This is a genomic window from Microbacterium sp. LMI13-1-1.1, assembly GCF_040815625.1.
Lineage (GTDB): Bacteria > Actinomycetota > Actinomycetes > Actinomycetales > Microbacteriaceae > Microbacterium > Microbacterium forte.
Map to the genome: position 1 here is coordinate 1 of NZ_JBFPNL010000008.1, position 57,671 is coordinate 57,671.

At 69.2% G+C, this 57,671-nt stretch carries 47 protein-coding genes (1 of these 47 running past the window's edge); 13 read left to right on the forward strand and 34 right to left on the reverse strand.

Annotated features, from left to right (window positions below):
• Positions 1–467: 467 nt before the first annotated feature.
• From rocD to MRBLMI13_RS17435, 8 genes are all read right to left on the reverse strand, one after another.
• Positions 468–1,667, reverse strand: a complete 1,200-nt coding sequence (rocD, locus tag MRBLMI13_RS17400; RefSeq protein ID WP_309691489.1) for an ornithine--oxo-acid transaminase — start codon at positions 1,665–1,667, stop codon at positions 468–470.
• Positions 1,664–2,551 carry a dimethylargininase gene (ddaH, locus tag MRBLMI13_RS17405; RefSeq protein WP_367824221.1) on the reverse strand — a complete coding sequence of 296 codons (888 nt, stop codon included), beginning with the start codon at positions 2,549–2,551 and terminating at the stop codon, positions 1,664–1,666. The genes rocD and ddaH overlap by 4 nt, the downstream gene beginning before the upstream one ends.
• Positions 2,552–2,715: 164 nt before the next feature.
• On the reverse strand, positions 2,716–3,762 hold the full coding sequence (locus tag MRBLMI13_RS17410) for an NAD(P)-dependent alcohol dehydrogenase (RefSeq protein WP_367824223.1): 1,047 nt from the start codon (positions 3,760–3,762) through the stop codon (positions 2,716–2,718).
• Position 3,763: 1 nt separating this feature from the next.
• Entirely contained in the window at positions 3,764–3,994 is a 231-nt protein-coding gene (locus tag MRBLMI13_RS17415) for a helix-turn-helix transcriptional regulator (protein ID WP_042541438.1), read from the reverse strand.
• The gene (locus tag MRBLMI13_RS17420; RefSeq protein WP_367824225.1) at positions 3,994–4,440 is read right to left on the reverse strand and encodes a hypothetical protein; all 447 of its coding nucleotides are present in this window, start codon (positions 4,438–4,440) and stop codon (positions 3,994–3,996) included. The genes MRBLMI13_RS17415 and MRBLMI13_RS17420 overlap by 1 nt, the downstream gene beginning before the upstream one ends.
• Before the next feature lie 232 nt (positions 4,441–4,672).
• Entirely contained in the window at positions 4,673–8,377 is a 3,705-nt protein-coding gene (locus MRBLMI13_RS17425; RefSeq protein WP_367824227.1) for a proline dehydrogenase family protein, read from the reverse strand.
• A gap of 131 nt (positions 8,378–8,508) precedes the next feature.
• The gene (locus MRBLMI13_RS17430) at positions 8,509–9,333 is read right to left on the reverse strand and encodes a hypothetical protein (RefSeq protein WP_367824229.1); all 825 of its coding nucleotides are present in this window, start codon (positions 9,331–9,333) and stop codon (positions 8,509–8,511) included.
• A gap of 4 nt (positions 9,334–9,337) precedes the next feature.
• Positions 9,338–9,898, reverse strand: a complete 561-nt coding sequence (locus MRBLMI13_RS17435) for an acyl-CoA thioesterase (protein ID WP_042541436.1) — start codon at positions 9,896–9,898, stop codon at positions 9,338–9,340.
• Positions 9,899–10,028: 130 nt separating this feature from the next.
• On the opposite strand from MRBLMI13_RS17435, the gene MRBLMI13_RS17440 reads away from it, so the two are divergent.
• Complete coding sequence (locus tag MRBLMI13_RS17440; RefSeq protein WP_042541435.1) at positions 10,029–10,535, forward strand: GNAT family N-acetyltransferase; 507 nt, start codon at positions 10,029–10,031, stop codon at positions 10,533–10,535.
• A 113-nt stretch (positions 10,536–10,648) separates the two neighbouring features.
• Here the strand turns inward: MRBLMI13_RS17440 and MRBLMI13_RS17445 are convergent, their stop codons facing one another.
• The 3 genes from MRBLMI13_RS17445 to MRBLMI13_RS17455 are packed head-to-tail and all read right to left on the reverse strand — an operon-like array spanning position 10,649 to position 14,152.
• The gene (locus tag MRBLMI13_RS17445) at positions 10,649–12,400 is read right to left on the reverse strand and encodes a cytochrome b/b6 domain-containing protein (protein ID WP_367824231.1); all 1,752 of its coding nucleotides are present in this window, start codon (positions 12,398–12,400) and stop codon (positions 10,649–10,651) included.
• Positions 12,401–12,402: 2 nt separating this feature from the next.
• Positions 12,403–13,374, reverse strand: coding sequence for an electron transfer flavoprotein subunit alpha/FixB family protein (locus MRBLMI13_RS17450; RefSeq protein ID WP_367824232.1), 972 nt, complete (start codon positions 13,372–13,374; stop codon positions 12,403–12,405).
• Position 13,375: 1 nt separating this feature from the next.
• On the reverse strand, positions 13,376–14,152 hold the full coding sequence (locus MRBLMI13_RS17455) for an electron transfer flavoprotein subunit beta/FixA family protein (protein ID WP_367824234.1): 777 nt from the start codon (positions 14,150–14,152) through the stop codon (positions 13,376–13,378).
• Positions 14,153–14,283: 131 nt separating this feature from the next.
• Here MRBLMI13_RS17455 and MRBLMI13_RS17460 point away from each other — a divergent pair, with 131 nt between their 5' ends.
• Genes MRBLMI13_RS17460 through MRBLMI13_RS17470 form a run of 3 tightly spaced genes read left to right on the forward strand, consistent with a single transcriptional unit; the run spans position 14,284 to position 15,744 of the window.
• Positions 14,284–14,820, forward strand: coding sequence for a MarR family winged helix-turn-helix transcriptional regulator (locus MRBLMI13_RS17460; RefSeq protein ID WP_309691505.1), 537 nt, complete (start codon positions 14,284–14,286; stop codon positions 14,818–14,820).
• Position 14,821: 1 nt separating this feature from the next.
• A complete protein-coding gene (locus MRBLMI13_RS17465) occupies positions 14,822–15,304 on the forward strand; it encodes an SRPBCC family protein (protein WP_367824236.1) in 483 nt (160 codons plus the stop codon).
• Positions 15,301–15,744: a YdeI/OmpD-associated family protein gene (locus MRBLMI13_RS17470; protein ID WP_367824238.1), complete on the forward strand. Its 444-nt coding sequence runs from the start codon at positions 15,301–15,303 to the stop codon at positions 15,742–15,744. The genes MRBLMI13_RS17465 and MRBLMI13_RS17470 overlap by 4 nt, the downstream gene beginning before the upstream one ends.
• Positions 15,745–15,769: 25 nt before the next feature.
• Here MRBLMI13_RS17470 and MRBLMI13_RS17475 read toward each other — a convergent pair whose 3' ends face one another.
• The 4 genes from MRBLMI13_RS17475 to MRBLMI13_RS17490 form a co-directional block, all read right to left on the reverse strand.
• On the reverse strand, positions 15,770–16,546 hold the full coding sequence (locus MRBLMI13_RS17475; RefSeq protein WP_042541428.1) for an enoyl-CoA hydratase: 777 nt from the start codon (positions 16,544–16,546) through the stop codon (positions 15,770–15,772).
• 46 nt (positions 16,547–16,592) lie between these two features.
• Positions 16,593–17,480, reverse strand: coding sequence for a 3-hydroxyisobutyrate dehydrogenase (gene mmsB, locus MRBLMI13_RS17480; RefSeq protein WP_367824241.1), 888 nt, complete (start codon positions 17,478–17,480; stop codon positions 16,593–16,595).
• The gene (locus tag MRBLMI13_RS17485; protein WP_367824243.1) at positions 17,477–18,682 is read right to left on the reverse strand and encodes an acyl-CoA dehydrogenase family protein; all 1,206 of its coding nucleotides are present in this window, start codon (positions 18,680–18,682) and stop codon (positions 17,477–17,479) included. The genes mmsB and MRBLMI13_RS17485 overlap by 4 nt, the downstream gene beginning before the upstream one ends.
• Positions 18,683–18,750: 68 nt before the next feature.
• Positions 18,751–20,253: a CoA-acylating methylmalonate-semialdehyde dehydrogenase gene (locus MRBLMI13_RS17490; protein ID WP_367824245.1), complete on the reverse strand. Its 1,503-nt coding sequence runs from the start codon at positions 20,251–20,253 to the stop codon at positions 18,751–18,753.
• A gap of 170 nt (positions 20,254–20,423) precedes the next feature.
• On the opposite strand from MRBLMI13_RS17490, the gene MRBLMI13_RS17495 reads away from it, so the two are divergent.
• Entirely contained in the window at positions 20,424–22,484 is a 2,061-nt protein-coding gene (locus tag MRBLMI13_RS17495) for a beta-galactosidase (protein WP_367824246.1), read from the forward strand.
• Complete coding sequence (locus MRBLMI13_RS17500) at positions 22,484–23,449, forward strand: aldo/keto reductase (protein ID WP_367824247.1); 966 nt, start codon at positions 22,484–22,486, stop codon at positions 23,447–23,449. Before MRBLMI13_RS17495 ends, MRBLMI13_RS17500 begins: the two co-directional genes overlap by 1 nt.
• Positions 23,450–23,507: 58 nt before the next feature.
• Here MRBLMI13_RS17500 and pulA read toward each other — a convergent pair whose 3' ends face one another.
• Positions 23,508–29,540 carry a pullulanase-type alpha-1,6-glucosidase gene (gene pulA, locus MRBLMI13_RS17505; protein WP_367824248.1) on the reverse strand — a complete coding sequence of 2,011 codons (6,033 nt, stop codon included), beginning with the start codon at positions 29,538–29,540 and terminating at the stop codon, positions 23,508–23,510.
• Positions 29,541–30,008: 468 nt separating this feature from the next.
• Complete coding sequence (locus MRBLMI13_RS17510; RefSeq protein ID WP_367824250.1) at positions 30,009–31,193, reverse strand: thiolase family protein; 1,185 nt, start codon at positions 31,191–31,193, stop codon at positions 30,009–30,011.
• A 200-nt stretch (positions 31,194–31,393) separates the two neighbouring features.
• On the opposite strand from MRBLMI13_RS17510, the gene MRBLMI13_RS17515 reads away from it, so the two are divergent.
• Entirely contained in the window at positions 31,394–31,981 is a 588-nt protein-coding gene (locus tag MRBLMI13_RS17515) for an antibiotic biosynthesis monooxygenase (protein ID WP_042541421.1), read from the forward strand.
• 143 nt (positions 31,982–32,124) lie between these two features.
• On the opposite strand, the gene MRBLMI13_RS17520 is transcribed toward MRBLMI13_RS17515, so the two are convergent.
• Entirely contained in the window at positions 32,125–33,024 is a 900-nt protein-coding gene (locus MRBLMI13_RS17520; protein ID WP_367824252.1) for a LysR family transcriptional regulator, read from the reverse strand.
• Positions 33,025–33,118: 94 nt separating this feature from the next.
• On the opposite strand from MRBLMI13_RS17520, the gene MRBLMI13_RS17525 reads away from it, so the two are divergent.
• The gene (locus tag MRBLMI13_RS17525; protein WP_367824254.1) at positions 33,119–33,784 is read left to right on the forward strand and encodes a type 1 glutamine amidotransferase domain-containing protein; all 666 of its coding nucleotides are present in this window, start codon (positions 33,119–33,121) and stop codon (positions 33,782–33,784) included.
• A gap of 113 nt (positions 33,785–33,897) precedes the next feature.
• Here the strand turns inward: MRBLMI13_RS17525 and MRBLMI13_RS17530 are convergent, their stop codons facing one another.
• The 5 genes from MRBLMI13_RS17530 to MRBLMI13_RS17550 all read right to left on the reverse strand — a co-directional run bounded on the left by MRBLMI13_RS17530 (position 33,898) and on the right by MRBLMI13_RS17550 (position 39,936).
• On the reverse strand, positions 33,898–34,857 hold the full coding sequence (locus MRBLMI13_RS17530; protein ID WP_367824256.1) for an aldose 1-epimerase family protein: 960 nt from the start codon (positions 34,855–34,857) through the stop codon (positions 33,898–33,900).
• The gene (gene araA / locus MRBLMI13_RS17535; protein ID WP_367824258.1) at positions 34,857–36,380 is read right to left on the reverse strand and encodes an L-arabinose isomerase; all 1,524 of its coding nucleotides are present in this window, start codon (positions 36,378–36,380) and stop codon (positions 34,857–34,859) included. Before araA ends, MRBLMI13_RS17530 begins: the two co-directional genes overlap by 1 nt.
• Positions 36,381–36,469: 89 nt before the next feature.
• A complete protein-coding gene (locus tag MRBLMI13_RS17540; RefSeq protein WP_367824260.1) occupies positions 36,470–38,101 on the reverse strand; it encodes a xylulokinase in 1,632 nt (543 codons plus the stop codon).
• Complete coding sequence (locus MRBLMI13_RS17545; protein ID WP_367824262.1) at positions 38,098–38,817, reverse strand: L-ribulose-5-phosphate 4-epimerase; 720 nt, start codon at positions 38,815–38,817, stop codon at positions 38,098–38,100. Before MRBLMI13_RS17545 ends, MRBLMI13_RS17540 begins: the two co-directional genes overlap by 4 nt.
• Positions 38,818–38,922: 105 nt before the next feature.
• The gene (locus MRBLMI13_RS17550; RefSeq protein ID WP_367824264.1) at positions 38,923–39,936 is read right to left on the reverse strand and encodes a LacI family DNA-binding transcriptional regulator; all 1,014 of its coding nucleotides are present in this window, start codon (positions 39,934–39,936) and stop codon (positions 38,923–38,925) included.
• A 57-nt stretch (positions 39,937–39,993) separates the two neighbouring features.
• Here MRBLMI13_RS17550 and MRBLMI13_RS17555 point away from each other — a divergent pair, with 57 nt between their 5' ends.
• Complete coding sequence (locus MRBLMI13_RS17555; RefSeq protein WP_042541414.1) at positions 39,994–40,839, forward strand: NAD-dependent epimerase/dehydratase family protein; 846 nt, start codon at positions 39,994–39,996, stop codon at positions 40,837–40,839.
• 37 nt (positions 40,840–40,876) lie between these two features.
• Here the strand turns inward: MRBLMI13_RS17555 and MRBLMI13_RS17560 are convergent, their stop codons facing one another.
• Complete coding sequence (locus tag MRBLMI13_RS17560) at positions 40,877–41,899, reverse strand: LacI family DNA-binding transcriptional regulator (protein ID WP_367824267.1); 1,023 nt, start codon at positions 41,897–41,899, stop codon at positions 40,877–40,879.
• A gap of 190 nt (positions 41,900–42,089) precedes the next feature.
• On the opposite strand from MRBLMI13_RS17560, the gene MRBLMI13_RS17565 reads away from it, so the two are divergent.
• The 4 genes from MRBLMI13_RS17565 (at position 42,090) to MRBLMI13_RS17580 (ending at position 47,127) form a co-directional block, all read left to right on the forward strand.
• Complete coding sequence (locus tag MRBLMI13_RS17565; protein WP_367824268.1) at positions 42,090–43,385, forward strand: ABC transporter substrate-binding protein; 1,296 nt, start codon at positions 42,090–42,092, stop codon at positions 43,383–43,385.
• A 70-nt stretch (positions 43,386–43,455) separates the two neighbouring features.
• Positions 43,456–44,361: a carbohydrate ABC transporter permease gene (locus tag MRBLMI13_RS17570; RefSeq protein WP_042541411.1), complete on the forward strand. Its 906-nt coding sequence runs from the start codon at positions 43,456–43,458 to the stop codon at positions 44,359–44,361.
• A 10-nt stretch (positions 44,362–44,371) separates the two neighbouring features.
• Positions 44,372–45,262 (forward strand): carbohydrate ABC transporter permease, encoded by an 891-nt coding sequence (locus MRBLMI13_RS17575; RefSeq protein ID WP_079113626.1) that lies wholly within the window; start codon positions 44,372–44,374, stop codon positions 45,260–45,262.
• A complete protein-coding gene (locus tag MRBLMI13_RS17580; protein WP_414686002.1) occupies positions 45,259–47,127 on the forward strand; it encodes a glycoside hydrolase family 127 protein in 1,869 nt (622 codons plus the stop codon). The genes MRBLMI13_RS17575 and MRBLMI13_RS17580 overlap by 4 nt, the downstream gene beginning before the upstream one ends.
• Positions 47,128–47,150: 23 nt before the next feature.
• On the opposite strand, the gene MRBLMI13_RS17585 is transcribed toward MRBLMI13_RS17580, so the two are convergent.
• From MRBLMI13_RS17585 to MRBLMI13_RS17630, 10 genes are all read right to left on the reverse strand, one after another.
• Positions 47,151–47,564 (reverse strand): hypothetical protein, encoded by a 414-nt coding sequence (locus MRBLMI13_RS17585; protein WP_367824273.1) that lies wholly within the window; start codon positions 47,562–47,564, stop codon positions 47,151–47,153.
• Positions 47,561–48,571 carry a hypothetical protein gene (locus MRBLMI13_RS17590; RefSeq protein WP_367824275.1) on the reverse strand — a complete coding sequence of 337 codons (1,011 nt, stop codon included), beginning with the start codon at positions 48,569–48,571 and terminating at the stop codon, positions 47,561–47,563. Before MRBLMI13_RS17590 ends, MRBLMI13_RS17585 begins: the two co-directional genes overlap by 4 nt.
• 113 nt (positions 48,572–48,684) lie before the next feature.
• The gene (locus tag MRBLMI13_RS17595) at positions 48,685–48,936 is read right to left on the reverse strand and encodes a hypothetical protein (RefSeq protein ID WP_157534287.1); all 252 of its coding nucleotides are present in this window, start codon (positions 48,934–48,936) and stop codon (positions 48,685–48,687) included.
• A 209-nt stretch (positions 48,937–49,145) separates the two neighbouring features.
• A complete protein-coding gene (locus tag MRBLMI13_RS17600; RefSeq protein ID WP_052492985.1) occupies positions 49,146–50,183 on the reverse strand; it encodes an ABC transporter permease in 1,038 nt (345 codons plus the stop codon).
• A complete protein-coding gene (locus tag MRBLMI13_RS17605; RefSeq protein WP_079113629.1) occupies positions 50,180–51,247 on the reverse strand; it encodes an ABC transporter permease in 1,068 nt (355 codons plus the stop codon). Before MRBLMI13_RS17605 ends, MRBLMI13_RS17600 begins: the two co-directional genes overlap by 4 nt.
• Positions 51,244–52,851, reverse strand: a complete 1,608-nt coding sequence (locus tag MRBLMI13_RS17610) for a sugar ABC transporter ATP-binding protein (protein WP_042541405.1) — start codon at positions 52,849–52,851, stop codon at positions 51,244–51,246. The genes MRBLMI13_RS17605 and MRBLMI13_RS17610 overlap by 4 nt, the downstream gene beginning before the upstream one ends.
• 95 nt (positions 52,852–52,946) lie before the next feature.
• A complete protein-coding gene (locus MRBLMI13_RS17615) occupies positions 52,947–53,945 on the reverse strand; it encodes a substrate-binding domain-containing protein (protein ID WP_042541404.1) in 999 nt (332 codons plus the stop codon).
• A gap of 180 nt (positions 53,946–54,125) precedes the next feature.
• Positions 54,126–55,673, reverse strand: coding sequence for a sugar ABC transporter ATP-binding protein (locus MRBLMI13_RS17620; protein WP_367824279.1), 1,548 nt, complete (start codon positions 55,671–55,673; stop codon positions 54,126–54,128).
• On the reverse strand, positions 55,670–56,689 hold the full coding sequence (locus MRBLMI13_RS17625) for a LacI family DNA-binding transcriptional regulator (RefSeq protein WP_042541402.1): 1,020 nt from the start codon (positions 56,687–56,689) through the stop codon (positions 55,670–55,672). Before MRBLMI13_RS17625 ends, MRBLMI13_RS17620 begins: the two co-directional genes overlap by 4 nt.
• Positions 56,690–56,757: 68 nt before the next feature.
• Positions 56,758–57,671: the 3' portion of a D-arabinono-1,4-lactone oxidase gene (locus tag MRBLMI13_RS17630; protein WP_367824281.1), read on the reverse strand. Its footprint extends 346 nt past the window's final position; the window shows 914 of its 1,260 coding nt (coding positions 347–1,260); the start codon falls outside the window, past its right edge; it ends in the stop codon at positions 56,758–56,760.

The window sequence follows — 57,671 nt, forward strand, 5'->3', positions numbered from 1 at the left end:
CACCCAGCCGAAGCTAGACGAGGATAATTTGGCATTTGACAAGTGCACGCTGTTGAGTTCTCAAGGATCGGATGCTCCCACGACCCAGTCATCACAACCAGGCCCGAAGGGCAACTTCTCTATCTTATCTTCGCATTTCAGGCTGTCAAATCGACACGCCGTGATGTTCAGAACCAGATCTGCAGCTCGGGGCTCAAGGCCGCCGAGGCAACTTCACTAGCTTATCCGTTCCGGACTCGCTGTCAAATCGACCGCTTGTCCGTAGTGGAAGCTCCAGGTCAGACAGAAGTGTGTCTGCGATCTGCTCCGAGGAGCTGATCGAGTGGAGGTGGTTCTCCGCTTGAGGGGGGTGAAGCTCTCGGCCTCTCCGCTTCCCTGTGGGGCGAACAAGTAATAAGTTACGTGGGTTCCGGGGTTCCGGCAAATCCGGGTTGTCCGCCGGGCGTGTCGCCCGGCGGACCGGGGATTCAGGCTCCGAGGACCAGCTTCAGCTGCTCGACCGCCCAGTCGAGCTCGGTCGCCCGGATGACGAGCGGCGGCGCGATGCGGATGGTTTGCCCATGCGTGTCTTTCACCAGCACCCCACGGTCGAGCAGCTTCTCGGCGATCTCACGCCCGGTGCCCTTGGCGGGGTCGATGTCGACGCCTGCCCACAGGCCGGCGATGCGCACCTCGGTGACGCCATGACCCTTCAGCGGTTCGAGAGCGGCTCCGAGGTGAGCGCCGAGTGCGCGAGCGCGCTCCTGGAACTCCCCCGATTCGAGCATCTCGACGACCCGCAGCCCGACGGCCGCGGCGAGCGGGTTTCCTCCGAAGGTCGAGCCGTGCTCGCCCGGACGGATGACTCCGAGCACGTCGGCATTGCCCACCACAGCGGACACCGGCAGGATGCCGCCGCCCAGCGCCTTGCCCAGCAGGTACAGGTCGGGCACGACACCCTCGCGGTCGCACGCGAAGGTCTCGCCGACGCGTCCGAGTCCGGACTGGATCTCATCTGCGATGAACAGCACGTTCTTCTCGTCGCAGATCTCGCGGATGCGGCGCAGGTATCCCTCCGGCGGGATCACCACCCCGCCCTCACCCTGGATCGGCTCGATCAGCACGGCGGCGGTGTCGTCGGTGATCGCGGCGGCGACGGCATCCGCATCCCCGTAGGGGACCACGTCGAAGCCCGGCGTGTAGGGACCGAAGTCCGCCCGCGCCTGCTCGTCGTCGCTGAAGCTGACGATCGTGGTGGTGCGGCCGTGGAAGTTCCCGGCGGCGACGATGATCCGCGCCCGGCCGTCCGCGATGCCCTTGACGCGGTACCCCCAGGCTCGGGCGACCTTGATGCCCGTCTCGACCGCTTCGGCGCCCGTGTTCATCGGCAGCACCATGTCTTTGCCCGCCAGCTTCGCGAGCGCCGCCGCGAACGGCTCGAGCCGATCGCTCTGGAATGCCCGGCTGACGAGCGTGACCCGACCGAGCTGCTCGGTGAGAGCAGCGACGAGCGCGGGATGCCGGTGGCCGAAGTTCACGGCCGAATAGGCGGCGAGCAGGTCGAGGTAGCGCTTGCCCTCGACATCCGTCACCCAGGCTCCGTCACCTCGGGCGATGTTGACCGGCAGGGGGTGATAGTTGTGGGCGACGTGCGGCTCAGCCGACACCTCGGCGTCGACCGCGGTCACGCCTCACCGCGCAGTTCGAGGGTGCAGCACTTGATGCCGCCGCCGCCGAGCAGCAGCTCGGAGAGGTCGATCATGATCGGGTTGTAGCCGCGCTCGCGCAGCTGCTTCTCGAAACCGAGGGCGCGCGGCGAGATGACCACGTTGTAGCCGTCGCTCGCCGAGTTGAGGCCGAACACCGATCCGTCTTCGTCGGACACGAGGATGGCATCGGGGAAGCGCTCCTGGAGGACGGCGCGGCTCTCGTCGTCGAAGGCGCCGGGCAGATACGCGATGTTCGCGCGCTCGGGGCCGCCGTTCTCGACACCCTGCACGGGGTCGAGCACCGCGATCGCGGTGTCGAGGTGATAGAAGCGCGGGTCGACGAGGTTGAGAGACACGACCTCGCGGCCGAACACCTCCCCGACCTCGCGGTGGCTGTCGCCGGTCGAGCGGAACCCGGTGCCCGCGAGGATCACATCGCCGACGAGCAGGAAGTCACCCTCGCCCTCGTTGACCTCTTCGGGGAGGACGGTGTCGTAGCCGGCACCGCGGAACCAGTCCGCGAACGCGGGGGCCTCTCCCTGACGCTCGACGAAGCGGAACTTCGGCACATAGGCGCGGCCGTCGATCAGGAACCCGCCGTTCGCGGTGTAGACCATGTCGGGATACCCGGCGAGGGGCTCGATCAGCTCGACCTCGTGGCCGAGCTCGAGGTAGAGGTCGTGCAGCTTCTGCCACTGCTCGACGGCCCGTGCGGTGTCGGTCGGCTTCGCCGGCTCCATCCACGGGTTGATCGAGTAGTTCACCGTGAAGTGCGACGGCTTGCACATCAGATAGTGACGGTGGTGTGCGGTGCGGACCGGGGTTGCGGTCTCGGATGCCGGCGCGGTGGTTTCGACAGACATGGGGCTCCTCGAACGGATGCGGCGGACGCTGTCCAGGGGCCCGGCGGTCCTTCGACCCGCGTCGCTCGGTGAGAGCCGACGCCAGGGGGAAGATGCGACTCGGGCACGCCAGCATCCATTCTGTCATCCGCCCCTGAACGCCGCCAGAGCGCGGCCCGTCGCGGTCAGGGTCCGTGCACGACCACCTTGCCCACCGTGTGGCCCGCTTCGAGGTGGGCCAGGGCGGCGGATGCCTCGTCGAAGGGGTACTCCCTCTCGACGACCGGCGTGATGCGCCCCTCAGCGGTGAGCTCGAGCAGCTTGGCGAGGATCTCGGGGCGCGGCGTCGCCGCCAGCGGGCGGATGCGGCGGCGCGACCCGATCGACAGGAACACCGCCTTGAGGATGCGAGGTATCGGCCCGAGGACGTGCCCCCCGTCGCCTGCCACGAGCACCACCGAGCCGCCGGGCACGACGAGGCGCTGCAGTTCGCGAAGGCCCAAGCCGCCGGCGATGTCGATCACCGCGTCGAAATGCCCGGCCGGCAGGTCGGCCAGCGGTGAGGTGCGGTGGTCGAGGGTGCGCACGGCGCCGAGGTGCTCGACGAGCCGGAAGTTGCGTTCTCCGCACGTGGCCCAGACCTCGGCCCCGCGCAGCGCTGCGAGCTGCACGGCGAATGTGCCGACTCCCCCGGACGCACCGATCACGAGAACGCGCGGGATGTGTCCGGCCGCAGTGCCTCTGGCGGCACGGAAGCCGATCCCCGCGCGGTCGAGTGCCTGCCAGGCCGTGCCCGCCGAGATCGTCAGGCACGCGGCGGTCTCGGAGGTGACGTCGGGCGGGATCGGCACGAGACGCGCAGCGGGCGCAGCGACATGCGACGCGAGTCCCCCGCCCCCGGTGAGCTCGCCGACGACACGCTCTCCGAGCTCGGCGCCGATCGCGTTCGGGCCCACTGCCACGACGGTTCCGGCGACCTCCATCCCGCGCACCGGGTACTTGGGGCGCGTCAGCCCGAAGATGGGGCGCACGAGCAGCGGATCGCCGAGCATGAGACGCACGTCGCCGGCGTGGAGCGCGGTCGCCTCGACTCGCAGCACCACCTCGCCCGACCGCGGAGTGGGAACGGGGATCTGCTCGAGGCGGAAGCCGTCGGCCGAGCCGTAGGTCTCGCGACGCCACGCCGGCATCATCTCGGTCCTGTTCGTCGGGGTCTTGTCGGTCTCGGTCACGTCACACCTCCGTGCTCGTGGGTTGCGGGTACTGGAACAGGTCGTCGAGCCCTACGCCGAAAGCGCGGGCGATCTGGAACGCGAGCTCGAGCGACGGGGAGTACTTCTCCTGCTCGATCGCGATGAGCGTCTGCCTGGTCACGCCGATGCTGCGGGCGAGTTCGGCCTGGGTGAGTCCGGCCGCTTCGCGGTGAGCGCGGATGCGGTTGGAGACGAGCGTGGGCTTGACCATCAGACGAGTCCCCGACGGTAGGCGACGACTCGCGCGACGCTGCCGACCATGGCCGAGACGGCGAACCCCGCGAACATGGTGTTGGCGATCCAGAAGAGGTCGGCGCCCACCGCGCAGAGGGTGATCACGCCGAGGCCGGCGATCACGACGAAGGACTGTTCGACCCGGCTGCCCATGCGGCTGATGTCGCGGTCGCGGACATCGGACTTGCCGACCCCGTCGGGATCCTTCGCACCGGCGATCATCCCCCAGACGATGCTGAGCACGATCGTGGCCACGATGCCGAGACCGATCGTCCACATCATGAGCGGGAACCAGTCGACATCGGTCACCGGTCCGCCGGCGGCCTGCTGCAGCACGACGACGACATACGCCCCGATCACCACCACGCCGACGATGAGACCGGCCCAGGCGTTGCGCTCTTCGTAGACCATGATGCCTCCCATGTAAAAGATTCTTGACACGACAGTACGCCTGCGGCATCCGCTGTGTCAAGAATTCTTTACATGCGATGTCTGTCGGCCGGGTCGCATCGACAGGGGTGGTCGAAAGAGCACCCGAATCGCCCGTTTCGGATGCTCTTTCGACCACGCACCGCGGAGGTAGGTGCGTGGTCGACCGCGGGAGAGGGGATGCCGGAGATGGCGAGGGCCGAACGGATGCCGAAGCGCGACCGCCTCAGATGACCGCGGCGCTCCAGTCGTCGGGGTTGCCGTAACGGTGCGCGGTGATCGCGATCGCCTGCTCGTGCACGAAGGGCAGCAGCTCGATGCGCCCGGCAGAGGTGACCTCGCCGTCGTACACCGCGAGGTCGGGGTCGCCGCCCACAGCCGCGGCGAGCGCACGGTGCAGCGCGGACACGGATTCGCGCGGGCCGACCAGTCGTGCCCTGCTCGGGCGCAGCTCATCGTCGCCGAGAGACTCGCGCACCTCGCTCGAGTCGCCGCGACGCCGCATCCGCTCGATCCATTCGTCGTCGGTCTCCATGTAGACGACCGCGCCGAGTTCGGCGAGCGCGTGGCGCACTGCCGGGGGCAGCCCGACGGGGGTCGACAGCACGAATCCGGCCCCGGCGCGCACCGCGGCGATGACGACGCGCAGCAGCTCCTGCCAGCCGGCGTCCGCAGTGGCCCTGATCGCGACCGGCACCGGGCGATAGCGGAACAGGTTGCGCTCGACACCCAGGTGAGACACATCGCGCACCTGGCCGAACTCGCGATCCCACGCGAGGGCGTCCGACAGCGCCGAACGACGCAGCCACTCGAACGCCTCGAAGCCGAGCGAGGGCTGCGCCGCCTCGATCAGGTCGGTGATTCGCGAGTCGAGCCCACGCAGATGCAGCGTGCTCGACACCGTGCCGGATCCGCTCGAGCGCCAGGACCCGAGCCCGATCAGGTAGTTCGGTCCGCCCGCCTTGGCCCCGGGGCCGACCGATGAGCGCTTCCACCCGCCGAACGGCTGACGCTGCACGATCGCGCCGGTGATACCGCGGTTCACATAGAGGTTTCCGGCCTGCACCCGGTCGAGCCACAGGGCGAGCTCGGCCGGGTCCTGCGTGTGCAGTCCCGCCGTCAGGCCGTACTCGACCGCGTTCTGCAGCTCGATCGCCCGCTCGAGCGTCGGGGCGTGCATGATGCCCAGCACCGGCCCGAAGAACTCCTCGGTGTGGAAGCGCGACCCCGGCTGCACCCCGACGCGGATGCCCGGCCGCCAGAGCCGACCGGCGGGGTCATCGTCCGAGAGGGCGGGCTCGATGAGCCACTTCTCGTCGCCGTCGAGTTCGGTGAGCGCCCAGGCGAGCTTGCCCTCGGGACGCTCGATCACGGGCCCGACCTCGGCCAGCGGATCGGTCGGCCAGCCGACGTGCAGCGACCGAGTCGCATCGGCCAGCTGACGGGCGAATCTCTTCGACCGCCCGACCGGTCCGACGAGGATCGCGAGCGACGCCGCCGAGCACTTCTGCCCTGCATGCCCGAAGGCGCTGCGCACCAGATCGGCGACCGCGAGATCGAGATCGGCCGACGGGGTGATGATCATCGCGTTCTTGCCGCTCGTCTCGGCGAGCAGCGGCAGGTCGGGCCGCCACGAGCGGAACAGGGCAGCGGTCTCCCATGACCCGGTGAGGATGACGCGGTCCACCGACTCGTGCGAGATCAGCTCACGACCGAGGTCGCCCTCCTCGATGTCGACGAGCGCGAGCATATCGCGCGGAACACCGACCTCCCACAGGGTCTCGGCGATGACGGCGGCGCAGCGGCGCGATTGCGGGGCGGGCTTGAAGACGACTCCCGAGCCTGCGGCGAGCGCGGCGAGCACTCCCCCGGCCGGGATGGCGAGCGGGAAGTTCCACGGCGGGGTGACGACGGTGACGCGCGCGGGTTCGAATGCGGCGCCGGCGACGGCATCCAGCTCTCTGGCCTTGGCTGCGTAGTAGCGGGCGAAGTCGACGGCCTCGCTGACTTCGACGTCGGCCTCGGCGAAGACCTTGCCGGTCTCGGAGGCGGCGACCTCGATGAGGTCTCCGCGGCGCCCCTCGAGTGCGGCCGCCGCGCGCAGCAGCACCTCGGCGCGTTCGGTGGCCGGCCGCGCGCCCCACAGGGCTGCGGCCTCCCGCACCCCGGCGATCGTGCTCTCGAGCGTGTCGGCGTCGTCGACGCGGGCCGCGTCGATCGTCGAGACACCGAGCGTCGAGTCGGCGATGCGCTCATGGATCTCGCGCGCCCAGTCACGGTTGGCCGGAAGCGACGGATCGCTGTCAGGAGTGTTCGCGAAGCCGGGAGCACCGCCGGTCGCCTCGTCGAGCTCGCGCGGGGCATAGACCGCCGTCTCGAGGAACGGCCCGCCCGTGTCATCCGCACCGCGGGAGATGCCGAGCACCGCCTGGGTCAGACCCTCTTCGGGCGCGGGCGCCACGGGCACCGGGCGCATCGACTCGTGCACCGGCGCCAGTCGGTCCTGGCCGCGCAGCGCGCCCACCCGCAGCGTCGACGACGTCGAACGATCGAGGGCGTCGAGGAACCGGTCCCGCTCGCGCATGAAGAGCGACTCGTCGTCGCCCAGCCGGAACGCGGCGGAGAGGAAGTTGTCACTCGACGCGTTCTCTTCGAGCCGGCGGACGAGATAGCTGATGGCGACATCGAACTCGCCCGGGTTCACGACCGGCACGTAGAGCAGCACCTCGCCGACCTCGCGCGACACGGCCTGCACCTGCCCCTGCGCCATGCCGAGCAGCATCTCGAACTCGACCGGCGGCTGGGAGGCCGTGGTCGCGGCAGCGGCGTCGACGCCGCCCGCTCGAACCCCGCGCTCCCCCGCGAGCAACCAGGCATAGGCGATGCCGAACAGGTTGTGGCCCGCGATGCCCAGGCGCACCGCGTCGACGTTCTCAGGCCGCAGCGCCCAGTCGAGGCAGCGCAGATAGTTCGCGTCGGTGTCGAGCTTGGTGTCGTAGGTGGCCTGAGCCCATCCGTGCATGCGCGCCTCGACCCGCTCCATCGCGAGGTTGGCTCCCTTGACGAGCCGCACCTTGATGGGGGCTCCGCCATGGTCGACCCGCTCGCGCGCCCAGGCGGTGAGCTGCTGCAGTGCCGGCAGGGCGTCCGGCAGATACGCCTGCAGCACGATGCCCGCCTCGAGACCGTCGAGGCGGGGATCCTCGAGGATGCGGGTGAACACCGCGATCGTCAGGTCGAGGTCGCGGTACTCCTCCATGTCGAGGTTGATGAAGGTGCGATCCGAGGCGGCCGTCAGATACAGCGGAAGCAGTCGCTCGACGACCGACTCGACGACCTCGTCGAACGCCCACATCGAGATGTGGCTGACGATCGCCGACACCTTGACCGACACGTAGTCGACATCGGGGCGACGGATCAGCTCGTGGATGCCGTCGAGCCGCCGCCGCGCCTCGTCCTCACCCAGCACCGCCTCACCGAGCAGATTGAGGTTGAGCCGAGCACCCGATTCACGGATCTTCGCGATCGCCGGTCCGAGCTTCGCGGGGCGGGCGTCGACCACCAGGTGGCCGACCATGTCACGCAGCACCCGACGCGCGATGGGCACCACGGGGGTCGGCAGCATCTGGGCGACGCCGCCGCCGAGCCGCACGGCAGACCGCAGGTACCAGGGCAGGAAGTCGGGGACGATCGGAGCGATGCGGTGCAGCTGGGATGCCGCGGCACTCAGGCTCTCGGGGCGCATGACACCGTCGACGAATCCGAGCGTGAACGGCAGCCCGTTGGCATCCTGCAGCACACCGGCGAGCCGTTCTGCCGCCGGATCGACGTCGGCGGCCGCTGCCTCGATCACCCAACGGCGGGCGAGCTCGACGGCACGGTCCGCGAGCGAGACGGATTCGGGATCCGCGGTGGGCATCGGGTCGGCCATGAGCTCAGCCTAGGACTGCAGTGCCCGCCTGCCGTTGAGCGACGGTCGCGTCGGGTGGTTCCGGTCGCAGTTCATGCCGTCGCTCGTGCGAAGGCACGCCACGGAGTGCGACCGGAACCGGGCGGAAGCGCTCAGAGCGCGGCGATCATCTCGTCGTAGCCCGCGCGGAAGGTCGGATACTCGAGATCGCCGAGGAACTCCTGCAGCAGGCGCCCCTCCAGCACCGTCCCGCCGCCGACCTCCGGATCGAGGTGCGGGGGCGGCTCGACTCCGAGGCGAGAGGCGATGTGCGCGACGACGTCTCCGAGCAGCACGGGCTCGCGGTCGACGGCATGGATCAGCGGGGGCGCGGAGTCGGCCCGCAGCATCGCCTCGAGCAGCCGCACGAGATCGGTCTCGTGGATGCGGTTGGTGCGGCGGGTGTGGTCGACCGCTGCGCCCTCGCGCACCCGCCGGATGAGGAAGTCGCGACCGGGTCCGTAGATGCCGGCCGGGCGCACGATGCGCGCACCGAACAGCTCCATCGCCAGGTGCTCGCCCTCGACCAGATCGCCGCCCCGCTCGCTCGACACCTTCGGCGCATCGCGCTCGGTCAGCGGTGTCTCGCCGGGGCGTCCCTCGAACACGCGCGTCGACGAGACGAACACGACCCTCTCGGGCATCGTCGGCAGGGCCTTCGCGAGCCCCCGCAACGCCGGTGGATAGATCGAGTCGCCCTCGGTGCTCGGCGGCAGAGTGATCACGACCGAGTCGAACTCCGGCAGCTCACGGTCGAGCGGATGCCGCAGATCCGCCTCGATGGCCGGGAACGGCATGTCGCCCGCACTGCGCCGCATGGCCGTGACCTCTGAGCCCTGTGCGACGAGCCGTTCGCCGAGGCGGATGCCGAGCTTGCCGCATCCGACCAGCAGCACCGAGCCCGGCGTGCGCGTCTCGAGACCCCACGGATCGGTCACGGCGTCAGCTCCACACGCTCGGCGCCGGGGTGCGCACGGGAGGCAGAGCGGATGCTGCGGCCCAGTCGTGCACCCAGGAGTCGATCTCGGGCACACCCTCGGGCTTGCCGACGGCGGCGAAGAGCTCTTCGTTGCTGACCGTGCCGCCGGTGCGACGCAGCATCCTCGATCGCACGATGACGCGGGCGTAGATCTCGCCGCCGACGACCGCCCTGTGCTCGAGGAACACCGCCTTGTCGTCATGACCGATGAAGCGCGACTGCACCTCGAACCGCTGCCACAGCTGCAGCGACTTGCGGAACGTCACGGTCTCGCTCGAGACGACGGCATACCAGCCGCGTTCGTTCATGGCGTCGAACAGCCCTGTGCGGATCAGCAGATCCCACCGACCGAGGTCGAAGAGCGACAGGTATCGGCCGTTGTTCATGTGACGGAGGATGTCGATGTCGGTCGGCAGCGTCGTCAGCCGGATGCTGCTGACCGATGCTGCGTCGAGGGTCTTGCCTCGCCGCACGCGGCGACGGGCGGAGAGGATCACGAGGAGAGTGCGCCAGATCACGTTCACGAGGACTGATCGTAGCCATCGGCGAACGAATCACGAACATCGTTGTGCGATCCCTCCAGCCGCTCATCCGCGGTCTGGGAACGCTCCCGCTCGATTTCCGGTTCGCGGAGGCCGCGCGTAGAGTCGCGCTATGAGCGCCGAAGCCCAGCCTGAAGTCATCGTCCGTCCGGTCCGTGATGTGGATGCGGAAGCCCTTGGTCGCGTGCACGCGCAGTGCTGGCACGAGACCTACGACCACCTGATCAGCAAGGCAGCCCTCGAGAAGGTCTCGCCCCGTCGCATGGCCGAGCTGTGGACGCACTGGGCCGCTCAGGGCCCCGAGTTCACGATGCGCGCCGCCCTCGTCGACGGCGAGATCGTCGGCTTCGTCGGCTCCGGCCCTGCCCGCGACAAGGACGCGCCCGCGTTCCGCGAGCTGTACTTCATCTACCTGCTCGACGCGTACCACTCGACCGGCATCGGCCAGAAGCTCTTCGATGCGGCCGTCGAGAAGGACGAGCCCCTCTACCTGTGGGTCGCGGAGGACAACCCCCGCGCACATCGCTTCTACACGCGCAACGGCTTCGCGCTCGACGGCGCCAGCCACACCGAGCCGTTCCTCGGCGAGACGCTCACCGAGGTGCGCTTCGTGCGCTGATCTCTGCGTCTCGTGACCACCGCGTTCACGATGCAGCACGACACGGCCCCCGCCCATCGGCGGGGGCCGTCTCTGTGTGCCCGGTTGCAGTCTGTGCGGAAGACAGGACCGTGTCAGCGGCCAGACACGGTGCCGAAGAGCTTCGCGATCGGGGCGATGACCAGCGGGCGGGCGGCGACCCAGCCGAGGGCGATCACCACCAGGGAGGCCACGAAGACCCAGAAGCCCGTCCAGCCGACGGCATCCGACGACGCGTACATGTGGTTGAGGTTGCGCAGGAAACCGGTGAGGAACACCAGCGCGACGTGTCCGATGATGAACACCACGAAGTAGATCATGACCGGGAAGTGCAGCGCACGGGCCCACTCGATCGGATACGCCCTCGACAGCCGCTCGGCCTTCTTGGGCCACATGCCCGACATGCGGAATCCGGTGGCCGCAGCAAGCGGCGCCGCGATGAACACGGTCACGAAATAGGCCAGCTGCTGCAGGCTGTTGTAGTTCACCCAGCCGTGCTCGGTCGGCCAGTCGAACGACACGTACTGCAGCGCCGCCGACAGCGCGTTGGGGATGACCTCCCAGCTGGTCGGCACGATGCGCGCCCAGTGTCCGGTGACGAACAGCAGCACGACGAAGATCACACCGTTGACGAGCCACAGGATGTCGAGCGCCTGGTGGAACCAGATCGTCAGACTGACCTTGCCCTTGGGGTCGCCTCGCGGGGTCCAGAAGGCGGTCGGCCGCTTCTCGTTGCGGATCCGCAGACCCGACCGGATGATCAGCACCATCAGGAACACGTTGAAGAAGTGCGCCCAGTTGGTCCACGGCGCGAACCCGGGCTCGACGGCGACGGCCGGCTCGTATTCGCCGGGGAAGGCCGCGAGGAAGTCCTGCATGAAGGGGAAGCTCAGCAGCGCCCGCACGAGGGCCACGGCTGCCGCGGCCACGATGCCGAGGGCCGCGGCCCCGAGCAGACCGGCGATCGCCTGGGTCCAGGAGGGTCGAGGACGAGCGGATGTCGGAGCGGTCGCCGTGATGTGACGCGGCGCGCTGCCGTTCCAGACCGTCTGCGGGGTGGGCAGCGGCATCGAGGGATCGCCGAGGGCGAAGGATGCGGCTGCCGGGGCCACGGCCGTGGACGGAGCGGCGACCGAAGCGTCCTCCCGCTCGTTGGGCGAGGACGGCGAAGCAGACGGAGACGAAACGCGCTCGATGACCACGGCTTCGGTGCCGGCGGGCGGCCAGGGCTCGCCTCCCGGTGTGCGCGGAAGACCGCGACGCACGGATGACGCGGTGGCGGCCGCGCTCGCAGCGTGGCGCGTCTCGTCTCGTCGCTGCGCTCCTCGCTCGACGACCGGGGAGGAAGCGGCGCTCTCGACGACCGGGGAGGGAGCGGCGCTCTCGACGACCGGAGAGGCGACAGCCGCCGCGACGGCCGGGGACGCACTCTCCTGCTCGTCGAGCGATGACGGCGACGCCGACCGAGACGAAACGCCCTCCGCACCGACAGGCACCACACCCGCGGGCGGCCAGGGCTCTCCGCCCGGCGTGCGCGGAAGACCGCGACGCACGGATGCGGTGGGAGCGCTCGCAGCGTGGCGCGTTTCGTCTCGTCGCTCCGCTCCTCGCTCGACGACCGGGGAGGCGGCCTCCACCGGGTCGACGACCGGCGAGGCGACCGCCGACTCGACGACCGGCGAAGCGCCCTCCCGCTCCGCGACGACCGGGGACGCGCTCTCCTGCTCGTCGAGCGAAGACGGCGACGCCGACACATCGTCTTCGCCGACGTCGACCGCGAGCCCGGGAGGCCACGGCTCGCCGCCGGGCACGCGCGGGAGTCCGCGCCTGAGCGTTCGCGTCGCCATGGCTACTTCTTCCGCTCCTCGAGGCCCGCGATCACCTGCGGGACGATCGTGAACAGGTCGCCGACGATGCCGAAGTCGGCGACGTCGAAGATCGGCGCCTCGCCGTCTTTGTTGATCGCGACGATGTTCTTGGCCGTCTGCATGCCCGCACGGTGCTGGATCGCACCGGAGATGCCGAGAGCGACGTACAGCTGTGGCGACACCGAGACACCGGTCTGACCGACCTGATGAGACTGCGGGATGTATCCGGCATCCACGGCGGCCCGCGATGCGCCGACGGCCGCACCGAGCGCATCGGCGAGCTCTTCGACGAGCACGAACTTCTCTTTCGACGCGAGTCCGCGGCCGCCCGAGACGACCCGGGTCGCCCCGCGCAGCTCGGGCCGGGACGACGTGGCCTCGACCGCTTCGACAGCGCCGACGGTGGCGGCAGGGGAGCCGGATGCCGCGACGGTCAGGGCTTCGACGGTCGGCGACGCGACCGCCTCTGCCCGAGCGTCGACAGCGCCCTGGCGCACGGTGATCACCGGTGCCCCGAACGTGGGGGCCGAGTCGGTGAGGTAGGCGCCGCCATACACGGAGTGGTTCGCGACGATGCCCTCGTCATCTCGTGAGACGCCCACGGCATCGACCGACAGAGCCAGCTTCGCGCGCACCGCGAAGCGGCCCGCGACGTCGCGCCCCGCGATCGAGTTCGAGATGAGCACGGCATCCGGTCGCACCTGCTCGAAGGCGGCATGCAGCGCATCGACGATCGGCACGGTGAGGATCGTCTCGTCGGCGTCGGCCGTCAGCACCACGGATGCTCCCGCCTCGGCGACCTTCGATGCGGCATCCGCGGATCCGCCGACGACGAGCGCGACCGGTGCGCCGACGGTCGAGGCGGCGCCGATCAGGGCCGCCGTGCTGCTGGCGGGGTTGCCTGCCGGGTCGAGGTCGACGACGACGAGGATCGGGTTCTCGGGGTAGGTCATGTCACACCAGCCTGTTCTGCACGAGGTAGTCGACGAGCTTCTCGGCGGCATCGCCCTCATCGACGATCTTCACGCCGGCCGCACGAGGCGGCTTCTCGGCGACCGAGGTCATGATCGTGCGGGGAGCCGCGCCCGGGTCGGCCGAGACGCTGAGGTCGTCGAGGGTCAGGACCTCGAGCGGCTTCTTCTTCGCCGCCATGATGCCCTTGAAATTCGGGAAGCGCGCGTCGGGCAGCGCTTCGGTGATCGAGATGACGGCGGGAAGGGATGCCGAGATCGGCTGCGCTCCGGCATCCGCCCCTCGCGTGCCCGTGATGCCCTCAGCCGTGATCTCGACGCTCGTGAGCGCGGTCGCGTGCGCCCAGCCGAGGTGCTCGGCGAGCATCGCGGCCATCACTCCGCCCGAACCGTCGGTCGACAGGTTGCCGGTGATCACCAGGTCGGGTGCGCCGCGGCGGATCGCCGCCGCCAGGGTCTCCGCCGTGAGCCCGAGGTCGGCTCCGGCGAGCTGCTCGTCGGCGATGTGCACGGCCGAGCCTGCGCCGATCGCGAGCGCCCGCCGCACCGACGCCGTCGAGCCGCCGGGAGCCATCGCCACGGCGACGACCTCGGTGCCCTCGTTCTTGTCGGCATGGCTCAGCGCGACCTCGAGCGCGCGCTCGGTGATCTCATCGAGAACGACGTCGCCGGCACCTCGCTCGGCGAGTCCTGTCTCGAGATTCAGCTTGCGGTCGCCGTAGGTGTCCGGCACCTCTTTGACCAGGACGAAGATCTTCATCGATTGCTCCTCACGACTGCGTCGATTCTAGTCCCCTGATACTGAGTTCCACCCGACGAGCGACTGAGGACCACTCGCCGTTCCGGCGGGCGCATCCCCGGAGTCCCGGCGCGATGCCCTACCGTAGAACCGTGGTCCGACCCCGTCCTCTGCCTGTCGATCCGCTCGCTGAGGCGAAGCGGCAATGGCTCGCGCACGGTTGGTCGGATGCCGCCGACGGCATGACCGTGGTCACCTCGGTGATGCGGGCCCAGCAGCTGCTGCTCGCCAGGGTGGATGCCGCTCTCAAGCCGTTCGCCCTGAGCTTCGCCCGCTACGAGATGCTGCGTCTGCTGGCGTTCAGCCGGTCGGGCCGCCTGCCGCTGTCGAGCGTGGTCGCCCGACTCCAGGTGCATGCGACGACCGTCACGAGCACGGCCGAGCGTCTGGTGCGTGATGGGCTGATCGTCCGCGAGCCCCACCCGCACGACGGCCGCGCTGCACTGCTCGCCCTGACCGACTCCGGCCGCGAACTCGTCGAACGCGCCACCTCCGCCCTCAACGCCGATGTCTTCGCCGACCCCGGGGTCAGCAAGGCGGACGCGACCGAGCTCGTCGCGATCGTGGCCCGCATGCGCAAGGCCGCCGGCGACTTCAGCGACCCGAAGCCGCAGCCGGACGCCCTCTGACATGGCCGAGTTCGTGCTCGAGCGCGTGATCTCGGCTGCTCCCGCCCACGTCTTCGCGATCGCCCTCGACCCCGGGCTGCATCTGCGGTCGATGGCACGGTACGGCGAGACGATGGTCGGGGCCCCGGCGGGCGGCGTGTTCAGCGAAGGGTCGACCGTCACCTGGCGGGCACGGCACTTCGGCATCCCGTTCCGTCTGCGGTCGATCGTGTACGACGTCGATCCGCCGCGCGGGTTCCGCGACCGGCAGATCTCGGGACCCTTCGGCGCGTTCTGGCACGAGCACGTGTTCCAGGAGCACCCGCGGGGCACGCTGATGCGCGACACGATCAGGTTCCATTCGCCGTTCGGCCCGATCGGACGACTGGTCGACCGGCTCGTGCTCCGCGAGTACATGCGTCGCCTGATCGAAGCGCGCAACGACCAGCTGGCCGCAGAGGCGGAGGCCGAGGCAGACGGGCACGGGCGTACACTGCCCGCATGAGCGAGCTGCGCGTGCACACGACTCTCGAAGGCCGCGGCCCGGCCGCCGCGATCATCCTCTCCGACGAGCAGGTCGCGTCGTTCGGGGCGGGCAAGACGTTTCCGGTCGCCGTCACGATCGGAGGACGCACCGCACGTCTGCGCCTGGCCCGCATGGGCGGGCAGAACATGATCGGCTTCAGCAAAGCCGTGCGGGCCGACCTCGGTGTGGAGATCGACCAGGAGGTCGAGGCCGTCATCCGTCTGGATGCCGCCGAGCGCGAGGTCGACATCCCGCCCGCCCTGGCCGCAGCCCTCGATGCCGACCCTGCGTTGCGCGCCGCCTTCGACGCCCTCTCGTACTCGGTGCGCAAGGAGCATGCCCGCACCGTGGCTGACGCGAAGCAGGACGCGACCCGCGACCGCCGCGTCGAGAAGATCGTCGCCGCACTGCGCGGCTGACCGCAGCGGCGCCCCTCCGCGGAGGTCAGCGGTTGCGGAAGTCGGGCGCACGCTTCTCCCGGAAGGCCGACATGCCTTCCTTCTGGTCCTCGGTGTCGAAGAGCGCGGCGAACGCCTTCTTCTCATGGGCCAGACCGTCGGCGAGCGTCGTCTCCATCGCGGCGTCGAGCGCGGCCTTGGCGGCGAACACCGACGGCAGCGACTTCGACGCGATCGTCTCGGCCAGCGTCGTCGCCTCCGCGAGCAGCTCGGATGCGGGAACCACACGCGAGACGAGCCCGGAGCGCTCCGCCTCTTCGGCGCCCATGAACCGGCCGGACAGCACCAGTTCGGCCGCCTTGTAATAGCCGACGGCGCGGATCAGGCGCTGCGTGCCGCCCATGCCGGGGATGACGCCGAGATTGATCTCGGGCTGGCCGAACTTGGCGGTATCGGCGGCGAGGATGATGTCGCACATCATCGCGAGCTCGCATCCTCCCCCGAGCGCGAAACCCGAGACGGCGGCGATCACCGGGGTGCGCACCGCGGCGAACTCGTGCCAGACGCCGAAGTGGTCGGTCTCGAGCATCTCGGCGGCCGACATCGACTCCATCTCCTTGATGTCAGCACCCGCGGCGAACGCCTTCTCCGACCCCGTGACGACGATCGCGCCCACGCCGTCGTCGCCGTCGAACGCCACAGCCGCAGCCGTGACCTCCTCGGCGAGGCGGCTGTTCAGCGCATTGAGGGCCTCGGGACGGTTGAGGGTGATCCACCCGACTCGTCCGCGCTGCTCGACCAGGATCGTCTCGTACTCGGTCATCGTGAAACCCTCTCCGTCGTGGTCATCTCAGTATGTCGCGAGTGCGTCACACAGAGCCGTCGCGGATGTCGGTGATGATGCCCGAGAAGTCGCGGGTCGCGCCGTCTCCTGAGGCGAATGCCGCGTAGAGCTGCTGTGCGAGACGTCCCATCTGCGCATCGGTCGACGTCTGCTCGATCGCCTGCAGCGCGAGCCCGAGGTCCTTCGCCATGAGGGCACCGGCGAATCCGGGCTGGTAGTCGCGGTTCGCCGGGCTCGTCGGCACCGGCCCGGGCACGGGGCAGTTGGTCGTGATCGACCAGCACTGACCGGATGCCTGCGAGACCACGTCGAACAGCGCCTGATGCTCGAGCCCCAGCCGCTCGCCGAGCACGAACGCCTCGGCGACCGCGATCTGCGACACCGCGAGGATCATGTTGTTGCAGACCTTCGCCGCCTGCCCGAGTCCGGGGCCACCGCAGTGCACGATGCGCTTTCCCATGGCCTCGAGCAGCGGCAGCGCGGCCGAGAAGTCGTCGTCGGAACCGCCGACCATGAAGGCGAGTGTGCCGTTCTCGGCGCCCACGACACCGCCCGACACGGGGGCGTCGACGTTGCGATGCCCCGCGGCGAGCGCCAGCGCATGCGCCGCACGGGCCTCATCGACCGCGATCGTCGACGACTCGATGAAGAGGGTGTTCGGGCGGGCGGCGGCCAGCAGCTCGGTGCGGTAGGCGTCGATCACATGCCTTCCGGCGGGGAACATCGTGATCACCACGTCGGCGTCGCGCACGGCATCCGCTCCGCTCGCTGCGACCGGGATGCCGACGGCCTGCGCCGCCTCGACCGCAGCCGGCACCAGGTCGAACCCGTGCACCTCGTGCCCCGCCGCGACCAGGTTCTTCGCCATCGGCAGGCCCATGTGGCCGAGCCCGAGGAAGGCGATGCGAGTCATGATGCGCCCCGCATCCGGTCTTCGCCGCTCCGCTGGAGCGACGCCGACCCCGCGGGTCGGAGCATCTCGCGGCCGACGATCAGACGCATGATCTCGTTGGTGCCCTCGAGGATCTGATGCACCCGCAGGTCGCGCACGACCCTCTCGATGCCGTAGTCCTGCAGATAGCCGTAGCCGCCGTGCAGCTGCAGCGCGCGGTTGGCGACGTCGAATCCGGCATCCGTCGCGAAGCGCTTGGCCATGGCGCAGCGCATCGTCGCGTCCGGCGCCTGCTCATCCACCGCCGAAGCGCCGTCCCTGACCATGAGGCGAGCGGCCTGCAGGTCGGTGCGCATGTCGGCGATCGCGAACATGATCGACTGCTTCTCGGCCAGCGGCTCGCCGAACGCGACACGCTCGTGCACGTACTGCACCGCACGGTCGAGGGCCCACTGCGCACCGCCGAGCGAGCACGCCGCGATGTTGAGACGGCCGCCGTTGAGCGCCGACATCGCGATCGCGAAACCGCGTCCCTCGTCGCCGAGCATTCCGGATGCGGGGATGCGCACGCCGTCGAGGATCACCTGGCGGGTCGGCTGCGCGTGCCAGCCCATCTTCTTCTCGGGCGCGCCGAAGCTGAGGCCGTCGGCGTCTCCGGGAACCAGGAAGGCGCTGATGCCGCGGGCACCCGGCTCGCCGGTGCGCGCCATGACGACGTAGACCGCGGCCTCGCCGGCGCCCGAGATGAACTGCTTCACGCCCGTGAGCAGGTAATCGTCTCCGTCGCGCACCGCACTCGTGGCGACGTTCGCGGCATCCGATCCGACGCCCGGCTCCGTCAGGCAGTACCCGCCGAACTCCTGCATCGCGGTGAGAGCGGGCAGCCACCGGCCGCGCTGCGCGTCGTCGCCGTAGGTGTCGATCATCCAGACGACCATGTTGTGGATGGAGATGTAGGCGGCGACCGCGGGGTCGCCCTTGGCGAGCTCTTCGAAGATCGCGACCGTGTCGGAGCGGCTGAGGCCGGTGCCGCCGAAGTCCTCGCGTACGTAGATGCCACCGAGACCGAGCTCGCCGGCCTTGCCGAGCGTCTCCCGCGGGAAGATGTGCTTCTCATCGCGCTCGGCCGCGAACGGGGCGAGCTCGGTGTCGGCGAAGTCCCGGACGGCGTCGAGAATGGCCTCGCGCTCTTCGGCGGTGGTGGTGACGGTTGTCATGGTCATGTCATCTCCTGGGGTCGTGCGTTTCGTCTCGGGCGGCTTCGCCGGCCTCGCTCAACGAACAAGAATCGTCAGTGCATGGTGGGGATCACGAAGCTCGCGCCGTCGCGGATCCCCGCAGACGGCCAGCGGCTCGTGACGGTCTTGGTCTTCGTGTAGAAGCGGAAGGCGTCGGCGCCGTGCTGGTTGAGGTCGCCGAATCCGCTGCGCTTCCAGCCGCCGAACGTGTAATAGGCGATCGGCACGGGGATCGGCACATTCACACCGACCATGCCGACCTCGACGCGGGCGGCGAAGTCGCGGGCGGCGTCGCCGTCGCGGGTGAAGATCGCGACGCCGTTGCCGTATTCGTGCTCGGATGCCATGCGCAGCGCCTCCTCGTAGTCGGCGGCCCTGGCGATCACGAGCACCGGGCCGAAGATCTCCTCGCGGTAGATCGCCATGTCGGTGGTGACGTGGTCGAACAGCGTCGGGCCGAGATAGAAGCCCTGCTCGTGCCCCGGCACGGAGAACCCGCGCCCGTCGGCGAGAAGCGTCGCGCCCTCGTCGACGCCCTGCTGGATATAGCCCTCGACCCGCTCGACGGCAGCGCGCGTGACCAGCGGCCCGTAGTCGACGTCGGCTGCGAGCGACGGTCCGATGCGCAGCTGCGCCACACGCTCGGTGAGCTCGGCGGCGAGAGCGTCTGCGGTCTCCTGCCCCACCGGCACCGCGACCGAGATCGCCATGCAGCGCTCGCCCGCCGAGCCGTAGCCCGAGCCGATCAGCGCGTCGACGGCCTGGTCGAGATCGGCGTCGGGCATCACGATCATGTGGTTCTTGGCACCGCCGAAGCACTGCGCGCGCTTGCCGTGCGCGGCGGCCGTCGAGTAGATGTACTCGGCGATCGGCGTCGAGCCGACGAAACCGACGGCCCGGATGCGGTCGTCGGTCAGCAGGGCATCGACGGCCTCCTTGTCTCCGTGCACGACGTTGAGCACGCCGGCGGGGAGTCCTGCCTCGAGGAACAGCTCGGCGATGCGCACAGGCACCGAGGGATCCCGCTCGCTGGGCTTGAGCACCACGGCGTTGCCGGCGGCCAGCGCGGGCCCCGCCTTCCACAGCGGGATCATGGCGGGGAAGTTGAACGGGGTGATCGCCGCGACGACGCCAAGGGGCTGCCGCATCGAGTAGACGTCGATTCCCGCACCGGCGCCGGTCGAGTATTCGCCTTTGAGCAGGTGCGGAGCCCCCGCGGAGAACTCGATGACCTCGAGGCCCCGCTGGATGTCGCCCTTCGCGTCGTCGACGGTCTTGCCGTGCTCGCTCGCGAGCAGCTCGGCGAGCGACTGCATCTCGTGCTGCACCAGATCGAGGAATCGCAGCAGCACGCGAGCGCGCTTCTGGGCGTTCGTCGCGGCCCACTCGACCTGCGCGGCCTCGGCGTTCGCGATCACGTCGGCGACCTCGCCGGCTGAGGCCAGCGGCACGCGCGCCTGGACGGATCCGGTGCTCGGATCGAACACGTCGGCGAAGCGGCCCCCTTCTGGGGTGAGGTGCTTTCCGCCTACGAAGTGGGGAATGGTACGAGTCATTGTGCGATGTCCCTTCGCGCCGTCGTTGGCACTATGACGATGGTACTTCGGGATCCGTCGATTTACTAGGGCGTCCTTGTATCGCGAGACCCCAAGGCATGCCCTTTCCAGGAAAGCGCTTCCCGAGTAGGGTCGTCAGGACCGGTCATCGACCTCGACCCTGGAGACCCATGCACTACGGCGCCGACTACAACCCCGAGCAGTGGCCACGAGAGGTGTGGCCCGAAGACGTGCGGCTCATGCGCGAAGCGGGCGTGACGATGGTGAGCCTCGGCATCTTCTCGTGGTCGCGCATCCAGCCCTCCGAGGGTGAGTTCGACTGGGAGTGGCTCGACGAGATCATCGGGCTGCTGCACGAGGGCGGCATCCGGGTCGACCTGGCCACCGCCACCGCATCCCCTCCCCCGTGGGCCACGACCGCCTACCCCGAGATGCTGCCCCAGGATGCCGACGGCTCGACCTTCTGGCCGGGCAGCCGACAGGCCTTCGCCCCCTCGTCACCGGTGTACCGCCGTCTCGCCGCCGAGCTGGTCACGGCGCTCGCAGAGCGCTATGCGCATCATCCGGCCGTCGTGCTGTGGCACGTCAACAACGAGTACGGTTGCCACCTGCACTACGACTACTCCGACTCGGCGCGCGACGCCTTCCGGCTGTGGCTGCAGCGCAGGTACTCGACGATCGACGCCCTCAACCATGCGTGGGGCACCGACTTCTGGTCGCAGCGCTACACGGCGTTCGAGCAGATCCTGCCGCCGCGCAAGGCACCGTACAGCATCAATCCGACGAGCGTGCTCGACTTCAAGCGCTTCACCTCCGACACCCTGCTCGAGCTGTACGTCATGGAGCGCGACATCATCCGCGCCTCGGGCGCCACCCAGCCGATCACCACGAACTTCATGGGCGCGTTCCCGCCGGCCGACTACTGGAAGTGGGCCGCCGAGGTCGACGTGATCAGCGACGACAACTACCCCGACCCCAACGACCCCGAGTCGTTTCGCGGGGCGGCGTTCGCGCGCGAGCTGATGCGGGGCCTGAAGCCCGGCGTGCCGTGGATCCTCACCGAGCAGTCGACGAACGCCCTGAACTGGCGACCGACGAACGCCCCGAAGGCACCCGGCCAGATGGCGGCGATCAGCGCCCAGGCGGTCGGCCGCGGCGCCGACGGCATCATGTTCTTCCAGTGGCGGCAGTCGCGCCGGGGCAGCGAGAAGTTCCACTCGGCGATGGTGCCGCAGGCGGGGCTCGACACCCGCACCTGGCGAGAGGTCACAGAGCTCGGTGGTCAGCTCGCCCAGCTGCCCGACCTTCCGGACGTCTCTTCGGGGGCGAGCATCGCGCTCGTCTTCGACTGGGAGAACTGGTGGGCCATCGACGGCCGCGACCACCCGATCGCGCTCGACTACCTCACACTCGCGCACCGCTGGCATGCGGCACTGCACAGACAGAACCTCGCGGTCGACATCGTGAACACCACGAGCGACCTCAGCGCGTACTCGCTCGTCGTCGCACCGCAGCAGTACCTGCTCGGCGACGAGGGCGCGGCCAATCTGTCCGCCTATGTCGAGCAGGGTGGGAACCTCTTCATCTCGGCGTTCAGCGACGTGGTCGACCAGGACGATGCGTTCCGCGAGGGCGGGTTCATCGTCTCGCTGCGGGATGTTCTCGGAGTCGCGCTCGAGGACTTCGGGGCGCTCGTGCCGCCCGAGTCCGTGCGCTCGGCGGATTCGGCCGGAGAGGTCGCGAGCCACGCTGTGCCCGACGGGCCCGGCCAGTCGGAGGCACCGCTCGACGGACCAGCGGGCCGGATCGTCGGGCAGTACTTCGCGGAAGAGCTGATCGTGCAGGATGCCGAGGTGCTCGGCCGCTTCACCGAGGGTCGCACCGCGGGGCGCGCGGCCTTCACTCGCAAGCGGGCAGGTGCCGGGAACGGCTTCTACCTCGCGACGATCCCGGACGACGCGGGCATGACCGCGGTGCTGGGCTGGCTCGCCTCCGAGGCCGGGGTCGCCGCCGAGATCCCCGGGCTCCCCGAGCACGTCGAGATCGCGCGCCGCGGCAGTATCCTCACCGTCATCAACCACAGCGCCGAGCCGATCGACGTCGACGTGATCGGCACCGATGTGCTCACGGGCTCGACCGATGCACGCCGCGAGCTCGGCGCGTTCGGATGGGCGTTCATCGACACGAGCGACTCGCCACCACCGCACCACTCGCAGAAGGAGAACAGCTGATGCAGTACACCCGTCTCGGACGAGCCGGCGCTCGAGTGAGCCGCCTGGCCCTCGGCACCATGAACTTCGGTCCCGTGATCGACGAAGAGGCCTCGCGCGCCATCCTGGATCGCGCGGTCGAGGCCGGCATCGACTTCATCGACACCGCTGACGTTTACGGCGGAGGCCGGTGGGGCGACCACCCCGGGCAGTCGGAGGAGATCCTCGGACGCTGGATGAAGGACCGCGGCACCCGCGACGACCTGATCGTCGCCACCAAGGTGTTCGGCGTGATGGGCCCGCGATCGAACGATCGGGGCCTGTCGGCTGTGCACATCCGCGCCTCGGTCGACGCATCGCTGCGGCGACTCGGCACCGACCGCATCGACCTGTACCAGATGCACCACATCGACCGCGAGGTGCCGCTCGACGAGACGCTCAGCGCCTTCGCGACGCTGCGCGAGCAGGGCAAGATCACCTATCTCGGCAGCTCGAACTTCGCCGGCTGGCACCTCGCGCGCGTGCACGAGATCGCGGCGGCATCCGGCTATCCGGCCCCGGTGACCGAGCAGTCGCTCTACAACCTCACCGAGCGCACCGTCGAGCTCGAGGTCGTGCCCGCCGCGGAGCAGTACGGCATGGGGCTGCTGCCCTGGTCGCCGCTGGCCAGCGGACAGCTCGGCGGGGTGCTCCAGAAGACCGATCGCTCCCGGTCGAGTCTCGACGCGCTCGGCGACCGTCGTCCTGCGATCGAGCGCTACGAGGCGTTCTGTGCCGAGCTCGGCATCCGCCCCGGTGTCGTCGCGATCGCCTGGCTGCTGCACCAGCCGGCGGTGACGGCTCCCGTGATCGGCCCGCGGACGATCGACCAGCTCGACTCGGCCGTCGAGGCGCTCGACGTGACGCTGGATGCCGAGACGCTCGCCGAGCTCGACCGCATCTGGCCGGGTCCCGGCGGACCCGCTCCCGAGGCCTACGCCTGGTAGCGAGCGGCACCGAAGACCGGATGCCGGGGACATGAGCCCGGCATCCGGTCTCCTCGTTCTAGTAGACGATCACGGGCAGACTGCGCGTACCGCGCGAGTCCTGCCACGGCTCCGTGCCGTCGAATCGCACCGTGAGCAGGTGGATCCCCCGACCGAGCTTCGGCACCGAGGCCGTGGCCCTGCCCTTGTCGGCCGGCGTCAGCTCGATCGTGGCGACGACCTTGCCGCGGTCGTGCACCGTCACAGTTCCCACAGGGGCGCTCCCGTCGTCTGCGGTGACGGTCACCTTCACGGTCGCGCTCCTGCCCGCCTTCACGAGAGTGTCCGACGTGGCACGCACGCGGGTGTCGATCGGCTGCACCTGGTCGTCGACGAGCACGGCGACCGAGCGGGCGGGGATCGTCACGGTGCCGGTCGCGGCGTCCCAGGTGGTGGTCTTGACCACGGCATCCGCTCCGTTCGCCTGAGCCGGCGTCAGTGCGAACGAGCGCCCGGCCAAGCCGGTCACCGTCTGCGTGACCGGCGAGGGCGAGGAGTTGAACGCGACGAGTGCTCCGTCGAGCTCTGCGTCGGCATCGGGACCCGCCAGATCGTCGATCTGCATGAGGATCACGCCGGGCGCTGCGCCCGCTCCGCCGTTCGGGAACGTGACCTTCTGCCGGATCAGCTCGGCCGAGCCGAGACGCAGCAGGTCGACCTCGTCGCGGATGCGCAGCAGATCGAGAGCGGATGCCTCGGCTGCCGCCATGTCGGCGGGGGCGGGCGTGAGCGCGGGGTCGGCGAGCAGCGGCGCCATGATCGGCCACTTCTCCTCATTGTCGGCGGCTGTCGGGAGCCCGGAGCCGAAGGTCGACTCCTGACCCGTCCAATCGATGCGGTTGAACCAGTCGCCCGAGTTGTAGCTGTTGCGGTCGAGGGACTTCGACCGCAGCAGCTCGGTGCCGGCGTGCCAGAACGACGGAGACTGCGAGAGCGTCACGGTCGCGAGCTCCAGCGTGTTCATGCGCACGCGGTCGGCCATCGGGGTGTCCACCGGCAGCTTGAGAACCGAGAGGTCGTAGAGCGTCTCGTTGTCGTGCGCGTCGACGTAGTTGATCGTCTCGTCCGGCTGGTCGGCATAGCCCGCCGCCGAGCCGCGGTAGTCGATGGCCTCTCCGGCCGTCACTGCGCCGTCGCTCGTCGTGAACGTGAAGTCGCGCAGATTGCCTGCGAGCCCGAGCTTGACCAGATCGGTCTCGTGCCCGAGGTCGGCGAGCGCCTGCTCGACGGTGCCGTTGATCGGATCGCCGTTCGGATCGGTTCCGAGACCCGTGCCGAACCCCTGGCGGAACGTCGACGAGGCATCGACCGGGCTGCCGCCGTGCACGGCATCGCGCAGCCGGTCGTTGAACGTCCCGATGCCCGTGCCTCCGAGCTGGCCCTGTGTGGCCTGCTCGAACAGGGCGTTGTCGGCGACCTCGCCGAAGTTCCAGCCCTCGCCGTACAGGTGGATCGCGGATCCGTCGACGCCGTCCTTCTTGAGCGTCAGCGCGTCGAGCGCGTCACGGATGGCCTGCATGTTCGTCGTCGAGTGGTGCCCCATGAGGTCGAACCGGAAGCCGTCGACCTTGTAGTCGCGCGCCCAGGTCACGATCGAGTCGACCATGAGCTTCTCTGCGGCGAGGTGCTCGGTCGCGACGTTCTGGCAGCACGTCGAGGTCTCGACGCCGCCCGCCGCATTGAGCCGGTGGTAGTAGCCGGGAACCACCTGGTCGAGCACCGACTTCTCGGCCTGACCGGATGCCGCGGTGTGGTTGAACACCTGGTCGAGGACGACCTGCAGGTCCATGTCGTGCAGCGCGCCGACCATCGACCGGAACTCGCTGACCCTCGCCCCGCCGTCGGCATCGACCGCGTACGAGCCCTCGGGCGTCGAGTAGTGGTACGGGTCGTAGCCCCAGTTGAAGCCGTCGGCATCGGCGACCGCCTGGATGCACGCCTGCTGCGCCGAATCGGCGGGGCCGAGCGAGGCGAGGTCGCAGTCAGGCATCGCCTGCACCGCTCTGTCCTCCTCGATCGACGCGATGTCGAACGACGGCAGCAGGTGCACGGTGTTGATGCCGGCATCCGCGAGCTGCGTGAGCTGATCGGTGCCTGCGCTGTCACGCGTGAAGGCGAGGTAGGTGCCTCGCTCCGCAGCCGGAACCGTCTCGTCGCTGATCGAGAAGTCCCTGATGTGCAGCTCGTAGATCGCCCGGTCGACCGCCCGCTCCACGATCGGCGACGTCGTCTTCTGCCACTGCTTCGGCTGCCAGGCCTTGTCGTCGAGATCGATCGCGACCGAACGCTGCGAGTTCCGCGTGAGGGCGATCGAGTACGGATCGGTGACCTGGTTCGTCTCGATGGCCCCGGTGGTCGGAGCGTAGACGACGACCTCCCAGAGGTATTCGTCGCCCTTGAGATCCTTCTTGCCCTTCACCGACCACACACCCGACGCGGCATCCCATGTGGCCTCGTGGCGCACCGGGTCGCCCTCGGCACCCTCGTCCCAGGTGAGCATCGTCGCGCTCCTGGCAGTCGGCGCCCACAGTCGGAACGTCGGGTTCTTGCCCGAGAACGTCACACCGAGATCGACGTCGTCGAGTGCAGCCGCGTAGACGTCGTCGAGCACACCCGCGATCTGCACGCCGGTGAACGCGGTGAGCGCTCCTGCCTCGTCACGCTGGGCGACCGCGAGCTGCGTGCGCAGCAGCGCCGCGGCATCCGCGTCCGTCACCCGCAGGGCGAGGTAGCCGTCGAGCGCCGGGAATCGGGTGAGCTGTTCATCGGTCAGACCCCCGTCGATCAGGTCGAGCGCGATCGGCTCTGCTCCCGCGACCGCGCCGTCGACCACGGCGAGTGACGCGTCTGCCGAGGAATAGAGCTGGAAGGCCGCCCTCTCGACGGACCCGAGCGTGGCCGGCCATGCGATCGTCTCGGCATCGACCCAGTGCGCGCGCTGCTCGCCGACGCCGGGGAGCTGCGGGGTGTCACTGCCGACCTCGAGCACGTGCGTCGCCAGCGTGTAGCGGAACGACGTCACCGTGCCCTCGGTGGCGCTGAACGAGATGTTCGCGCCGCCGGGCACTCCGTCGGCTCCGTAGTTCTCGGCCCAGCTCAGGCCGTGCGCGACCTTGAGCTCGTAGGCGCCGGTCGGCAGATCCGCGGTCGAGAACTCGTAGACGCCGTCGCGGTCGCCGTCGGCCATCAGGGTGCCGAGGCAGTCGGGCGACCAGTCGGCCGCACACCCGAGCTCGTCCTGCAGAGAGCCGGGCAGCGTCACGATGGGGCCGTCTGCCGTGGACTGCACGATGTTCGTGCGCGGGTCGAAGTAGAAGGTGATCGGCCCGCCCGCATGGGTGAGAGTGACGTTCGCGCCGTCCGGCACACCGTTCGCTCCGTAGTTGATCGCCCAGCTGCCGTTGACCGCGGCCTTGTACTCGTAGTCGCCCGCCGGCAGGTCGAAGGTCCCCTCCCACACGCCGTCTGCACGAAGGGTCAGCTTCGCCTTCTCACACGCCGGATCCCAGTCGCCCGCGCAGCCCATCTCGGAGTTGAGGCTGCCTGGCACCGTCACCATGTCGATCGGCGACTCGGGCTCCTCGCCCGCGTCGAGCGTCACCGCGTTGCCGACCGAGGCATAGGTCGAGGCGGCGGCGTGATTGCCGGCGGCGTCGGTCGTCACCGCCCGATACTCGAGGAGCGTGCCGTTCGCGAGATCGCGGATGTCGTGGAAGACACGCGGATCGGTGTCCTCCGCCGTGCCCAGGGCCTGCCACTGGTCAGAGCCGACGACGCGCCAGGCGAAGCTGGTCTGCGCCCACTGGTCGGCGATGTCGGCCTGCACGGCGGACTGGCCCGAGACGCCGGCACCGGCTGCCGGCGCGGACACCGAGACGGATGCCGCCTCGGTCGGCGCCGTGACGGTGGAGTCGGCCTTCCAGACCACGGCCGACAGGGCCGGCACCGTGATCGAGGCGGCGGCGCCGGCATCCGTGGTGAGGGGTGCGGCGTCACCGTAGAGCACCTCGTAGGAGGCGTCGGCGGTCAGCGTCGCGAGGTCGACCGTCTGCGCGGTCGCGGCGTTGTTCACCGCGACCAGGTACTCGACCTTGTCGTCGGCATCCACCCGCGAGAAGGCGTAGACGCCTGCGCCGGACGCCGCGTAGCGCTCGATCTGCGCGCCCTCGCCGAGAGCCGGGTTCGACTCGCGGAGCTCTGACAGCGCGGCGATGTGCTCGTAGAGCGCGGCATCCATCGCGTAGCGGTCGACGGAGCCTGCCTGCTCGCCCGTGATGAGGTTCTGGTCCGCGTACTCGGCCACCTGGGTGGCGAACAGCGACTGCCTGGCGTTCTTGTCGCCGCCGGCGCCCGTGAAGCCCTGCTCGTCGCCGTAGTAGACGACGGGCTGGCCGCGGGTGAGGAACATGAGCTCGTGCGCCAGCTCGTCGCGCTGCAGCGGAGCATCCGTCGACTGCAGGAAGGATCCGACCCGCCCCATGTCGTGGTTGCCGAGGAACGTGGGCAGGGCGGTCGACGACGAATCGGGTGTCGTGTAGCGGTCGTCGCCCGCGAAGAGGGACTGCAGGCCCTTGGCCGAGTTGCCGGACGCATAGCTGACGGCGGAGGACTGGAAGGTGAAGTCGAGGATCGAGTTCATGTCGGTGTCGCGCACGTAGGGCGCGAGCTTCACCGGATCGGCGTCGTAGACCTCGCCGAACATGAAGAAGTCGTCGTTGCCCTGCTCATGCGCGTAGTCCAGGACGTCAGCTGTCCACTTCTCCCAGAACTCGAAGTTCACGTGCTTGACGGTGTCGATGCGGAAGCCGTCGATGCCCAGGTCGATCCACTTGTCGTACACCTCGACGAAGCCGTTGACGACGGTCGGGTGCTCGGTCATCAGGTCGTCGAGTCCGTCGAAATCGCCGTAGGTGACCGACTCGCCCGACCAGGTCGAGTTGCCGCGGTTGTGATAGAGCGTCGGGTCGTTCAGCCAGGCCGGCACCTTGACGTCGGTCTCGCTGTCGGCCACCACCGGCGTGTACGGGAAGCTGGTCGCCGGATCGAGCTCGGGGAAGCCGCCGGTGCGCGCGTGGTCGGCCGGGTCGAACGCCGTGCCCGCGGCATCGGTGTAGGGGCTCGTCGCCTGATCGATGTACGAGTACTGACCCTCCGTGTAGTCGATCACGTCGGCGGTGTGGTTCGTGATGATGTCGAAGTACACCTTGATGCCGCGGGCGTGCGCGTCGGCGATCAACGCCTGCAGCTCTTCATTGGTGCCGAGGTGGGGGTCGATGCGCGTGAAGTCGGTGATCCAATAGCCGTGGTACCCGGCCGAGGCGTTCGCGCCCTCGCCCTGCACCGGCTTGTTGGCGAAGCTGGGCGTCAGCCAGATCGCCGAGGTGCCGAGTCCTTCGATGTAGTCGAGGTTGTCGCGGATGCCGGCGATGTCGCCGCCCTGGTAGAAGCCCTTGTCGGTGGGGTCGAACCCGGTGGTGAGCCGATCGCCCTCGAGGCCGCCGGCGTCGTTGGAGGTGTCGCCGTTCGCGAAGCGATCCGTCATCACGAAGTAGAACTGCTCGCCGGCTCCTGCCTGACGTGCCGGGCTCTCGACCAGCGCGTCGTCGTCTGCCGTGTAGCCGCCGCGCACCTCGGTCGCCTCGAGACCCACCCGCTTGAGGGTGTCGTCGAACGTGAAGCGCAGGGTCGTCGGGCCCGCGACCGTGAGGGGGATGTCGTCGGCGCCGCCGTCGAGGCCGTACGCCTCGTCCCAGCCGTCGTTAACCGCGACCTTGTACTGCCAGGTGCCAGCCGGCACCTCGAACTCAGCGGAGTAGACGCCCTCGGCGCCCGTGGGCTCGAGCTCGGTCTCGGCGCAGTCGGGCGCCCAGTCGGCAGCGCAGCCGAGTTCGGACTGCAGCGATCCCACGAGGGCCACGGTTCGATCGGCGGCGGAAGCGTGCGGTGCGCCCAGGGTGCCGGCGGCGCCGAACCCCGAGACGACGAGCGCGGCGGCGGCGAGAAGGGCGAGCGGACGTGAGGCGGTCGTCTTCGACCGAGCCGGCTTGAACAAGTGATGCTCCCTGGATGGCGGGCGGACACGACGACGTGTCCTAAGGCTTGCGAGTGAAGTTAGCAGGGCGTCGCTCCGGACTGCAAGCGCTTGCAGGAGTGCTGTGGCGAAAAGTCAGGGGTGCGCGGGGCGGTGCTGGTCGAAAGTCGCAAACGCTTCCAGAGTGGCGAATCTCGGACGACGAGGATTTCTCGCCGCGTTCACCGTCCGGACACCTTCGCCGACTACAACTGCACATGCGCGGACACAGACTCAGACCGGATCGGGTAGTCACGTCATCCGCGCCTACGGTGAGCGTCTGCTCCCGAAGAGACCCCCGTCGAATCGGGTCGGCGGGGGTCTTCTCTGTCTTGTCCGTTCTGCGTGCGGGCGCTCCGCACGTCCGAATTCACCGGATCTGGACTCGGCTGGCGCGCATCGACTCGGCACCGGTATGCCGGATGCCGGTGCGGGTCCCGGCATCCGGGGCTAGAGGCGCTCGATGATCGTGGCGTTCGCCATGCCGCCGCCCTCGCACATGGTCTGCAGGCCGAATCGTCCGCCGACCGCGTCGAGCTGGTCGATGAGGGTTCCGAGCAGGCGGGTGCCCGACGAGCCGAGAGCGTGCCCGAGGGCGATCGCTCCTCCGCGTGGGTTGAGTCTCGCGGCGTCCGCCCCGAGCTCGGCGGCCCAGGAGAGCGGCACCGACGCGAACGCCTCGCTGACCTCGTAGGCGTCGAGGTCGTCGATCGTGAGTCCGGTGCGCTCGAGGATGCGCCGCGTGGCGGGGATCGGCCCGGTGAGCATCATCAGCGGGTCGTCTCCGACCACCGTGAACGCGTGGAACCTCGCACGCGGCGTGAGCCCCAGCGCGTCGGCGCGCTCTGCGCTCATCAACAGTGCGGCGGATGCCCCGTCGGTGAGCGGTGACGAGTTGCCGGGCGTGATCCTCCAATCGACCTCGGGGAACCGCGCGGCGAGCGCGTCGGTGCGGAACGCCGGGTTCAGCCCCGCGAGCCCTTCGGCCGTCGTGCCGGCGCGCACGGTCTCGTCGACCGCGGCATCCGGCGCCTCGGCGACCGGGATGATCGTGCGGTCGAAGAAGCCGCTCCCCCAGGCATCCGCGGCGCGCCGATGCGACTCTGCCGCATAGTCATCGAGTGCAGCACGATCGAGGCCCCAGCGCTGGGCGATGAGCTCGGCCGAGACGCCCTGGTTCACGAGGCCTTCGGGGTAGCGCTCACGCAGGCGGGGCGACATCGGGCTTCCGCCGGCTGCGGACGAGCCGAGCGGCACGCGGCTCATCGACTCGACACCTCCGACGATGACCGCGTCGTAAGCCCCGGCCATGATCCCCTGCGCGGCGAAGTGCACCGCCTGCTGACTCGACCCGCACTGACGGTCGATCGTCGTGGCGGGGATCGTCTCGTCGAAGCCCGCGGCGAGCACGGCCTGACGGGCGATGTTCGACGACTGATCGCCCACCTGGCTCACGCAGCCGAGCAGCACGTCGTCGATCTGCCGCGATTCCAGACCGTTGCGTTCGAGGATCGCGCCCAGCGCGCCCGCCGCCAGATCGACGGGATGCACACCCGACAGGGCGCCGCCCGGCTTGCCCCGCCCGACGGGGGTGCGGACGACATCGACCAGGACGGCTTCGCTGCGCGTGCTCATGCCTCCTATTCTCACCCTGTCGCGGGGCGGAGTCGCCGGACGGCGGCATCGGATGGGTGGGATGCCGTCTTCGCGCGCCGCGAAAACGGACGGCGGCCCCCGGCATCCGAAATACAATCGTTGGTGCGCCCGCACCCTGGCGCATCCCCCACCGTCGAGGCGCCCGTGATCCGGGCGACCGCACTCTCCGAGGACCCACCATGTCCAGCGAACCCATCACCGTCTCCATCCGCCGCGAGCTCGACCCAGAGCATGTGGCTGAGGCCACTGCCTGGGTGCAGACCGGCGTGAACCTCGCGCACCGGTACCCCGGCTTCCTCGGATCCGGATGGGTGCGCGACGGCGAGGACTCGCACGTCTGGCACATGCTCTACCGCTTCTCCGACGAGAAGTCGCTCGTCGCCTGGGAGCAGTCCGGCGAGCGCGAGTGGTGGAAGTCGACCGGCGAGCAGTTCGTGCGCAGCGAGCGCGTGCGCCGCCGCAGCGGCATCGAGGGATGGTTCGACGAGCCGACCACCGACACGATCACCCTCCCTCGGGCCGACGGCTCGACGACCACGGTCGCGATGGTCAGCACTCCCCCGCGCTGGAAGCAGGCCGTGTCGATCTGGCTCGGGTTCTTCCCGCTCAACCTCGCCTTCACCTATGCGATGAGCCCGATCCCCGGCTGGAACGAGCTGCCGATCTGGTTGCGGGTGCTCGCGACGACGGTCGTGCTGACCCCGATCATGACCTACTGGGTGCTGCCCTGGGTCACGCGCACGCTGCGCCACTGGCTCAACCGCTGAGGCGGCCGGCTCGGCGGCGGTCCCGGCGGGCTGCGGGGTCGAAAAAGCACCGGAAACCGCCGTTTCGGATGCGCTTTCGACCACGCACGCCGTCGCCCGAGCTGAGGGCGGCAGGCTGAGAGGGGCAGGCTGAGTGCGGCAGGTCAGAGGTCGGCGACGGCGGCGCGCAGCGCCTGCTCGACGACCGCGACCCCCTCGGCCAGCGGCCCCGGTCGTCGCACGAGATGCAGGGTGTTGATCGGCGGGTCCTCGGTCGGACGCAGGTCGACGAGCCTCCCGTCGGCGAGCTCGTCGGCGATCAGGTAGGTCGGCAGCACGGTGACGCCCGCTCCGGCGACGGCGGCGGCGGCGAGCGCACGCAGATCAGGGAAGACGAGAGCGGGTTCGCGGTCGAGACGGATGCCGAAGACATGCCGCCAGTACCGGCGCAGGATCGGCACGTCGCGGTCGTAGGCCAGCAGGGGCGCGTCGGTGAGGGCGTCCCGCGTGAGGACGGGGGAATGCGCGATGCCGAGCGCCGGTGCCGCGACGAGTGCGAACTCCTCGTCGAAGAACGGTACGGACGGCAGCCCTCGCCCGCGCGGACGCACCGCCGAGATCACGAGGTCGAGGCTGCCGACCCTGAGCTGCTCGAGCAGATCGTCGGCCAGGCCGGTGGTCACCGCGAGCCGCATCCCGTCTGCGACAGCGGGGGCGAGAGCGGGCGCTGCGACGCTGGCCAGGAACTCGGCGGCGCCACCCAGTCGCACGATCGGCGGTTCGGCGGCGGGGCGAGTGCCGAGAGCATCCGCCAGCGCGTCGAGTGGACCGGAGAGCCGGGCTGCGAGTTCGTCGGCGCGCGGCGTCGGGCGGATGCCGCGGGCATGACGCACGAACAGCGGCTCGCCGACGCTCACCTCCAGCGCCTGAAGCTGCGTCGTCACGGACGACTGCGCGAGGCCGAGTGTGCGCGCCGCCGCTGACACCGACCCCGACCGGTGCGCGGCGAGGAAGGTGCGCCACAGCCCGAGGTCCTGCAGCCCATCGGAATTCCGATTGCTCATATCGGCAATCTATCGGAATCGGTTCTCAATCCTCGCGGTTGTCCCGGATATCGCATCCGCACGGCATCCGTCGTCCGACCCCCTGGGAGCATCCATGTCATCCGTCCTCTTCGTCGTCACCGGCGCCCGCACCTGGACCCTGTCCGACGGCACCGAGCACCCCACCGGCTACTGGGCCGAAGAACTGCTCGCCCCGTACCGACTGCTCACCGCAGCAGGTCATGACGTCGTCTTCGCGACTCCCGGCGGTGTCGAGCCGGTGGCCGACTCGTCGAGCCTCGGCGAAGGCGATGCCGCGGCCCTCGCGCAGATCCCGGGGCTCACCACTCCCCTGGTGCTCGCCGACGTCGACGCCGCCGACTACGCGGCCGTCTACTACCCGGGCGGCCACGGCCCGATGCAGGACCTCGCAGTGGATGCCGACTCGGCGGCGCTCATCTCGGCGACCGTCGCCGGCGGCCGCCCGCTGGCCGCCGTGTGCCACGGTCTCGCCGCTCTGCTTCCCGCACGCGATTCCGCTGGCGAGCCCCTGGTCGCCGGGCGCCGAATCACCGGCTTCTCCGATGAGGAGGAGCGCATCGGCGGACTCGCCGATCGCGCGCCGTTCCTTCTCGAGACCGCGCTGCGTGATCTCGGCGCCGACGTCGAGGTCACCGATCCCTGGGGCGATCACACGATCGTCGACGGCCTGCTCATCACCGGACAGAACCCGCAGTCGTCGGCATCCGCCGCCCGGGCCCTGATCGCGGCTCTCGCCTGACGCGTCACCGTCCGCGCGCGCGTGGGTGGTCAGAAACGCACCTGACACAGCTCGTTCGGATGCGCTTGTGACCACTCACGCCGCGGGAGCCCGCCCGGCGGCCGCCGAGCGACTCAGACCGCGGAGATCCGCCAGGATGCGGCGTGCGTCGCGCCGGGCTCGAGCACGACCAGGTCGGTTGCCGAGTTGAAGGCATCAGGCGGGCAGGTCATCGGCTCCACCGCGAGGCCGATGCGGTGGATCGCATCGATCGCCGGGTTGTCGGCCGTGTGCACCTGCACCCACGGGCAGCGCTCGTCGAACGTCATCGCGACGCCGGTTCCGGCATCCGTCACGAGCCGCACCTCGGCGACTCCGCCGTCACGGGCGAGACCGGTGAAGGCGTGGTCGATGAAGACGTCGCCGATGCGGCGCGCTGCGCGGAAGTCCCATTCCGGATGCTCCGCCACGGCCTCGAGAGCAACCGGGCTCAACCGGTCGGGCGTGACGGTGAGCACCTCGGATGCCGGCAGCGTGAGCGTCCAGTCGTCCACCCGGCCGTCGGGGCCGGCGACGAGATAGGGATGCGGTCCGGTGCCCCAGGGCGCAGCATCCGCCCCGAGGTTGCGCGCGGTCACCGTCTGACGCAGCCCGTCGATGTCGATGCGGTATTCGGTCTCGACCTCGACGCGGAACGGGTATCCCGTCTGCGGCTCGATCACGGCCGCAAGCACGACGCGGTCGTCGAGCACGAGGCGATCCTCGAACTCCGCCCAGGCGAGGAGGCCGTGCAGCGCCTGGCCGCGGGCGGGTTCGGTGAGCGCCAGCTGGTGCTCGGCGCCGCCGAACGTGTAACGGCCGTCGACGATGCGGTTGGGCCACGGCGCGAGGGTGGTGCCGCGGTATCCGGGCCGCACCTCGTCGGCGTCGAACGGCACGACCAGATCGCGCCCCTCGAACGTGAGCACACGCAGCGATGCGCCGACGCTCGCGATCACGGCCTCGTAGCCGTGACCTGCGATGCGCAGCTGCCGGCCCGAGCGCGGTCGCGCTGCGGTCGCCACATCGACGGCGGCGGAGGAGACGTCGGTCATCACAGCCCCTGCGCGAGTCGGTAGTACGCCTGGTTCCAGCGCACCTGCTTCTGGAACTCGGGGAGCGTCGTCGCGTCGTCGATCACGAGCAGCTCGACCTCGGCCATCTCGGCGAAGTCGCGGAAGGCCTCGAGCCCGACGGCCGTCGACATGACGGTGTGGTGCGCGGCACCCGCGGTCAGCCACGCGGCGGCGCTCGTGGTGAAGTCGGGCTGCGGCTTCCAGACAGCGCGGCCGACCGGGAGCTTCGGCAGCGAATGGCGCGGCGGCACGTTCTCGACGACGTTCGCGGTGAGGCGGAACCGGTCGCGCATGTCGCTCAGCGCGACGACGATCGCGGGGCCGGGGTCGGCGGTGAAGACCAGGCGCACCGGGTCGTCCTTGCCGCCGATGCCGAGCGGGTGGATCTCGAGCGTCGGCTTCGCGGTGGTGAGCGACGGCGAGACCTCGAGCATGTGCGCGCCGAGGATCAGCTCGTCGCCGGGGGTCATGTCGTAGGTGTAGTCCTCCATGAGGCTCGCGCCACCGGGCAGCCCCGCACCCATCACATTCGCGACGCGCACGAGGATCGCGGTCTTCCAGTCGCCCTCGGCACCGAAGCCGTATCCCTCGGCCATCAGGCGCTGCACCGCGAGACCGGGCAGCTGCGTCAGTGCGCCGAGGTCTTCGAACGACGTGGTGAAGGCGCCGAAGCCCCCCTCTTCGAGGAACGTCCGCAGACCGATCTCGATCGCGGCTCCGTCACGCAGAGACTGGTGGCGGTCACCACCGCGGCGCAGCTCCGGCACGACCTCGTACAGCTCCTCGTACTCGGCCACGAGGGCGTCGATCTCGGAGTCGGATGCCGCGGCGACCGCATCCGCCAGATCGTTCACACCCCAGGTGTTGACCTGCACGCCGAAGCGCAGCTCTGCCTCGGTCTTGTCGCCCTCGGTGACGGCGACGTAACGCATGTTGTCGCCGAAGCGGGCGAGCTTGAGCGAGCGGGAGGCCGCGAGGCCGGCGGCCGCACGCTGCCACGTCGCGATCTCCTGACGCACCCGCGGGTCGCTCGCGTGACCGACGACGGTCTTGCGCGGCACGCCGAGGCGCGTCTGGATGTAGCCGAACTCGCGGTCACCGTGCGCAGCCTGGTTCAGGTTCATGAAGTCGAAGTCGATGTCGGCCCAGGGCAGCTCGACGTTGGCCTGCGTGTGCAGGTGGGCGAGCGGCTTCTGCAGCGCGTCGAGACCGGCGATCCACATCTTGGCCGGGCTGAACGTGTGCATCCACGCGATCAGGCCGATGACCCGGTCGTCGGCGTTCGCCTCGAGCGCGGTGCGCTTGATGGCGGCGGCATCCGTCAGCACCGGCTTCCAGACGATCTTCACGGGAACCTCGCCCGCCTCGTCGAGGATGCGGGCGATCTGCTGCGACTGGTCGGCGACCTGGGCGAGCGTCTCGGGGCCGTAGAGGTGCTGGCTGCCGGTGAGGAACCAGACCTCGTAGCCGTCGAGCGAGGTGGTGAGCGGGGTGCGGGTCATGAGAGGCCTTTCATATTCGGTCGTTGAGCGAGGAGCGAAGCACCGAGACGAAACGCGAAGAGGTGCGCGCTTCGCCTCGCTCCTCGCGCTCAGCGACCGGGACGGAGAGCGGTGGTTGCGGCGGCCTCGATGGCGAGGCCGGCACGGTAACGATCGAGGTAGGCGGCGAAGCCGGCGGCGTCGGCAGGGTCGGGGTCGGCGACCGAGAGGGATGCCGTCGCGAACACGTCGCGTTCGAGGTACTCGCCCAGCGAGGCGGACTCGGCGTGCGCGAGGTACGACGCGAGCACGGCGATGCCCCACGCGCCGCCCTCGGAGGCGAGCTCCCCGACAGCGACCGGAGCACCCAGCGCTCCGGCGAGGAAGCGCTGCGCGACCCCGGCCGTGCGGAACATGCCCCCGTGCGCGAACATGCGGTCGAGTTCGACGCCCTCGGCGGTGAGCACCTGCATCCCGAGCGCGAGCGTTCCGAAGACGCCGTAGAGCTGCGAGCGCATGAAGTTGCCGAGCGTGAAGGCGCTGTCGGGCGTGCGCACGAACAGCGGACGCCCCTCGGTGAGACCCGCGATCGGCTCGCCGGCGAGGTGGTTGTACGCCAGCAGCCCACCGGCATCCGCCTCACCGTCGAGAGCCTCGCGGAACAGCGCGTCGAAGACGGCGTCGTCGCTCAGCGGCTGACCCGCTGCCGCGGAGAAGCGGGTGAAGAGGCCGGCCCAGGCGGCGAGTTCGCTGGCACCGTTGTTGCAGTGCACCATGGCGACGGCGTCGCCGGCCGGCGTGGTCACGAGGTCGAGCTCGTGGTGCACCTCGGTGAGCGGTCGCTCGAGCACGACCATGGCGAAGATGCTCGTCCCCGCCGAGACGTTGCCCGTGCGAGGAGACACCGAGTTGGTCGCCACCATGCCGGTGCCGGCGTCGCCCTCGGGCGGGCAGAGCGGGATGCCGGGCTTCAGCGCACCGCTGGGGTCGAGCAGCGCTGCGCCCTCGGCGGTGAGGGAGCCTGCGGCCGCTCCGGCCGGGAGCACTGTCGGGAAGAGGTCTCGTGCGGTCGACGGAAGGCGGTCGGCGGCGCGGGCGTCGTATGCCTGCAGCATCCGCTCGTCGTAGTCGCCGGTGCTCGAGTCGATCGGGAACATGCCGGAGGCGTCGCCGACGCCCAGCACCCGTTCGCCCGTGAGCCGTTCGTGCACGTACCCGGCGAGGGTCGTGACGAAGTCGAGCTGCGGCACATGCGCCTCGCCGTCGAGCACCGCCTGGTGCAGGTGCGCGATCGACCAGCGCAGCGGGATGTTGACGCCGAGCAGGTCGGTCAGCTCGGCCGCCGCGGCACCCGTGTTGGTGTTGCGCCAGGTGCGGAACGGCACGAGCAGCTCGCCCTGCGCGTCGAACGCGAGGTAGCCGTGCATCATCGCCGAGATGCCGATCGCGCCGAAGGTCTCGGGACGCACGCCGTGGCGGCTCTCCGCGTCGGCGGCGAGAGCGGCGTAGGCCGCCTGGAGTCCGGCCCAGACCTCGTCGATCGCGTACGTCCAGAGGCCGTCTTCGAGCCGGTTCTCCCATGCGAACGAGCCGGTGGCGAGCACCTCGGTGGCATCCGATCCGATCAGGCACGCCTTGATGCGCGTGGAGCCGAGCTCGATGCCGAGGCTCGTGCGGGCGGCGAGGATGTCGTCGCGGGCTGCGGTGCGGGTCGTGTCGGTCGTGGTGGTCGTGTCGCTCATCGTCGGGCGTCCGGGTTCTGTCCGTAGACGTTCTGGTAGCGGTGGAAGAGGCTGTCGATCGCCTCCTGCGGAATCGGGATGAGCGGCCCGGCCTCACGGGCGTAATGCACGGTGCGGGCGACGTCCTCGACCATGACGGCGGCCTTCACGGCATCCTTCGCGTCGACTCCGATCGTGAAGGGGCCGTGGTTCTGCATGAGCACCGCGCGGCTGCGGTGGCCGCCGAGGGTCTGCACGATTCCGCGGCCGATCGAGTCGTCGCCGATGATCGCGAACGGGCCCACCGGGATCGGACCGCCGAACTCGTCGGCCATCGCGGTGATCACGCACGGGATCTCCTCGCCGCGGGCCGCCCAGGCGACGGCGAACGTCGAGTGGGTGTGCACGACGCCCCCGACGGTGGGCATGTGGCGGTAGACGTAGGCGTGGGCCGCGGTGTCGCTCGAGGGCGCGCGTTCGCTGCCGGCGGTTCCGGCGATCACGGCACCGTCGAGGTCGCACAGGATCATGTTCTCGGGGGCGAGGTCGTCGTAGCTCACGCCCGACGGCTTGATGACGAACAGGTCGGCGCCGGGCACGCGGCCGGAGACGTTGCCGCCGGTCCAGACGACGAGGCCGTTGCGGACCAGTTCGGCGTGCAGGCGGGCAACATCTTCGCGGACGGCCTGGATGGATGCGTCGATCTCGGCGGAGAAGACGGGGGCTTCGTTGCTCACGGGTACCTCAGGGTCGGCGGTGGTCACTGTGACCGGTCACAGTAGTGTGTCACGGGGGTCTGCCGACCGTCAAGACGCGGATGCTCGCCGCGGCAGTGCGGAGGCTCAGCGCGGCGGGGCGACCGAATCACGGGTCACGAGCACGGGAGCCACGGGCGGGAGATCGGATGCCGGCGCTCCGTCTCTGTCCACCAGCACCGCCGCCACCGCACGGCGCGCCAGCTCGGAGAAGTCCTGTCGCACGGTCGTCAGCTTGGGCCAGTAGTAGGCGGCATCCGGGGTGTCATCGAAACCGACCACGCTGATGTCGCCCGGCACCGAGAGCCCGACCTCATGCAGCCCGCCGAGCAGCCCGAGCGCCATCTGATCGTTCGCCGCGAACACAGCCGTCACGCCCGACTTCCGCACGGCGTCGACGGCCGCGTAGCCCGAGCCTGCAGTCCAATCGCCCTCGAACACGGGGCCGGCGGCGAGCCCACGCGCGGCGAGCTCGTCTGCGAATCCCTGCGTGCGGGACTCTGCTTCGAGCCAGTCGGCGGGTCCGGCCAGGTGCGCGATGCGCGTGTGTCCCGCGTCGGCGAGCGCCGCGACGGCGAGCCTGGCTCCAGCGGCCTGATCGACCGAGAGACCGCGGGCTCCTCGGTCGGCCGCGTGCAGCGTGACGACCGGCACGCCGATGCGCAGCTCGTCGAGCGCATCGAGGGTGTGGGCGTGCGGGGCGACGACGACGATGCCTTCGACGCCCTGCATCACGAGGTGGTCGACCGCGGCGATGACCGCGTCGGCGTCTCCGGCATCCGCGAAGGCCGCACTCAGCCAGTAGCCGACCTCGCGGGCTGCGGCCTCGAGCGCGGCGATGCTGCGCGAGGGCCCATAGTGCAGGGCGTCGGTGGCCAGCACACCGAGCGTGCGGGAGCGCCGCGTGCCGAGTGCCCTGGCGGCGTTGTTCATGCGGTAGCCGAGCTCGGTCATCGCGGCGAGCACCCGTTCGCGGGTCTCGGCGGCGACCTCGGGGTGGTCGTTCAGCACCCGTGACACCGTCTGCCGAGAGACCCCGGCGAGCACGGCGACGTCACGCACGCCGACAGTGCGACGGGGCTCGCTGCTCGTGTCACTCACGCCGACGAGTGTATGCCGAGCGGCCCCGGCGCCTCTTCTTCGTGCCACTCTGGTGACATGCGCATCGCACTCACGGGATCATCGGGCAAGCTCGGCAGCGTCGTCGCGCGGGAACTCCGCGCCCACGGATACGAGGTCATCGGCATGGACGTCGCCGGGGTCCGCGGCCCGGACTTCGTGCAGGTCGACCTCACGGATTACGGCCAGGTCGTGGACGCTTTCACGGCCGTCGGCGATCGACACGAGGGCATCGATGCCGTCGTGCATCTCGGCGCGATCCCCGCCCCCGGCATCCGCAGCGACGTCGCCACGTTCCACAACAACATGCCCGCCACGTTCAACGTGTTCTGGGCGGCGGTGCGCCTCGGCATCCGGCGCGTCGTCTACGCGTCGAGCGAGACCGTGCTCGGCCTGCCGTTCGACGTGCCTCCGCCCTACGTGCCCGTCGACGAGGACTACCCCGCCCGCCCCGAATCGGTGTACTCGCTGGTCAAGACGCTCGAGGAGCAGCTGGCGAGGGAGCTCGTGCGCTGGCATCCCGACCTCTCGATCACGGCGCTGCGGTTCTCGAACGTGATGAACCCGGAGGACTACGCCGAGTTCCCCGACTTCGACTCCGACGCGTCGCGCCGCAAGTGGAACCTCTGGGGCTACATCGACGCCCGCGACGGCGCTCAGGCCGTGGAGCGCGCGCTCGAGGTCGCGGCCCCCGGGTTCGACAACTTCATCATCGCGGCCGCCGACACGGTCATGTCGCGTCCGAATACCGAGCTGCTCGCCGAGGTCTTCCCCGACGTCCCTGTCGCGCGCGAGTTCGGCCCGAACGAGACGCTGCTGTCGATCGACAAGGCCCGCCGCATCCTGGGCTTCGACCCGCAGCACTCCTGGCGCGACCACGTCTGACCGGAGACGCGACCGACGGTCGGCAGGAGAGGGCGGCTCAGCGCCGGGCGATGGTCGATCCTCTGATCACCAGGCGCACCGGCAGATGGTGCGACCCCTCCCCGATGTCGATCCCGTCGATCGCGTCGAACACCCGAAGCGCCGCCTGACGCCCCAGCTGCTGCAGGTTGGCGTCGATGCTGGTGAGCTCGGGTCGCGCGTTCGTCGCGAGCACTTCCCAGTTGTCATAGCCGATCACCGCGAGGTCGTCGGGAACGGTGCGTCCGAGATCCCGCGCCGAGTCGAGCACGCCGCGAGCGATCTGGTCAGAGCCGCAGAACACGGCGTCGATGTCGGGATGCCGGTGCAGCAGCATCGCCGCGGCGTCCCGCCCCCAGTGCTCCGTCCACTCCGAGAACATCGGCTCGCCGACGAGCTCGAGGCCGGCTTCGGCGAGGGCGGCCCTGGCCCCGGCGAGGCGGTCTTGAGCTGCGGCATACGTCGGGTCGCCCGAGATGTGTGCGATGCGCCGACGCCCGCACGCCAGCAGATGCTCGATCGCCAGCCGTCCGCCCGCGTAGTTGTCAGGAGTCAGTGACAGGTCGCGAGGGTCGTCGGACGGCGCGTACGCGTAGACGACCGGCACGGGGATCTCCTGCCCGAGCGAGGGTCGAGCATCCGTCTGTCGGCCGACGACGATGATGCCGTCGACCCGGCGGCTGAGGAGCTCGCGGAGATGATGCTGCTCACGGATCGCGTCGCCCCGCGCATCGCACAGGAAGACGTTGATGCGGCCGGCGCCGAAGGCGTCCTCGGCCCCCATCAGGATCGGGATCATGAAGCGACCCTCGAGGTCGCTGGTGAGCAGGCCGACGGTGCCGGTGCGACCGGCGAGCAGACCCCGAGCCATGGCGTTGGGCGTGAAGGACAGCTCTTCGGCGATCGCCCGCACCTTGGCGCGCGTCGCGGCCGAGACATCGCCTCGATCGTTCAGAGCCTTCGACGCCGTCGAGATCGACACTCCGGCGCGCGCGGCGACATCACCGAGGGTCACCGCCCGTGCTGCATTCGTGTCGCTCATCACTCCCCCTGTTGCTGAAAGGTTATCGGAACAAGGGTTGACGCCCCCGCCGAAACCACGCTATACCTTTCGAAAGGGTTTTCGTAGATTTCGGAGAACCTGATCTCCACCTCATCTCCACACCCGGCGCTGCACTGTCGAAGCGCCACACCGCACCCGCTCGAGGACGAGCCCAGAGGAGCCCCCGCCCATGAACACCACCCGTACACACGCCGCACGCCGGGCAGCAGCCGTCGTCATCGCGGCCGGCCTGCTCGTCGGCGGCCTCGCCGCCTGTGCACCCGCCGCTGACGAGGCGTCGAACGAACCCATCCCTGCCGAAGGCACCGATGACGGCACGACACTCACGCTGTGGACCCGCGCTCCCATCGAGCGCCAGGCCAAGCTGCTGGTCGACGCCTACAACGCCAGCCACGAGAACCAGGTCGAGCTCACGGTCGTCCCCAACGACGACTACGTCGCGAAGGTCGGCGCCGCCGCCGGTTCCAGCGGTCTGCCCGATCTGTTCGCCGCCGACATCGTCTACGTGCCCAACTGGGCGCAGCAGGGCCTGTTCCAGGACATGTCCGAGCAGATCGATGCGCTCGACTTCAAGGACGAGATCAACCCCGGTCATCTCTCGGCGGGCACGGTCGACGGCGCCGAGTACGTGCTGCCCTTCGCGCTCGACCTCTCGATGCTGTTCTGGAACAAGGAGCTGTTCGCCGAGGCAGGCCTCGACCCCGAGAAGGCACCCGCCACACTCGAAGAGTTCGCCGAGGCGGCCATGGCCGTGCAGGCGCTCAACAAGCCCGACACCTATGGCACGGCGACCGGCCTCAACTGCGGCGGCTGCCTGGTCTTCACCTGGTTCCCCTCGATCTGGGCGTCCGGCGACGAGGTCATGAACGAGGACGGCACCGAATCCCTGCTCGACGGCGACTCGGCGCAGGCCGTCTATGACACGTGGAACGAACTGCAGGATGCCGGGGCGATCCTCCCCTCCTCCACCGATGAAGCCGGCCCCACGTGGACCGCCGCGTTCAGCGAGGGCAAGGTCGGCGTGATGCCGTTCCCCGCGACGCTGCTCCCCTCCCTCGCGTTCGACGCGGGTGTCGCCGGCATCCCCGGTGTCGACGGCGGCGCCTCGACGTTCGTCGGCGGCGACGGCATCGGCATCTCGAAGGACTCGAAGAAGGCCGCGCAGGCCTGGAACTTCCTCAACTGGATGATGTCGGAGGAGGCGCAGGTCGAGGTCCTCGCGAAGGACGGCAACGCCGTCTCACGGGGTGACCTCGCCGACAACGAGTACGCCGCGGCCGACCCTCGCCTGGTGACGATCAACGAGGTCGCGTCCCAGGGCGACACCCCCGTGGCGCTGAACTTCCAGCAGGCGTTCAACGCTCCGGGCAGCCCCTGGCTCACGCTGGTGCGCAACGCCGTGCTGAACGACGACGACTCGGTGCCGGCCGACAACGAGGAGATCACCGCGATCCTGTCGCAGTGATCCGCCGCGGGGGCGGCACTGCACCGCCCCCGCATCCACCTCGCCAGCCCCCCGATCGAAAGAGACCGAGATGACCTCGACCGCACCTCCGCTGCGTCGCCGCCGGCCGCGTACCGCCTTCGGCGGCCCGGTGCAGGGCTGGCTGTATGCGGCCCCGACGGCGATCTTCGTCGCCCTGCTGTTCATCGTGCCGCTCGTGCTCGTGGTGCAGATGTCGGCCTCCGACTGGCCGCTGCTGAGCGGCAACCAGGGCATCAACTTCCCCGAGAACTACACGGATGCCGTCATGCACCGTCTCTTCTGGGATTCGATCCGCTTCACCCTGCTCTACACGGTCATCACGACGGTCATCCTGATCGGCCTCGGACTCGGCCTGGCCCTCCTCGTGCAGGAATCCACCCGGTGGAAGGGCCTCCTGCGCACGGCGTTCCTGATCCCGAGCGCCCTGGGCCTCGCATCCGCCTCGCTGCTGTTCTACGTGCTGTACTCCCCCATCGCCGGTCCGTTCGCGAACCTCATGAAGTCGTGGGGCATCACGTTCCTCGGCACTCCCGAGGGTGCGCTGTGGTCGACGATCTTCCTGATCGTCTGGCGCTACGCGGGGTTCTACATGCTGCTGATGCTGGTCGGTCTGCAGGGCATCCCCGACGACGTCTACGAGGCCGCGCGCATCGACGGCGCGAACCGCTGGCAGACGTTCCGCGACATCACGGTGCCGCTGCTCAAGCCGACCTTCGCCCTCACGACCGTGATGTGCGTGACCGGGTCGCTGCTGGCGTTCGAGCAGTTCTACATCCTCACCAAAGGCGGCCCCGACAACAGCACCATGACCGTGGTGCAGCTGATCTACAACGTCGCCTTCCAGGGGCAGAACAGCCTCGGCATCGCGGGCGCCCTCTCGGTGATCGTGCTGCTCGCGCTCATCGTCATCAACGTCTTCCAGCTGCGCGCGTTCCGCCGCACGGATGAGAACTGAGCTGAGAACCATGTCCCAGACCCTGACACGCACCATCGTCGCCCCGAATCATCAGCCCACCGCACCCCGGTACCGCTCGAAGGCGGCCCGCGTCGTCTTCGGCATCCCGTACTGGGTGTTCACCACCGCCCTCGCGGTGATCTTCCTCTACCCGCTCATCTGGACCGGCGTCTCGTCGGTCAGCCCGATGGCGGGCACCAGCCAGACCGACGGCTGGGGCTTCGGCAATTACGCCGCCCTCGGCGAGTACCAGGCGGGCATCTGGGTGTACCTCGGCAACTCGCTGTTCGTCTCGGTGCTCACCGTGGCGCTGACGCTGTTCATCTCGCTGCTGGGCGGCTACGCGTTCGCGCGCTTCTCGTTCCCCGGCAAGAACGCCCTGTTCCTGCTGACTCTCGCGATCCTGATGGTGCCCTACGCGACGCTGCTCATTCCGCTCTACGTGATCCTCAACTCGGTCGGCCTGCAGAACTCGCTCGTCGGCGTCGCGCTGGTGATCACGATGTTCCAGCTGCCGTTCTCGATGTTCATGATGCGCATCTCGTTCGAGTCGATCCCGAGGGAGATGGATGAAGCCGCGATGGTCGACGGATGCTCCAGCTGGGGCGCGCTGTGGCGGGTGCTGCTGCCCGCGGTCAAGCCGGGGCTCGTCACTGTCGGACTGTTCGCGTTCCTCACCGCGTGGAACGACTTCATGGCCCCGCTGATCCTCATCAACGACACCAATCGCATGACGCTGCCTCTCGCGGTGGCGAACCTCCGTGGGCAGGTGCAGGGTGTCGTCGACTACGGCGCCACCGAGGCGGGCGTCGTCGTGCTGGCGCTCCCCTGCATCCTGCTCTTCCTGATCCTGCAACGACACTACGTGCGCGGCTTCATGTCCGGCGCCTTCAAGGGATGACCATGTTCGACACCACGACACCGGCCGCTCCGGTGGTTCCCACGCGCGGACGCCTGCGCCCCCTCGGCCTCGACGAGGTGCGCATCACCGGAGGGTTCTGGGGCGACCGCCAGACCGTGAACGGCTCAGCCACTCTCACGCACATCGAGTCGCGCCTGGAGTCCGAGGGCTGGCTGCCCAACTTCGACCTCGCCGCCGCCGGCACGCTTCCCGCCGGGCGCCGGGGGCGCGAGTTCGCCGACTCCGAGATCTACAAGTACCTCGAGGCGCTCGCGTGGGAGATCGGACGCACGGATGCCGGGGCCGACAGCGATCTCGAGCAGCGGTTCCGCCGCGTGGTCGACCGGGTCGCCGCCGCGCAGGAGCCCGACGGATACCTCAACACGATGTTCGGCCGCGACGGTCAGGGCGAGCGCTGGTCGGCCCTGCAGTGGGGGCACGAGCTGTACTGCCTCGGACACCTCTTCCAGGCGGCCGTCGCCCGGGTGCGCACGAGGCCTGACGCCGATGACGGACTCGTGGCCGTCGCCCGCCTCGCTGCCGAACTCGTATGCCAGGAGTTCGGCGTCGACGGGCGCGACGCGATCTGCGGGCACGCCGAGGTCGAGGTGGGCCTGGCCGAGCTCGGTCGCGCGCTCGGTGAGCAGCGCTACATCGATCAGGCCGCGTTGTTCGTCGAGCGGCACGGCCGCGGGTCTCTGGGCGAGATCGAGTGGGGGCAGGAGTACTTCCAAGACGACGTGCCCGTGCGCGACGCCCAGGCGTTGCGCGGGCACGCGGTGCGCGCCAACTACCTCGCCTCCGGAGCGACCGACGTCGCGATCGAGAGGTCGGATGTCGAGCTGCTCGATGCCCTGCGAGGTCAGTGGGATCGCACGGTCGAGCGCCGCACGTACGTGACCGGCGGCCAGGGGTCGCATCACCAGGACGAGGCCTTCGGTGACGACTGGGAGCTGCCGCCGGACCGCGCCTACTCCGAGACCTGCGCGGGGATCGGCTCGATCATGTTCTCGTGGCGTCTGCTGCTCGCGACCGGTGACGTCCGGCATGCCGACCTCATCGAACGCACCCTGTTCAACGTCGTCGCGACCTCCCCGGCCGACGACGGCCGCGCGTTCTTCTACGCCAACACGCTGCATCAGCGCACGCCGGGCACGCCGGCGGACCCGGATGCCACGTCGGCGCGCGCCTCGTCGTCACTGCGCGCCCCGTGGTTCGAGGTGTCGTGCTGCCCTCCGAACGTGGCGCGCGCCTTTGCGAGCCTCGGTGCGTATGTCGCCACGGCGGATGACGACGGCGTGCAGCTGCACCAGTACGCGCCGTCGACTGTGCGCACGACGCTGCCGGACGGCCGGGTCGTGGCGTTCGAGGTGTCGACGACCTACCCCGTCGAGGGTGACGTGCGGATCGTGATCGCCGAGGATGCCCAGTTCACGCTGACGCTGCGCGTGCCGTCATGGGCATCAGGAGCGACGGTGCGCGTGCACAGCGGCGGCGAGGTCACGGAGTCCCCCGCACCCGCCGGTGGGGTCGAGATCACTCGCGCGTTCCGCGCCGGCGACGTCGTCGAGCTCAGCCTGCCGATCGTGGCGAGGGCCACGTCACCGCATCCGATGGTGGATGCCGTGCGGGGCAGCGTCGTGATCGAACGCGGTCCCGAGGTGCTGGCGCTCGAGTCGATCGATCTCGGAGCCGATGTCGGCGACGCGGTCGTGGTCGGTGACCCCGTCGAGAGCGACGGTCACGTGGTGCTGCCGGTGCGCCACCGCTCGACCGGCGACACGGTCGATGCGCCCCTGATCGCCTACCACGACTGGGCCCGGCGGGGTCCGTCGACCATGCGGGTGTGGATTCCGACGGCGTGATGAATCCGACGACAGTTCCATCGTCATTCGGCTGAATCCTCGATACGGAACTCGATGCCGACGGTCTCGTCCGGATCGGTGAAGCGGATCGCTCCGGACGCGAACGCTCGTGAAAGAGAGGCGGGCTCCACACGGAAGCCGTCGGAGGCAGCCTGCGAGAAGCGAAGCACGACCTCGGGGTCGTCGGGGTACGTGTCCCAGGTACCAACGCCAGCGAAGTCGCCGGCATCGACATAGCCCAACGGATTGAACGAAGCTCCGTGCATGACGAAGGTTCCATCCTCGTGGACCGTGAGCGTGCCGGTGTCCTCACCTACCGCCCGCCATGTGCCGACGGGGGACGAAATCTGCGGCGCGCACCCGGTGAGCGTGAGAACCACAGCGACGACTCCCCCGAGGGCAGCGATCATCCGCTGCGTTCGCACGAGAGCAGTCATGGATACACCGTCTCCGTCCACACGATCGTCTGGTGCTGCGGCGCCCACTCGCCGCTGCCGACTTCCGCGGCGAGCATCGAGGAGTAGACGATCGGCAGGTGCCCGCCTCCTGTGCCGGGGATGCGCGTCGCGGAATCTGTGGTCGTGTCGTTGTTGATCACATAGGTCACGTCGACACTTCCGTCCACGAGGGAACAGTCGGCGAAAACCCTGAGTGCGTATGACCCGAGGAAGGACTCCGGCAGATTCCGGTCCCCCAGATAGAAATCGGCCACAGGGCCTGACATCGAACTTGTCGCGAGGTTGACGCCATCGTTGATGAGAATTGAAGCATTGTTGCTGATTTCTCTGTTGTAGTCCAGACCCGTGTCCGTACTGAAGGAGAGCTTCCCACTTCGCAAGTCGGCCAGCACCTGCTCCCGCACGCTTTCGATGTGATCGCTCCTCATAAACGTCGACACGAACGGGTCGTCGGGACCGAGGACCACACCTCGGCCGAGGTCGCCTTTCCAGAATTGACCGAGCATCTCCATCACGCGCCTGTTGGCCCTGTCACGACGTGATCCCTCCGGACTCTCGGCGACGCAGCGCAGACCTCCCCATGCGGCCGATGCCACGCGGCCCAGCAGACTCGCGAGGGTCTGATCCGCGGTCGCTCTATCCTCAGCGAGGCCGGCGAGTGCTTCCGACGCGCTCTTCGCATCCCTCTTCGCCTGCTGTTCTGCCTGGAGCCGATGCTCCATACCCGCGGCATCATTGTCGAACAGCCCGCCTTCACTCACCATGTCGAGCATCAGCTGCGCCGCCGCGAGGTTCTGTTTCAGCGGCTCGGCCCGCGCCGCGATCTTGGCGACAGCGTCGCCGTATTGGGTGACGGCTCTGCGGGCTGCATCCATCGCCTCAGCGGAATCCTCGAGATCTCGCCGCAGACCAGCCGCCCGCCCGCGGAAGGCGTCGGCGCTCTCGCCTGTCCACGACGCATCGAGATCGCGCAGGATCGTGGTCACCGCGGCGCGCGCGTCGGACAGATCGGAGGCCCGAAGTTCGGCCCATCGAGCAGCGAGCCCGCATGATCCGACATCGCCCGCGCCCGGATCAGACCACGTCCAGTTGGACGGCATCAGTCGTCCAGCGCGGCGACGTAGGCGGCGAGCGCATCGATGTGAGCCTGCTCGGCAGCGACGAAGTCGGAGGCGGTCTCGTCGACGGCGCCGGCGAGACCACGCGCGGCCCATTCGAGCGCAGTGACGGCGTCGCCCCAGCCGCGCGAGAACATCGATGCCGCCGACGTCACGAGATCGCTCCTCATCGGCGAGAGATCCAAGGCACTCGCCGATCCGCCGACAGCAAGGCCGTTCAGCGTTCTGGCCATGCCCTGCATACCTTCGTGGTCCACACGGATTGGTCGGCGCACGTTCCCCCCAAGGATCACCTGCCTCCACACTAGTGTCCTCATATGAGGCCATTAGTGCTTCCCATGTGTTGTATTCCGATACGCAAAGCGAGGTTGCAGACCCTCCCCGGCACGCGAATGGCCCCACCTCTATGCGAGATGGAGCCATTCAGATGATTCGAATCGAGCTACTCGCGTTTTCGAGTGACCGCCCGCTGCAGCAGCACGAACACGAGCAGGATGCCGCCGGTGATGATCGTGGTCATCTCGGGAGGGATTCCGCCGTCGCGTGTGATCAGCACGTTCATGAGCCCCAGCACCAGCGCTCCGACGACCGACCCGAGCACATAGCCGTACGCGCCGGTCAGCACGGTGCCGCCGATGACCGCTGCGGCGATCGCGTCGAGTTCCCATCCGATGCCGGTGATGTTCTGCGCGGTTCCGAGTCGGGCGGTGTACAGCACCGCCGCGAGACCGGCCAGCCCGCCGCTGATCACGTAGACCAGCACCTTGGTGCGCTGCACGGGAAGCCCCATCAACAGCGCCGAGCTCTCCGACCCGCCGATCGCGTAGACCGTGCGCCCCGTGCGAGTGCGGTGCAGCACGAAGAACGCGGCGGCCACGACGATCACCGCGACGAGCACCGCGGGGGTGATCACGAGGTCGTTGACCTTCGGGCCGTCGATGATCTTCAGCTGCGTGCCGATCCAGCGGATCGGCGATTCCTCGCCGAGTCGCTCCGGCTTGGTGCTGAGCAGCGACGCGAGGCCGCGACCGAGGAACATCATCGCCAGCGTCGCGATGAACGGCTGCACGTTGAAATACCTGATCAGCACGCCCGAGACGATGCCGAAGAGCACGCCGATGCCGATCATCGCGATGATCACGGCGAACGCGTTCCATCCGGCGTTCGAGAGCATGACTCCCGCGACCGAGGAGACCGCGATGATCGAGCCGACAGACAGGTCGATTCCGCCGGTGAGGATCACGAAGGTCAGCGCGACGGCCAGCACGATGAGGTGCGCGTTGTTGATCAGCAGGTTCGACAGCGTGTTGAACTGCAGGATGCGGCCGTAAGCCACCTCGCCGAAGATCACCATGCCGACGAAGATCGCGACCGAGGCGATCGTCGGCAGCACCGACGGGTTCGCCGTGATCATGCGGCGTACGCGCTCGACGATGGTCTCGGTCGCCTGCGGAGCCGGGGTGGCGGTCACGACGCTCATGCGGACACCTCTTCCTTGGCGAGGACCTGTTCGACCGGTCGGGCCTTGCGGCGCGACCGGAACCAGCTGCGCACCCGCTGCGACTGCAGCAGGCACAGCACGACGATCACGATGGCCTTGAACGCCGGCGTCGCCGACGACGAGACCCCGAGGTACAGCACGGTCTTGTCGAGCGTGGCGATCAGCAGCGCTCCCACGAACGCGCCGCTGAGCGAGAACTTGCCGCCGGCCAGCGACGCGCCGCCGATGACGACAGCGAGGATCGCGTCGAGCTCGAGCTGATACCCGGTGCGCGAGATGTCGACGGTCATGACGCTGCCGACCGACATGATCCCCGCGATCCCCGCGAGGATGCCGCTCATGATGTATGCCGTGAGCAGCAGGCCCTTCGGCTTGATGCCCGCCATGCGGCTGGCGCGGGGGTTGATGCCGATCGCCTCGATCATGAGACCCAGCGCACTGCGCCTGACGACCCAACCGACGGCGATCACGATGAGCACGGCGAGGATGAACACCACGGGGATGCCGATCACGAAGCCGTTGGCGATCCACCGGAACGCGTCGTTCGACGCCGTGGTGTTCTGCCCGCCCGTGATCACCTTGGCGATGCCTCGGCCTGCGAGCATGAGCACGAGGGTCGCGATGAACGGCTGCAGCCCGACGTAGGCGACGAGCAGACCGTTGACCGCCCCGAGGATGCCGGTGATCACCAGCGCGAGCCCGACCGCGGCGAGCGCCGCACCGAAGGAGTCGCCGGCGGCGCTGAGGAACTCCATCGAGACGGCCCCGGCGACGGCCATGAGCGAGCCGACCGAGAGGTCGATGCCGCCGGTGGCGATCACGAGCGACATCCCGATCGCGATCATCATGATCGGCGCCGCCTGGCGCAGGATGTCGATCAGGTTGCCCACCAGGTTGCCGTTGTTGGGGTTGATCGAGAGCGCGAGGTAGGTCGGGTCCTTGATCACGTTCAGGGCGAGCAGTGCGAGGATCGCGACGATGCCCCAGAAGAACGGCTTGTGGATCAGATCCCGCCAGATGGTGGTGCCGGCTGACGCGGTCATCGCGCTGCCTCCTTGTCGGTCGTGGGGGCGATGCTATCGGGCACGGCGCCGTCTGTGTCGTCGAGCGTCTCGGCCGCGGCCTCCACTCCATGAGCGGCGATCACATCGACGATCACCTGCGCGGTGACGTCGGGGCCGTTCTGGATCTCGCCGATCTTGCGGTGGTCCTTCAGCACGACGATCCGTTCGGAGAGACGCACGACCTCTTCGAGTTCGGACGAGATGAACACCACGGCGACGCCGTCTTCGGCGAGCTCGGCCACCGCCTCCTGGATCTCGGCCTTGGCGCCCACGTCGATGCCGCGGGTCGGCTCATCGAGGATCAGCAGCTCGGGCTGCGTGGCGAGCCAGCGGCCGAGCAGCACCTTCTGCTGGTTGCCACCGGAGAGGTTCTTGATCATCCGGTCGGGGTCGGCCGGGCGGACGTTGAACTGCTCGATGTAGCGGTCGACGATCGCATCCTGCTCCTTGCGGCTCATCGGCCGCGCCCACCCGCGCTCGGCCTGCACCGCGAGGACGATGTTCTCGCGCACGGTCAGGTCTCCGATGATGCCCTCGTCGCGACGGTTCTCGGTCGAGAAGGCGATGCGGCGAGGCAGCGCGTCGGCCGGTGACTTGAGGTCGACCCGGTGACCGTGCAGCTCGATCGTGCCCTCGTCGGTGCGGTCGGCCCCGTAGAGCAGTCGCGCGAGCTCGGTGCGTCCGGAGCCCAGCAGACCGGCGAAGCCGATCACTTCGCCGGGGCGGATGTCGAGGTCGGTCGCCTCGACCGCGCCTCGTCGTGCGATTCCGGATGCTGCGAGCAGCGGCTTCTCGTCCGCGTCGCGCGGCGTACGGCGGCGGTTGCCCCCGAGTGACGTGAGCGCGTCGAGGTCTTTGCCGATCATCTTCGAGATGAGGGCATGGCGGTCGAGGTCTCGGGTCAGGTACTCGCCCTCGTACAGTCCGTTGCGCAGCACCGTCAGGCGGTCGCTGATCGCGTAGACCTGATCGAGGAAGTGCGAGACGAAGAGGATCGCGACGCCCTGGTCGCGCAGCGCCCTGATCACGGTGAAGAGGCCGTCGACCTCGGCGGCGTCGAGGCTGGAGGTCGGCTCATCGAGGATGAGCACCTTGGCCTTGATCGCCATCGCGCGGCTGATGGCGACGAGCTGCTGCAGCGCGATCGAGAGAGTCGAGAGCGGTCGGCGCGTGTCGAGGTGCCCCAGCCCGAGTCGGGAGAGAGCGTCGGTCGCGGCGCGGTGGGTGGCCGTCCAGTTGATGCCGAACACTCCACGCAGCTCGTGTCCGAGCATCACGTTCTCGCCGATCGAGAGATTCGGGGCGAGATTGACCTCCTGGTAGACCGTCGAGATCCCGGCATCCTGCGCGTCGTCCGCACCGCCGAAGCTGCGCTCCTGACCCGCGACGACGATCGACCCCGAGTCGATCTGGTAGACACCGGTCAGTGCTTTGATCAGGGTCGACTTTCCGGCGCCGTTCTCTCCCATGAGCGCGTGGACCTCGCCCTGGAACAGCCGGAAATCGACCCCGTCGAGGGCTTTCACGCCCGGGAACTCGATGGAGATCCCCCGCATCTCGACGATGGGCAGTGCTTCGTTCATCGCTGTCTCTCCGTCCGCAGAACCCGGGTGGAGCAGTGCTCCTGCCCCACCCGGGTTCGCTGCCGGATCGCTCCGGCGTCGGGTTCGGTGCTCGGTCAGTACTTGCGGTCGGCGAGCACGGCCTGGGCCGCCTCGGCGGAGTCGAACGCCTCGCTGGGGACGACGATGTACGACTCGACCTCTTCGCCGGCGAGAGCCTTCTCGACGACCTCGAGCGCGGTCTCACCGAACAGCGGGTTGTATTCGTGCACGTAGCTGAGCTGACCGTCGGCCAGCGCCTGCATGGCGTTCTTGGTGCCGTCGATCGTGGCGATCTTGACGTCCTCACCGACGACGAGGCCCGCCTCCTCGGCGGCCTGCGCGGCACCGAGGCCCATCTCGTCGTTCTGTGCGAACACGAGCTGGATGTCGTTGTTCGAGGACTTCAGCATCGTCTCGAAGACGCTCTTGCCCTCTTCCGCCGACCAGTTCGCGGTCTGCGCGTCGAGCTTCGTGAGCGACGAGTCGCCCAGGCCCTCGTCGAAGCCCGTGTTGCGCTCGTTCACGACGCCGACACCGGCCGGGCCCTCGAGCACGACGTAGTTGCCGCCGTCGGGGAACGTGGCCGCAGCCCAGGTGCCGACCTCCTTGGCGACCTCGACGTTGTCGGGGGCGATGCGCGTGACGTAGAGGCTGTCGTCGTCTGGTTCGATGCCGCGGTCGAGCAGGATGACGGGGATCTCCGCCTCCTGCGCACGCTTGAGCGAGTCCTCCCAGCCGGAGGCCTCAGTGGCCGACAGCAGGATGACGTCGACGCCCTCGTCGACGAACGACGTGAAGGCGTCGATCTGCGACTTCTGGTCGAGGTTCGTGGCGGGGGCGTACTTGAGCTCGTATCCGGCGTCCTCCGTGAAGGTGTCCTGGATGTTCTGCTCGTTCGCCTCGCGCCATGCGCCTTCGGGGCCGACAGCCACGAAGCCGACGGTGGTGATCTCCTCTGAGCCGCCTCCGCCGTCGCCGCCCGAGTCGCCGGACGAGCAGGCCGCAAGGCCGATGGTGAGTGCGCCGACTGCTGCCAGGCCGAACGCGACGCGGATGCGCTTCTTCGCGGACATTTCTTCTCCTCTTTGAGATGCCGGCGGTCATTCCGGCGGTGGCGGACCAGTCATGGTCCTGACGTGATTGCAGGACAGCTGCTTCGCATGTCCTGCCGCGATGTTACCGGGAACAACTTCTGGAACACAAGACTTCGTTACCAAATAGGACCGATCACGGTCGGTGGATGTTGTTACCGATCACAGTTCCGCGCTGTGACTCAGCTCGGCGGCGATCATCTCGACCACCGTGTCGACGGTCACACCCGGACCGTTGCTGAGCTCGCCGATCTTCTCGCGGTCCTTCAGCACGACGATGCGATCGCTCAGCCGCACGACCTCTTCGAGCTCCGACGAGATGAACACGACGGCCACGCCGTCTCCGGCCAGCTGGCTGATGCGGCGCTGCACCTCGACCTTGGCCGCGATGTCGATCCCCCGAGTGGGCTCGTCGAGGATCAGCACGTGAGGGCGCACCGCCAGCGCTCGAGCGAGGAGCACCTTCTGCTGCGTTCCCCCCGACAGGAGACCGACCGGGCGGTCGAGGTCCGCAGGGTCGAGATGCAGCGCCTCGACGTACGTCTCCACGAGACCCCTCGACTCGGCGTGCGAGAGAGGACGAGTCCATCCGCGCAGCGCCTGCAGCGAGAGGATGATGTTCTCGCGGGCCGTGAGCTCGCCGATGATGCCCTGTGTACCCCGGTTCTCGGCCGACAGCGCGATGCGGTGCCGCAGCGCTGCCGAGGGGCTGCGCAGCTGCACGCGTTCACCGTCGACCCAGAGCTCTCCGCTGTCGGTGCGCACCGACCCGCTGAGCAACGACGCGAGCTCGGTGCGCCCCGATCCCCGGAGGCCCGCGAGCCCCACGATCTCACCCCTCTGGATCTCGACGTCCATGCGCTCCAGCTCGCCGCGTCTACCCACACCGGACGCCTGCATGGCCGGCTCCCCGTCGTACGCGTAGTGATGAGCCTTGCGCTCCGAGCCGAGGGCCCTCAGGCTGTCGATGTCCTTGCCGAGCATCTTCGAGATCAGGTCGGCTCGGTCGAGGTCGCGCGTCGCGTATTCGCCCACCCGTCGCCCGCCGCGCAGCACCGTCATGCGGTCGCTGATCGCGAACGCCTGCTCGAGGAAGTGCGAGATGAACAGGATCGCGACGCCGCGTTGCCGCAGACCCCGGATGACCCGCATCAGAGTGGCGACCTCGGCGACGTCGAGGCTCGAGGTGGGTTCGTCGAGGATGAGCACCCTCGGATCGTCGACAACCGCACGAGCGAGAGCGACCAGCTGCTTCTGCGCCGGTGTCAGCATCGACAGCGGCGTCTTCGGGTCGAGGTCGTCGAGTCCCAGCCTGGCCAGCGCCTCGGCGGCATCCGCCCAGGTCCTGCGCCAGTCGATTCCGAATCGGCCCCGGCGCTCCCGCCCGAGCATCACGTTCTCGGCCACGCTGAGATTGGGGCTCAGCTGCGCCTCCTGGAACACCGTGGCGATGCCGGCCGCTCGACTGTCGGCGACTCCCGAGAAGCGACGCGGCTCGCCGTCGACGACCACCGCGCCCTCGTCGGGAGAGAGCGTGCCGGTGATCACCGCGACGAGCGTCGACTTGCCGGCGGCGTTCTCGCCCATCACGGCATGCACCTCACCGGGGAGCAGGCGGAAGTCCACGGCGTCGAGCGCGCGCACGCCCGGGAACTCGACCGTGATGCCCTCGAGCCGCACCACCGGCTCGGGACCACGGTCGGGGGTCACCGCACCTCCCTGGGCGCGGCCGACGATCCGCGGGCGACGAGCTCGGTCGGGATCCGGGTGAGCGCGGGGATGTCACGACCCTCGATGGCCGCGCGCAGCATCTCGACCACCGCGACGCCCAGTGCGCCGAAATCCTGGCGCACCGTCGTGAGCGGAGGGATGAAATGCCGAGCGAGCGGGATGTCGTCGAACCCGACCACGCTGAGGTCTCGCGGCACCTCGAAGCCCCTGTCGTGCAGCCCGTGGATCAGGCCCATCGCCATGTCGTCGTTGGCGGCGAAGATCGCCGTGTAATCCGGCAGCCGGGTGAGACCCTTCGCGAAGTCGTAGGCGAAGTCGGCCGACCAGTCTCCGACGACGATGGGCCGTTCACGGATGCCCCACGACTTGGCCCTCGTGTGAAAGGCGCGCTCTCTCGCTCTCGCATCGAGCCAGTCCAGCGGGCCGGAGAGGTGCAGGATGTCTCGGTGTCCGAGCGCGACGAGGTGATCGACCACCGACGTCGTGCCGGCGTGCTGGTCGATCGAGACCGTGAGAAAGGTCGGATCGGCGTCGGCCTTGACCACGAGCATGGGAACGGTGATGGCGATGCGCCGCAGAGCGGCCACCGATGACGAACGTGGCGCGATCACGCACAGCGCATCGACCCCCTGCGTCACGAGGTGGTCGACCGCTTCCTGGGGAGACAGCGCATCACCCTCGTGCAGCGCGATCGGTGTGACCGAGTACCCCGTGGCGCGCGCCGACAGCTCGACGGCCCGCAGGATGCTGGTCGGGCCATGCGCGACCGCGCTCTCGACGATCACGCCGATGCGCCGGGTGCGCTGGGTGGCGAGCGCCCTGGCGACGAGATTCGGGCGGTAGTCGAGCTCCTCGATCGCCTCGAGGACGCGGCGCTTCGTGTCGGGCTTGATGTTCGGGTGATCGTTGAGAACACGCGACACCGTCATGTGCGAGACGCCCGCGATGGTCGCGACCTGACGGATGTTGGGCTTGTCTGAGCCGACGTTCGCCATGCACACCTCCGTCGGCCGAGCCTCGGAGAATGTTACCGAGAACAACCGGGGTGGTGCAATGGATCCCGCTACAGCCCCAGGCGCTCGAGGTACGGGTTCACGAGTCGACGCTCGGGGTCGAAGCGCCGCGCGAGGGCGGCGAAGTCATCCCATCGCGCATAGCGCGAGCGCACCTCTGCGGCATCGAGAGTGAAGACCTTGCCCCAGTGCGGGCGGGCGGTCTCGGGCAGTGCCGCTTCGAGCGTGGGCAGGAACGCGCGCACGGCCGCCTCGTCGGGCTTCCAGGTGAAGTGGATGCCGACGGCATCCGTGCCCTGCGACGAGCTCAGCCACAGATAGTCGGGGGCGACCGTGCGGATCTCGTTCACGAGCAGCAGCGGCGCGATCTGACCGGCGAGCGTGCGCACCGCCTGGATCGCGGCGACGGCGTCGGCGCGGGGCACGAGGTACTCGCTCTGGATCTCGGCGCCGGCCGACGGCGTGAACTCGAGCTTGAAGTGCGCGAGGCGCTCGAACCACGGTCCCGACTCGCCGAGCTGCTCGGTGCAGGCGACAGGATCGACGCCGATGATCGGATGCCGCTTGGCGGTCGCCGGCTCCGCCCCCAATCGGGCGAAGAGGTCGTCACGGGCGAGCTCCCGGGCCTCGGGCTGGCGCTGCTTGACCCAGATCTGGTCGGCGAAGTCGGTGTGCTCCCAGCGCGAGAAGATGCTGACGCTCGTGCCGATGCCTGTCACGTCGTCGAAGTCGGCGAGGATCGCATCCCACGACGGATGCTCGAACACGTGCTGTGCCACCTCGTAGGTGGGCTCGACATCGAGCGTGACGTCGACGACCGCACCCAGCGCACCGAGGCTGACGACCGCGCCGTCGAAGTCGTCGTCACCGCGGGCGAGGGTGCGCGTCTCCCCCGCCGGGGTGATGATCGTCAGCGCGCGCACCGCCGAGGCCAGCGAGCCGATGGCGTCGCCCGAGCCATGCG

Coding starts and splice junctions, on each gene's coding strand:
- MRBLMI13_RS17495 (WP_367824246.1), top strand. CDS start 20,424: ATGCACTACGGCGCCGACTACAACCCCGAGCAGTGGCCACGAGAGGTG.
- MRBLMI13_RS17515 (WP_042541421.1), top strand. CDS start 31,394: ATGTCCAGCGAACCCATCACCGTCTCCATCCGCCGCGAGCTCGACCCA.
- MRBLMI13_RS17475 (WP_042541428.1), bottom strand. CDS start 16,546: ATGACCGAGTACGAGACGATCCTGGTCGAGCAGCGCGGACGAGTCGGG.
- mmsB (WP_367824241.1), bottom strand. CDS start 17,480: ATGACTCGCATCGCCTTCCTCGGGCTCGGCCACATGGGCCTGCCGATG.
- MRBLMI13_RS17510 (WP_367824250.1), bottom strand. CDS start 31,193: ATGAGCACGCGCAGCGAAGCCGTCCTGGTCGATGTCGTCCGCACCCCC.
- MRBLMI13_RS17465 (WP_367824236.1), top strand. CDS start 14,822: ATGGCCGAGTTCGTGCTCGAGCGCGTGATCTCGGCTGCTCCCGCCCAC.
- MRBLMI13_RS17450 (WP_367824232.1), bottom strand. CDS start 13,374: ATGACCTACCCCGAGAACCCGATCCTCGTCGTCGTCGACCTCGACCCG.
- MRBLMI13_RS17530 (WP_367824256.1), bottom strand. CDS start 34,857: ATGACCGACGTCTCCTCCGCCGCCGTCGATGTGGCGACCGCAGCGCGA.
- MRBLMI13_RS17585 (WP_367824273.1), bottom strand. CDS start 47,564: ATGACTGCTCTCGTGCGAACGCAGCGGATGATCGCTGCCCTCGGGGGA.
- MRBLMI13_RS17520 (WP_367824252.1), bottom strand. CDS start 33,024: ATGAGCAATCGGAATTCCGATGGGCTGCAGGACCTCGGGCTGTGGCGC.
- MRBLMI13_RS17570 (WP_042541411.1), top strand. CDS start 43,456: ATGACCTCGACCGCACCTCCGCTGCGTCGCCGCCGGCCGCGTACCGCC.
- MRBLMI13_RS17425 (WP_367824227.1), bottom strand. CDS start 8,377: ATGGCCGACCCGATGCCCACCGCGGATCCCGAATCCGTCTCGCTCGCG.
- MRBLMI13_RS17595 (WP_157534287.1), bottom strand. CDS start 48,936: ATGGCCAGAACGCTGAACGGCCTTGCTGTCGGCGGATCGGCGAGTGCC.
- MRBLMI13_RS17615 (WP_042541404.1), bottom strand. CDS start 53,945: ATGTCCGCGAAGAAGCGCATCCGCGTCGCGTTCGGCCTGGCAGCAGTC.
- MRBLMI13_RS17600 (WP_052492985.1), bottom strand. CDS start 50,183: ATGAGCGTCGTGACCGCCACCCCGGCTCCGCAGGCGACCGAGACCATC.
- ddaH (WP_367824221.1), bottom strand. CDS start 2,551: ATGTCTGTCGAAACCACCGCGCCGGCATCCGAGACCGCAACCCCGGTC.
- MRBLMI13_RS17580 (WP_414686002.1), top strand. CDS start 45,259: ATGACCATGTTCGACACCACGACACCGGCCGCTCCGGTGGTTCCCACG.
- MRBLMI13_RS17500 (WP_367824247.1), top strand. CDS start 22,484: ATGCAGTACACCCGTCTCGGACGAGCCGGCGCTCGAGTGAGCCGCCTG.
- MRBLMI13_RS17540 (WP_367824260.1), bottom strand. CDS start 38,101: ATGAGCGACACGACCACCACGACCGACACGACCCGCACCGCAGCCCGC.
- MRBLMI13_RS17605 (WP_079113629.1), bottom strand. CDS start 51,247: ATGACCGCGTCAGCCGGCACCACCATCTGGCGGGATCTGATCCACAAG.
- MRBLMI13_RS17415 (WP_042541438.1), bottom strand. CDS start 3,994: ATGGTCAAGCCCACGCTCGTCTCCAACCGCATCCGCGCTCACCGCGAA.
- MRBLMI13_RS17625 (WP_042541402.1), bottom strand. CDS start 56,689: ATGGCGAACGTCGGCTCAGACAAGCCCAACATCCGTCAGGTCGCGACC.
- araA (WP_367824258.1), bottom strand. CDS start 36,380: ATGACCCGCACCCCGCTCACCACCTCGCTCGACGGCTACGAGGTCTGG.
- MRBLMI13_RS17485 (WP_367824243.1), bottom strand. CDS start 18,682: ATGACCATGACAACCGTCACCACCACCGCCGAAGAGCGCGAGGCCATT.
- MRBLMI13_RS17560 (WP_367824267.1), bottom strand. CDS start 41,899: ATGAGCGACACGAATGCAGCACGGGCGGTGACCCTCGGTGATGTCGCC.
- MRBLMI13_RS17470 (WP_367824238.1), top strand. CDS start 15,301: ATGAGCGAGCTGCGCGTGCACACGACTCTCGAAGGCCGCGGCCCGGCC.
- MRBLMI13_RS17490 (WP_367824245.1), bottom strand. CDS start 20,253: ATGACTCGTACCATTCCCCACTTCGTAGGCGGAAAGCACCTCACCCCA.
- MRBLMI13_RS17565 (WP_367824268.1), top strand. CDS start 42,090: ATGAACACCACCCGTACACACGCCGCACGCCGGGCAGCAGCCGTCGTC.
- MRBLMI13_RS17455 (WP_367824234.1), bottom strand. CDS start 14,152: ATGAAGATCTTCGTCCTGGTCAAAGAGGTGCCGGACACCTACGGCGAC.
- MRBLMI13_RS17445 (WP_367824231.1), bottom strand. CDS start 12,400: ATGGCGACGCGAACGCTCAGGCGCGGACTCCCGCGCGTGCCCGGCGGC.
- MRBLMI13_RS17610 (WP_042541405.1), bottom strand. CDS start 52,851: ATGAACGAAGCACTGCCCATCGTCGAGATGCGGGGGATCTCCATCGAG.
- MRBLMI13_RS17575 (WP_079113626.1), top strand. CDS start 44,372: ATGTCCCAGACCCTGACACGCACCATCGTCGCCCCGAATCATCAGCCC.
- MRBLMI13_RS17525 (WP_367824254.1), top strand. CDS start 33,119: ATGTCATCCGTCCTCTTCGTCGTCACCGGCGCCCGCACCTGGACCCTG.
- MRBLMI13_RS17555 (WP_042541414.1), top strand. CDS start 39,994: ATGCGCATCGCACTCACGGGATCATCGGGCAAGCTCGGCAGCGTCGTC.
- MRBLMI13_RS17440 (WP_042541435.1), top strand. CDS start 10,029: ATGAGCGCCGAAGCCCAGCCTGAAGTCATCGTCCGTCCGGTCCGTGAT.
- MRBLMI13_RS17420 (WP_367824225.1), bottom strand. CDS start 4,440: ATGGGAGGCATCATGGTCTACGAAGAGCGCAACGCCTGGGCCGGTCTC.